Here is a 57,671-nt window from a genome sequence, read left to right as displayed (position 1 = left end):
GCGAGCTTGTTCTAAACATCTTGTGCCTTTGCCATTCCTAGATAACCCCACAAACACTGTGCCATGACTTCACAAACGACCATTCCAGCAACCAGTGGAGCATTCACCGGCGGCATCCAAATGCCGAAGACGGTGAAAGTCCAGGCCCTCAATCATTTTTTTGGCGAGGGCGAACTCCGCAAACAGGCTCTCTACGAAAACAACTTGGAAGTGCGCCGTGGTGAGATCGTGATCATGACCGGGCCATCCGGATCGGGCAAAACAACACTCCTCACGCTCATTGGCACCCTGCGCACCGTCCAGGAGGGAAGTCTCAAAGTTCTTGGAAATGAACTGTGCGGTGCTGACCGAGACCTAATTGTGCGTATTCGCAAAGAAATGGGCTTCATCTTTCAAGCCCATAACCTGTTTGAATCTCTCACTGCCTACCAGAACGTCAACATGGCTGCTGAGTTGGTTGGACTCGACCCCATGATCGCAGAAGGACGAATCAATTCGCTGCTTACACGTCTCGGATTGGGCCATCGTATCCACTATAAACCCAAGAGTCTCTCTGGCGGGCAGAAGCAGCGTGTGGCCATCGCCCGCGGATTGGTCCACAAGCCCAAGCTGATCCTGGCCGATGAGCCCACAGCAGCACTCGACGAGAAGTCGGGGCGCGAAGTGGTTACCCTATTCCAGGAGCTGGCTCGCGACGAAGGTTGCACAATTATTATGGTGACCCACGACAACCGCATCCTGGACGTTGCCGATCGTATCGTGAACATGGTGGATGGAAAAATCAAGTCCGACGTGGCGGTTCAAGAAACATCAGTAATCTGCGAATTCCTCAAAGAGTTCCCATTGTTTGCGGACTTGACACCCAATACGTTGGCCGAGGTGGCCGATCAAATGATGGTCCATGAGGCTCAGTCTGGCGAAGCGATCATCCGCCAGGGAGATGCTGGAGACCTGTTCTATCTAATCCGCACAGGCAGCGTCGATGTCTTGATCAATGATGGCACCGGGGATCAGAAGGTGGCCGAATTGAACCAAGGGCAGTACTTTGGCGAGGCCGCACTCATTACCGACGAACCACGAAATGCCACCATCGTCGCCCGGGAGCCGAGCGTCTTTTATGCGCTCGGCAAAGACGAATTCCGCGCGGTGCTTGAAACCAGCGCCACCTTCGAGGAAGAACTGCGGCAAGCCCTCTTCCGCCGGCAATAAACGATCGATTACCGCACCTATTCGGCGGGGAGCAATATTTTCGCACAGGAAGTCGCAGAGCCAACAGAGGAGTATGGATACTGCCGCGAATTTAAGAAGAGGAGCGAAAATATTCACTAGCATCCGAATATCTAGTTCAATCTCTGTTAACTCCGTTTCCACCACTTAAATTGCTTGGTTGCGACCTGCCGTTGCGGGCGTGTATACTTTTTTTCTGTAGTAGGATAGCCCTTCATGTCTTGCTAGCAAATCAACTCCCTTGCGATTGAGGTAGAATCTATCATGAATGTCAAAGATGCTCTTTGTGCCACACTCGATACCAGTTCCATGGTTCTCTCAAAGTATCTGGAAGATCTGAGCGATGCAGACCTAATGAAACGACCGGGTGAAGGCTGCAACCATGTCGCCTGGCAATTGGGGCATCTGATTAACTCGGAAAAGCAATTGCTTGAGTCTCTTTCTCCCGGTTCGTCCGTCGAATTGCCTTCTGGTTTTGCGGAAAAGCATAGCAAAGAGACCGTTGCCGACGACAATCCTGCCAACTTTTGCACGAAGCAGGAGTACTTGGATCTCTTCGACAAAGTTCACGAAGCGACGAAAGCAGCCATCGCCAACGTTTCCGAAGAGGATCTCGACAAGCCCGCGCCTGAACACTTTCGATCGATGTTCCCCAGCGCTGGTCACGTCTACGTTCTGATCGCTACGCATAGTATGATGCACGCCGGACAGCTTGTGCCCTTACGCCGGGCACTGGGGAAGCCGGTGGTGATTTGAATGCAACATGGTCAGGTTGGCTGCTATTCGTGGTTTGCGAGTAATTATTGTGAAATTGGTGGCTATCGCTTTCAAGGAACTACTTGAAATTAAATATGAGTCGCCCCAGCGTTCGACTTCTTACGCGATCGCTTAGCACGAATCGTCCTCTGACCAACATTGAACCATCGATTGGTCCGCTGCATTTGAACCGGTGCGATCCTGGCAGTGAAGTGTGGAACAAACACTTCTCATACCAAGGAGCAATCGCAATTGGGCTCACGAGCGTTGGCCGTACAACGACTTAATTTCTTGCGATGAACGGTAACGATCTAGTTGATTTGAGAATCCATGCTTCTGTTTAGCGAGTCAGGATCCACTCTGCCCCTTCCAGCCTGCCGCTTCCTCTCCATCGAGCCGCAACGTCAGGCATTTCGCACTTCCACCTGCCTTCACAAATTCACTCAGCGGTGTCTCAATGGGATCATAGCCGAAAGATCGCAGCAGAGCGTGCAGCTTGGGGCATCCCGAGTTGGTGACCACGGTCTTTCCCACCACCACCGCGTTGCACGCAAAGCTTCGCGCTTCGCTTTCTTCAACGGCATGTAATTTGGGTATCGACTTGGCCAATACCCGCTGGCCATAGTCGTCGAAGGCGGCGGGAAAATAGATTGCCTCTTCTGGAGAAAGAGGGCAAAAGCAGGTATCGAGGTGGTAGTAGTAAGCATCGACCAATTCCAAGGGGAGCACTCGCACCCCAAGCATTTCGCCGATTTGCTGATGGCCGCTCGCGTCGCTGCGCTGGCGGTAGCCGGCATAGAGGGTGTCACCGCAGAAGAGAGCATCGCCGGCCCCCTCGAACGAGAAATCTTCCGGCGACTCGTCGACTTGCCAGCCGTGCTCTTCGAGCCAGCTTCGGAAGTGAGGTTCTTCCCCTTGTCGTTGCTCATGCTTAAACCGTGCCAACACTGCCCGCTGACCGAAGACTATCGCCGCGTTGGCGGTGAATACCAGATCAGGGAGTCCCGCGACTGGTGATACCTCAGAAACTTGAGCACCCGTGTCAAGAAGTATCTGTCGTAGTGATTCCCATTGAACGCAAGCCAACTTGTGATTCGACTGCCGCGCTGTACTCATCCAGGGATTGATTTCGTATTCGATACCATAGTGCACTGGTGGGCACATTAGAATGTGGGGAAGAGTTGGCATTATGCGTTAAACCGCAAGCGGCTGCTAATGTGTAGTCTGTTCAAGTCGTTTGACTTCTTCCACGAGTGCTCGCAGGAAGGGTTCGACGTCAGTTACCAGCCCAACGGTCTGAAAGCTACCACGGTCGTTGAGCTTAATAACGGTCGATGGGTTGATATCAACGCAAACAACTTTCACGCTCGCAGGCAGGAGGTTGCCTACAGCGATCGAGTGCAACGTCGTGGCGATCATCAGGCAAAAAGTCACGTCGCGAATGCTTGCCCGCATGCGGCGCTGGTTTTCTATAGCGTCGGTAATCACGTCGGGCAGAGGACCGTCATCTCGGATGCTCCCAGAGAGGATGAAATCAACATCGTGCTTGACGCATTCGTACATGATGCCCGACTGAATCACGCCCTGCTCGACGGCGGCGGGAATGGAACCCACTCGGCGAATTCGGTTGATTGCCCGCAGGTGGTGTTCATGCCCCGCGTCGGCGAGACTACTCTCGTTTAGATTGACCCCCAGGCTTGTTCCAAACAAGGATTGCTCGATGTCGTGAGTAGCCAAGGCATTTCCGGCGAACAGCTTGTGAATGTAGCCGCCTCGGATAAGGTCGCAGATCAAATTTCCGCTTCCCGTGTGGACAATAGCCGGCCCCCCAACTAGCAGAGACTTGCCCTTCCCCTGACGGTTCTCAAACAGCAGTTGAGCGATCTGCCGAATGACGACTCCCTTGGGCTTCTCGGTTGAGACGGCACTGTTCATGAAGGCGAAAGCATGATCTTGATGTGCACGCTCAAGTGGAAAGACTCGAACTCCCGCGTGGCCAACCACGATCGGCATTCCTACCTCCACGTCGGACATGGCAATACACCGCGCCGCAGAAGTTTTCGGATCGACGGTGATCCCGCAATCCATCTCTTGATCAGCCACACTAAACCATTTCCCCTCAAGCCGAATCTCTGATTGCTGATTAGTCGTGCTATAAAACCCTTCGGGAAATGCTCCAGCGATGTCGGCTTCGACTACGCGGCAATCGCTCCCTGCCGTGGGAACTGCCCCGTGATCGGCAATCTGGGCTAGAATCTCTTGCAGTTGATCCTCGGTTTCGGCTCGCACCTCGACTAAGGCAAAACTTGGATCAGTCCGGCCCTGGCCGATGTTAATATTCTTGATGAGGAACGAGCCGCCACCCGTAGTTATGCAATCGAGTACTTTGGGCAATATGAGGCTGTCGATGATATGGCCGCGGACCTCAACGTCTTCGACGGGGCCACGCTCGGCGGAATCGGCAATACTTAAGCGGTCTTCCATGTAGTTAGTGATCGATTGAAAGATACTGATGGCCAACAACCATGAATTCAAGTCTATCTCTCCCTCGACTCAAGGGGGAGACCATTCCGAAGTGCCCTAGGCTTCTAGCCTACGTTTATCGAAATTATCGGCTGCGAAGACCACTCGCGCACAAGTGCATCTTTGCGCCCTCACAATTACACCGTATATTGCATTTCCGCAGAGAATCGCTCACGGCACAGAGTTGCCCGGATATTGCGATCTCAACAAAACACAATTTGCGACAGTAAAAAATGAGCGAAGAAAACAAAGAAAAATCTACTTGGGACGAATTAGTTGGTGAACTTGGTGTGAACGTCACCGACGATGCCCTAGAACGGCGACAGCCAGCACCTAAGGAACTTCCGACGCGCCGTCGTGAGAAGGGTGACAAAGTGGAAGAATCTCAGGCAAACCCTAGTGACTGGGAAAGCCTGGCTTCATCCTTGGGGATCGAAGTACCACCTTTGGCCGAGCAGCCTCCGGTCGAGAAACCGGTTGCCCCCCCAAAAGTTGCCCCCCCAAAACCTGACACTAGCCGAAGCGAGAAAACTGCCTCCCCTGAACCAAGAGCGGAGAGCAAGCGAAGCGTCAAAGAATCCACGGTTGAGATCGAAGCGGAATCTGAACGCGTCGACTCGAGTGAGTTCGTGGAACAAACCGACGAAGAGGAAGGTGACAAAAGCGAACTGCCGCGGATTTCTGGAGAAGCCGCCCGTAGTGCCTTCGACGCATTGTTCGCCGCCGATGCTGCCTCGTGGGGAAGTGCCTTTGTGTCTCCACGCACCAACGTAGAATCCTCCTTCCTGTTCACCGAAGGGGAAGAAGCCGTATTTACGGAAGACATTCCCGACGGTGCCGTCGAAGAAGGAGATGAAGAAGAGGAGCCCAAGCGAGGCCGTCGCCGTCGCCGACGTGGTGGAAGAGGGCGCGGCCGCAGCGGCGCGAAAGCCGCTGATGAAGGCGAGAGCGACGAAACAAAAGAAAGTGAAAACCTAGACGAATCTATCGGCGAGGAAAGTACGGATCCTGAATCAGAAGAAGCTCCTGAAAAACGTCGGCGACGACGACGTTCCAGAGGCCGCTCCCGAAAGAAAGATGATCAAGATTTATCCTCGGAAGAGGAAGATTCTCAGATCAAGAAACATGTGGCATCGCATGTCAGCGATGATGATGAGGAAGATGACGACGAAGACGACGAAGTGTCGTATGACGACGACGAAAACTCCTCTGCTCGTGGAGGTCGCTCGAGTCATCGCAATCTGCCCACCTGGGACGAGGCGATTGGCGGCATCGTGGACTCGAATCTTGCCCAGCGCAGCAAGTCTCCGGCCAATTCGGGTTCCAGCTCCTCGCGGGGCCGTTCTCGGGGTGGACGTCGTCATAAGAAATCTTGAGCGAGGAATGATTTTCGTCCAACAAGGAGTTAAACCATGAATACCGGTTGCGTCTCTGGCATTGTGGTTGATATTCCGGGCCGTGGGACATTTCCTGCCGATGTCAAGTATTCCGATGGGCGGATCACTTCGATCGAGCCTATCGATCAGAGCCCCAAGTCTTTTTTGTTGCCCGGCTTCATAGATGCTCATGTGCATGTCGAAAGCTCGATGCTCGTCCCAAGTGAATTTGCCAGAGCTGCCGTGGTGCATGGGACAGTGGCAACGGTAAGCGATCCGCACGAGATCGGTAATGTTTTGGGAGTGGCGGGTGTCGAGTACATGCTGGAAAATGCCGCGAGTTCGCCATTCAAGTTTTACTTTGGCGCTCCCTCCTGTGTCCCAGCCACCACGTTTGAAACTGCCGGCGCCACGATCTCCGTGGCCGAGGTCGAGAAGTTGCTCGCCGATCCGCGAATCGTTTATTTGAGCGAGATGATGAATTTCCCCGGTGTACTCCATGGAGATCTGGAGTGTTTGGCAAAAATCGCTGCGGCCCATGCAGTTGGAAAACCAGTGGATGGCCATGCACCAGGACTACGTGGAGAAGATGCCGCTCGGTATATTGCCGCAGGGATCACCACTGATCACGAATGTTTTACCAAGGAAGAAGCCCTTGATAAACTCGCTGCTGGATGCAAGATCTCGATCCGTGAAGGTTCAGCGGCCCGCAACTTTGCTGCACTCTATTCGCTTCTCGGCGAGTTCCCGCAGCAGACGATGCTCTGTAGCGATGACAAACACCCCGATGAACTGGAGCAGGGGCACATCAACCTACTCGTGCGACGGGCCGTCGAGCACGGCATCAACGTCTTTGATGCTCTGCAGGCCGCGTGCCTCAATCCGATCGATCATTACCAGCTCGACGTCGGCCAGCTAAAGGTGGGTGATCCAGCAGATTTCATCGAGGTCGATTCGCTGAGTAAATTTAATGTGCTAAGAACCTGGATCGATGGCAAGCTAGTCGCAGAAAACGGCGTGACATCCATTCCGCGTGTCGAACCCACGGTGGTAAATCAATTTGTCGCCACTACCGTTGAGCCATCCGCAATGGCTGTGTCGCCTGACGGTGAAAGCTTGAAGGTCATCGAGGCTCTTGATGGGCAGTTAATTACCAACTGCGTCCAACATCCTCCCAAGGTGGAAAACAGACAGGTGGTATGCGACACCGAGCGAGATGTCCTCAAGCTGGTTGTCGTGAATCGATATCAGGCGGCCGCACCTGCAATTGCCTTCATCAGCAATTTCGGCCTCAAGAGAGGAGCCATGGCGTCGAGCGTGGCCCATGATTCGCACAATGTTATCGCCGTCGGCACCAATGACGACGACTTGGCCGCTGCGATCAATGCTGTCATGGAAGCGGGAGGGGGGTTGTCGGCAGTTTGCGACACTGAGAACCAGCACTTGGTGCTGCCACTCCCTGTGGCCGGATTGATGGCGACAGGGACTTGCACAGAAGTTGCCGCTGCCTACCAGAAACTCGATCAGGCAGTAAAATCCTGGGGCTCGCCATTGCGTGCACCCTATATGACGCTTTCATTCATGGCCTTATTAGTGATCCCGTCGTTGAAACTTAGCGACTTGGGTCTCTTCGACGGAAGCCGATTCGAATTTACAACACTTTTGAGCTAAAGCATGGACCCATTTCTTCAAGCTGCGATCGATGAAGCAAGAGCAGGACTGGCCGAAGGAGGAATTCCTATCGGCTCGGTGCTGGTTCTCGATGGCAAAATCGTTGGTCGCGGCCACAACCGTCGCGTGCAAAAGGGTAGTGCCATCCTGCACGCTGAAATGGATTGCCTGGAAAATGCGGGGCGATTAACGGCTCGTGACTACCGCCAAACCACACTCTATTCCACGCTGTCCCCTTGCGACATGTGCAGCGGCACTACCCTGCTCTATGGCATTCCTAGAATCGTGATCGGCGAAAACCGCACATTTCAGGGACCGGAGGAGTACGTTCGCTCGCGTGGTGTGGAATTAACCATCATCGAAGACCCAGAGTGTGTAGAATTGATGAAACAGTTCATCACCGCCCATCCAGAACTCTGGAACGAAGATATCGGAGAGTAGTTGGTGGATGATGGTTAGTGGCTGGGAATATTTGCCTCGTTAATCACTCGCAATCAATAACTTACCGATTTCAGGATAGGCCGGCTTGTTACTATCCACCAACCACTCGCCACCTACCACTTCCTCTCATGTTTTTCTCGAATCGCATCTCTTTGAAGGCCCTCTCCCAATTTTGCCATCGCCTGGCGACTGCGACCAACGCAGGAATTCAAGATCGCAAAATCTGGACCGATGAGGCAGGGCGTGGCTCCGCCTCTCAACGTCAAAATGCCGCGACTGTTCGCGATGAGTTGGCAATGGGAAATTCGATCACTGAAGCGTTGCAGAGCACCGGCGGGTATTATCCACCTTTGTTTCGCAAGATGATCGAAGTGGGGGAGGTCAGCGGACGACTCGGCGAGATTTACAAACGCCTTGGTCGTCACTACGATCGTGTCCTTTCTGCCCGTCGCGATTTTTGGCAGCGACTCATTTGGCCTTTGTTCCAGTTGGGTATCGCCCTGTTAGTGATTGGCCTGTTGATCTGGATCATGGGAATGATTCCAGGAGATCCCACCTCGCCAGGGTCTCACATCGATATCCTCGGTTTGGGGCTCATCGGCACCTCGGGTTTGATGAAATACTTAAGCATCCTGCTTTTCATTGCAGTGCTCATATTACTGGTAGTCAAATCCATCCTCAACGGGGCACTTTGGGCTCGCAAGCTACAGCGACTCACCTTGCAAATCCCTGTGCTAGGAGATGCCCTTAAGACACTCGCCCTGGCTAAGTTCACCTGGGCCTTGCAGTTGGTGCTGGATACCCCCATGGACCTCCGCAAGGCACTGCCGCTGGCACTCCATTCGACGGGTAGCGAACACTACTCAGAGCACAGCCAGGAGATCGTTCAGCGAATAGAGCAGGGACAAAGCATCACTCAATCCCTGGCTTCCACAGGTATCTTTCCCAGTGATCTGCTCGACAACATCGCCGTCGGAGAAGAAAGTGGCCGGCTGGTTGAAACTATGGAACGGCAGGCAATCGAATACGAGGAACGTGCTGGATCGGCAATCGCGATCCTGGCTCAATTCGCAGGCTACGCTATCTGGGCACTAGTAGCCGTGTTCATCATCGTGATGATCTTCCGGATATTCTCATTCTACGTGAATACGATCAACAGTTTGACGTGATATCACGGACGAGTTACCTTTCCTCAACAAACCGCACAGCATACACCGGTGGCAAGTGTGTTGACACAGCCTGCCACGACTCGCCACTATCCTCTGACACCCAGAAGTTGCCCGTCGTGCTGCCCATCGCGAGCAGATTTCCTGTGCTGTCGACATCAAGTGCATGCCGCAGCACAATGTCGTAGGCATCTTCACTAGGCAGCCCTGCGCTGATCTGCCGAAACGTCTTCCCGCCATCGGTGGTTTTGGTCACAATAAACTTCGCATCTTTCGGCACTCGCATTTCGTCCTTCACTCCAGGCACAAACCAGGCCGTGCCCGGGTCGTGGGGATGAACGGCGACGGTAAAGCCGAACACTGCCGGTTCGACATTCGTGATTTCTTCCCAGTTCCGGCTGCCGTCGGTCGAATGGAAAATGCCGTTGTGGTGCTGGATCCACATGAAATTGAAATAGGAGGGACACGCTACCATGCGGTGGGGGTCCTGCATGTTCGGATTGTAAGCCTGATCGGGAGGCATGTATTCAGCACGGAGTCCATTGCTGCAACATTCCCATTTGGCTCCTCCATCGCGAGTCCGCCACACGCCCCCGCAAGATATGGCTACAAGTACATGCTGCGGATCATTGGGATCGACCTCGACGGAATGAATTCCCGGATCGTCTTTGCCCCCGCCAAACCAAGACATGCGCTCCTCGCGATTCCACAGTCCTTCAACCAACCGCCAACTTTCGCCAGCGTCGTCGCTACGAAAGAGTCCTCCGGGAATCGTGCCGCACCACAACGTGCCATCACCTGTGTTCGCTGGTTCCAACGCCCAAATTTCCGACAGTGCCGCAGGTTTCATTTTCGGCGTCTCGGCTTCACTTGCCATCCGCTCAGGCATCGTCGCACCGTCGGGAAATGTCGGCACGGCAACCTCGGTCCAACTGGCGCCACGGTCGCAGCTGCGGTGCAGATGGGCACCAAAATGTCCAAGATTCAGCGCTGCATACCAACTCCCGTCGCGCGGGTCGGCCAGCGACATCGACAGCGGCGAACCCAAAAACGCCACATCGGCGATTTCCCAGCGCCTTACTGGAGAACGTTTCAATGTAAAGAGACCCTTACGAGTAGAGACGTGTATCGTGTCAGCCATAAACTTTGATCCACTTAATTACTGCTTGTACCAGATACAATTTAGCATTTCTTCCTTCACCCTCCGGAAAGCGCCTGCATCACATACACTTCGGAAGTATCTGTCAGGCTATCAGACAAATTCACGCGATCGTCGATGATCTTCCCATCGATGAAGACCATAATATGCCGACGCAGGCGTCCATGTTCGTCCATCACATAACTTCGCAGTTGCTCTTTCCCATCTAAGGCAGAATTTAAGGCTGCCCCGACAGTTGTCGCCGCGACTTCGACGGGCGCGCTGTTGACGAACGACTGTAAGTGACTGGTAAAATGGACTGTAGCCATGGTGTGTAGATTATTGTCCGACTTGATGCAGTTGAAAAGAATCCTCCGTCCAAAAATCTGCAATTAGCCTAATATGACCAGCGACAATTCCACACCCGGATTAATTGCTCGAATGGTCCGTGTTTTGCTATCACGGCAGGCAGTGAGGATTTACTGGATCGTAAATGTTGCCCTGCTGCTCGGGCTGATAGTTTGGATTTGCCGTGACGGAAAATTCTCGCAAGCCGCTCGGCTGACTGCTCAATTAACTCCCTGGAATGAGTCGAATCTGCAATATGGTGCTCTCCCTTCCCATTTAGCCACGCGTGTGCAAATCTTGCATGCGATGATCACAGTCGGTTTGGTAACTGCTGCGGGCATAATGCTCTCCCTTTTTTGGGGGGCAAGTCCCAACCGAAGTATCCGCTCGTGGCTCGCCTTAATGTTTGCGCTGGCAGCTTGGTTGACACTCTACACCTCGTGGTCTGATTTCGCCTGGCGCGCGCAAGCCTGGAGAATGCAGACGAGTCTCCCTGCTATGGAAAAGCTTGCAACAACGCTCCTGGAAAATTGGCCCAGCCAAGATGGGCAGCTACCAGAGATCGGTCCCTTCAATGCCTACCCGATCGGCAAGCCACGTACTCTCATGTTGCTCACCAAACCTAAGCCCTCCGGGACTAGTGTTCAGATTTCAACCATCGAACGCGGAGAAGGGGACGACCTCTTTTTTCAGTTGACGGATAATGACGAGGGAGCCACCCTGGCCAGATTTCCACAGGGGAGTGAGCCGCAGGCTTTTTTCAGCGGCTTGGAGGGGGAGTACCAACCTGTTCGACACCGGGCACTCGGCCAGAATTGGTTCTTGGTTCAATATATTTATGTGCCGATTCTCGATAGCACGGAACCAAGGCATACTTTTTGAGCTAAAACCAACTACACTTCCTAACGAAGCATTCGAATATGCTCAGCCAGCGCGCTCTGCGGCACGATGAGTCGTCGCCCAATTCGCGTGCTGAGCGGTTCGGTAGGATTGCCATCGGCTAGATCATGTAGATAGTCGGTGAGCACCATGGACCGCTCATCCGATTCTAAGAGATAGTGAACCCACGCCCACGACTCCGCGTAGTCTTGCTGGGTCATGTCCGCAGCAGAGTTGAGTGCTTCCAGACGCGTTAATTCTGGCTGCCAGTTATTCTCATTCGCTTGAGCCGCCAGCAGTTGAGCGTGGGCTGTATTGAAACCCTGGCGACCGGCGCCGACTTCAAAGTATTCCGCTAACCCTTCATCGAGCCACAACGGCAGATTCGGCACGGCAGCATGCAGGTAGCCGTGTGATACTTCATGCCGCAAATCTTCAGCCACATGATCGCCCCAATAGGCATAGACGGAGAGCTGTGAGTCCGTGCCGACAAAGATTGCCCGTCGCGACGCCATTTCGGGGAATCGTAGGTTCATGAAGGCGGTGTAAGCATCTTCATCAGCGTAGAGATAGACATGGATCGGCGTTTCCGTCGGGGCGAGTCCCAACTTGGAATTGATAAGCATGCGTTGGTCAGCCAACTCGCCTAGCAATCGTTGATTCCGAGAAATCTGTGCATCGCTATGAATTACCAACTGATTGCGAACTATTTCATGAGGAAATGGTTCCCAATGCTGATTGGGTCGCACGAGCATGCAACCGGCCAACGTGATACTCGCTGAGAAAAGCACCAGAAATATCGACGACTGTCGCATAAACGAACTCGCCAAGGCGAGCATCCGATTGGAGGTAGAGATGCCATTATTGGCGGCATCCCAGGGGGGGGCGGATTGTAGCGGCTAGCTAGCAATCCTCGAAGGCCAATACTCTCGAAAGAAACCGCCAGAAGAGGTTCATTTAAAGGAAAAAGATCGGATTATCGGTGCGATCTCTCTGATCTGCCCTCCCTCACGGATCAAGGCCATCTTAGATCAAACGCGTGACTTACTCTGGTTTAGAGACTTTGCCACTTGAGTCCGCCAGGTCATCAAAAAAGTTGCTGTTTGAGCACCGGGGAAGGTGGCATATCTTGGCAGAACCATTCCGAGTAGCGCGTGTGACTAGAATTGATTTTTCCATGAAGCTGTGGCCGAGGCAACTATTGTTTTTCTCCAATTGCAGGCTGGTGCTGCTGGCGTTGGTGGCACTTGTCTGGATAGATGCGTGCTTTCTGACCCGATCTGGGTATGGGCAACTTCCCGGTCCGACTTCGATTTTAGAAACAAAGGGTGACCCCCAAGAAAAGTCTGCTCGGCCAGTAGCAGAATGGATCGAAGGAGTAAAGCAGCGTCTGGTCGAAGCAGAGTCCTTGGTAACCAAAGCCCAGGTAGCCGATCAGGAGCCCTCCGCTGCGATCGTGCAACAGGTCGATCTCTTGGATAGGCTTGAGCTTACCCTCGGTCAGGTTGCGTCCTCGGAAGCAGAAGTTGATGTTGCTGAAGCGAAACGGGACGAAGCACAAACCAACTTGGAGGGTTTCTTGCTACAGGGGTTGCCCGATTCCGAGGCATCTTCATTTCTTCTCCTGGACGCAACACGCGACCAACTCGATGAAGCCAAGGGGCGGCTCAAGCGCCTTAAGGTTCGTGAAAAGGGGGCCCTTCAGGAACTAGAGAACGCCCGCAAAGAGTCTAAGGAATTAGAAAGTGCGCGTCGAATCGCCAAGGAGACCTTGGACGAAAGCAATGGCGATGTACGGCGAATTCCTCTCAATCAAAAATATGTCGTCGCAGCGCTGGCCGCAGAAGTCGCGGAAGCGACAGTTCGACGTCGCGAAGCAGAGTTGCTGACGGCTCGCCTGGCTCGAGAGTCGCAAGAATTGATTCTCAAAGAACTGGAAGAGAAGACCCAGGTTCTCGCTGACAATGCTAAATTCGATCAGGTTGAGCTGAACAAGCAACTCCAAAAGCTAGACGAGCAAGCAAATGAGTTGAAAAACACGCTTTCTACCGCGAAAAGAAGCGATACTCGTCGCAAGTATTTGGAAGAGCAATGGATGCGCACGCAGCGGCAGCTCGATGCCTCTACAGGCGACAAAGCAACGTTGCAGGAGGAATTGCTCGCCTATCAGTTGGGGCGTAGCGATCTGGATGAGCGCGAAGAGGAATTAAAGATCGCTCTGAAAAGAATCGAAGATTCTCAACAGGTCTGGAAACGTCGACAGCAATTATTCTTGAAACAACCAGAAAAAGATACCCTCTCTGACTGGAAGGAAGAAAACGAGCGGGCCCTATCTCAGTTGGCAGGCGAGCAGCGTTCTGCTAACGGGAAGTTGGAGGACCTGCGTAATCAACACGCCGCGATAAAGAAGAAACTCAGCTCGGCTGAAGAAGGATCCCCCCTTCCCAACTGGTACGCTCAGCAATTGACCGCCTTGGAGGGCTTGATCCAGTCGCAGGAAGACAATTTGCGCAGCATCGAGGCTGCCTTGCACTTGCAGTCTAAACTGGCTCGCCAAATGACTACCGACTCCCTCACGGCAACAGCCAGAGAAAGAATCCATGAATTCTGGGACAAACTCGAGGCTCTGTGGAACACCGAGCTGGGTTCCTTTGAACAGCCGGTAACCATCCAGAAAGTAGTCAAAGCGCTGCTGCTTTTTTTTGTGGGTTTTTTGATTGCCCGAGTCATCAGTCGTTGGTTGGGCAAGTATCTGTTAGGCAGAATGGACATCGACGCCAGCGGTGCTGCGACGGTCCAAAGCTTATCGTTTTACTTGCTGATCGTGCTGTTTTCGCTGTTGGCTCTCAACGTAGTCAGGGTCCCCTTAACGGCTTTTACGGTTTTGGGTGGTGCCGTCGCATTGGGAATCGGCTTTGGTAGCCAGAACATTATCAACAATTTTATCAGCGGTTTGATTCTCCATGCTGAGCGTCCCGTGAAGATTGGCGACCTGATTCAAATTGGCGATCTCTATGGCAATGTCGAACACATTGGTGCCCGCAGCACACGGATCCGGACGGGTGACAATCTGGAAATCATCGTGCCTAACAGCACGTTCTTGCAGGACAATGTGATAAATTTTACCTTGTCGAGTGACAAGATGCGGACCTTTGTGGCTGTAGGAGTTGCCTATGGGTCTCCTGTGATTGCCGTTGCCCAGCTGTTGCGACGAGCGGTCGTCGAAACGGGTCGGGCTTCGAAAGAGCCGCCTCCAATCGTGCTGTTTAAGAATTTCGGAGACAACGCATTGGAGTTTGAAGTCCACTTCTGGATCCGCATGAGAACAATGATGGATCGCCGACAGATCGAAAGTGCGGTCCGCTATCAGATTACGCAACTCTTTGCCGAGGAAGGGATCACTGTGGCGTTTCCTCAAAGAGATGTCCATCTCAATACGACTTCTCCCTTGGTGGTCCAGATGGCAGACAATGTTCAGGCTTGATCTGAGAGCCAGGAAGCTCCGTAAACACTTAGATTCTTTAGATTCAATTCAGGATGAATTATGACACATCATTCACATAATGGCGGCACAAGCATGTTCACCAAGGGCTATCGGCGGAAGTCGAAACCGGCGGCTCGACCAGGTGCAATACACATCCCCGCGGGAGCTATAAAACCCACCATTCGCATGACTTGTTATGGTCCTGCGGAGCTCGAAGATAAACAGAACTGCACCTTCGAGGATGTTCAGAAGATGCGGGGAAAGCATCCTGTTCAATGGGTAGATATCGTCGGCATGGGAGACGAAACACTCTTCGAGCAAATTGGCAAACTTTTCGGTATCCACAGATTGGCCTTGGAGGATGTGGTCAATATTCCGCAAAGGGCTAAAGTCGAAAACTTCAAGGATCATCTGTTTCTAGTTTGCCAGTTCCCTCGTCATGGTAAGAAGCATACTTTCGAACAAGCCAGCTTCTTTGTGGGAAAAGACTTTGTTATCAGTTGGCGCGAGCATCCGAGCGATTGTTTTGATACGATTCGCGATCGACTTCAATTCACCGGTCGTGCTTTGCGTGACATGGGGACTGATTATCTCATGTACGCGTTGCTCGATGCGTTGATTGATAGCTACTTCCCTTCGCTAGAAAGAATTGGCGATCAGATCGACCGAATTGACGTCGAATTGGAAGGGGGGCCGTCGCGTCCCTTAATAATTCGTTTGCATGGTCTGAGGCATGATTTGCGCCTCTTACGACGAATTGTCTGGCCCCTGCGTGACGCTGTCGATTCCCTGACAAACCGCCATGAATGGCTCATCACTCCAGAAACAAGTATCTATCTGCGGGATTGCCACGATCATGTCGTCAGGATCATCGATTCATTGGAAAGTTACCGCGAAGCATGTTCCGACCTACGCGACTTCTACTCCACGGAGGTTGGCAACCGGATGAATGAAGTGATGAAGGTGCTGACCATCATTTCGACGATTTTTATCCCCCTAAGTTTCATGGTAGGATTGTACGGCATGAATTTCGACCCTGATGTCTCCTCCTGGAACATGCCCGAACTAAAGTGGCGATACGGTTACCCTGCGGTGCTGCTGTTGATGAGTGGTGTGACAATCGGCCAACTCCTATTTTTCCGTAGAAAAGGCTGGCTGAGTTCATTCACGACAGTTAACAACAAGTCTCATGCTAATGGCGAAATCCCTTAGTGGGCAGAAGTTTTGTTCGACAAGCATCGCCTAATCCAGGATGACCCGCATTGGCACACAGTTGTAGAATATCGACCAAACTTCAGATTCCAGTTGGCCCAACTTCGACCGTCAAAGATACCTGGTGGGTCGTTGATCAGGCATGACGCAAGTTCCTCGTCGGATAAGTATTTACGGACTATCGCCATATCTTTAGGCGTGCTGTAGGTCATGGCATAGGCAACAAAGCTGAATGGATCCGCTATCGCTTGCTAAAGTTCCTCGAACTAGATTTCCCGCCTACGAACTGCCGCGATCTCAGGCGTGAGTGGCATCGGATTCATCTTAGAAAACGCTTTCTACTTTGATAATTAGATCTGCATTAAACTCTAAGATAATGACCTGACTATGGTCGACGGGACTAATCTAATATGCCACAATGACCGCGCTTTATGTATTGCAACGCCCATGAAAACTCTCATAAAGAACGCCCAAGTTGTCTTGCCGACAGGAATTGAGTCTGTTTCAGTTCTTGTCGATAACAGCCGTATTGCCAGCGTGGATGCGGCGGCACACATTCGCGTCGATGAGGTGGTCGATGCCGCCGGGCTGCATCTGATTCCTGGTGTGATCGATGACCAGGTTCATTTTCGCGAGCCTGGGTTGACCCACAAGGAGGACCTGGGCACCGCCTCAAAAGCCTGCGCCAAAGGAGGGATCACAACTTTTCTGGAGATGCCCAATACGACCCCTACCACTACCACAAGGGAGCGGCTCGCCGAAAAGCGTGCGCTAGCAGCGGAAAAATCCCTCGTCAATTATGGGTTCTATATCGGAGCAACGCCTGAGAATATCGAAGAACTCTCTCTTGCCACGGACACGCCTGGTATCAAGATTTTCATCGGTTCAAGCACCGGGGACCTGCTCGTTGATTCGCAAGAGGCCTTGGAACGCATCTTTGCCGAAACAGCGTTGCCCATTACCGCGCATTGTGAAGACGAGTCCACGGTTCAGGCCAATAAGGCAAAGTTCGCTGGGACTAGTGACGTGGCCGATCACTCCCGAATTCGAAATGTTTCTGCCGCTGTGACCGCTACGCGTCGTGCGCTCGACTTGGCACATCGACATCATCACCGGTTTCATGTGCTGCATGTCTCAACGGGTGCTGAGATTGAGCTATTGAGGGATCATGGAGGTCTCATCACGGCCGAAGCTTGTCCTCATCATTTATTTCTAAACACGGAAGATTACCCGCGGCTGGGAACCTTGTTGCAGGCGAACCCTTCAGTCAAATCTGCAGAGGACAATGCACAAATTTGGCAGGGGCTAATAAGTGGTGCGATCCAAGTGGTTGCCACGGACCATGCGCCTCACACCCTCGAAGAAAAACATCAACCTTATCCCCTCTCACCCTCAGGAATGCCTTGCGTAGAGAATAGCCTGGCGCTTCTCCTCAATCAGGTCCACCTAGATAATTGCTCTCTCGAACAAGTGGTACACTGGATGTGCGACGCGCCGGCACGAGTTTGGGACATTGTTGGCAAAGGCCGTATTGCCGAGGGCTACGACGCTGATCTCGTACTGGTTGATCTTTCGCTTCGTCACCAAATCCGCAATGAAGAGCAAATCACCAAGTGTGGTTGGAGTGCCTGGCATGGAGAAACGTTAACAGGATGGCCCGTAAGAACGTGGGTTATGGGAAGAGAGGTCTATCGAGCAGGTACTTTCAATCCCGCTATTCGCGGATTCGCTGCCCAATTCGACCACGCGCGAGGCGGTTATTGGGCTACCGAGTGTTGACCGACATATATCTCTGGCTCGGCAAGAAATTGGTCCATCGTTATCTGCGAAGTAAAGCGATATCTGAGCCCTTGAAACAGTGTTTCAAAGTCGGGTAGACCCGGTTCTTCTCGCTGTTCTTCTAGGAGAGTTACGATGCAATTTCCGGAAAGAGCTATGTCGGCGTTTTCGTAGAGATCTGGATTGTCTTTGAAGGTCTGCTTTTCCACTGCATCAGCAAATAAGAACAATCTGTCTCCGGCAATGAGAGGATGATAAGCACTTCCGGGAACTCGTACTGCTTGGTCAGCGAATGAGACTATGCTGTCGCCTCCTAGTACTGGGAGATACTCCACTGGATTGTCTCGAAATTGAGTAAGTTCTTCGGGGCCAGCCATGTGATAGATTTTTCCGTCAAAAGTGGCTTCATATCTCGATTTCCCGCGAACCCAGACGCCTTGTTTGCGGATGGAGACTGGGCAGTAGCCCGAGACGGCCGCTCGAACATAGGTGTCTTCTTCTGAATCCAACGAATTGTTTGAAGTCGACGTATCCTTCGGATTCGCTTCAATGCGAGAGTAGTCACTTACACTTTTCGGATTCTTATCAAGACCATGACTTAGACCTGCACCTTCGCTTGAACCCACTCGCACTTCTAAGTCTCGGTGCGTTGCCTCGGTCGAATCCACATAGCGTTGAAGGTTGGAAGCAAAAATCTTGCGATGCAGTGCCGAGGCAAAAAAGTAGCGAAGGCCATCAAGAGTCAAGACCGTTTCAGGCAGGCCAGGAACAAGCTTCTGCTCGTCGACCTTGCTAACCACGCAGTGACCCTGATCGACCAGATCGGCATTCAAAAATCGATCTGGCTGAGCCTGGAATTTCGCAAGCTCGGACGCACTGCAAAAGAAATAGATTCGATCTCGGTAAGTCAATCCATATTGCAGGCTCCCCGAGATTCTCTTGCCGCTCTCTACAAATGTGACGATCGAATCTCCATCCAGCACGGGAAAATAATGTTCAGGATCAGCGGCAAAAATGTCACGTTCGCGCATCCCAGCAAAAAGATATATCTTGTCATTGATGATAATCTGTATGTTCGGATTCCCTTGAATCCATTTGCGTTGGTCACGCAAACTTACCAGACAAAAACCATCCGCAACCACAATGGTCGGAGAATTTTTCGGATTCTTTGGTCGAAATGCTTCTCCCCCAGAAATGCTGCTCACACGAGCCACCTCGGATCTGACAGCATCCCTCGTGACGTTAGTCGGCGATTGTTGCTGGACTGGAGGACGGGAAGAGGTCTGTGAGAATCCCAGAGTCGACAAATTGAGCAATACTCCCGCGGTGAAGCAGAAGTGGATCGCGATTCGGTCTTTCAAAGAGAGTAATTGCACAGGATTCTCGTCTCTTCAATGAAACTCAGGCTGTAGCCATATCTAACGATAGGGATTGTAGTAAGGGTAGCCCCGAACGGCGACGCCGATCTTCTGATGTACGAGCCTGCAAAATTGTCGCATCGCGAAACGGGCAGTTTGGCTATGAGACCTGCGGTAGCTGAAAAAAAAAGCTATCATAGCCCCATGAAAGGTCCGCACGAACGACGACTCGCACTGGTTACTGGCGGCGCCAGCGGGCTAGGCAGGGAGTTTTGCCAGCACTTGGCTGCTCAGGGCTGGCATGTCGTCGTGGCAGACATCGACCTCGCGGGTGCGCAGGAGACACATTCGGCGATTGAAAGTACCGGGGGTAGCTGTCAGGTCGAGCAGCTTGATGTTTGCGATCTCGCAGCCTGGAGCATACTGCTTGAGAAGCTGCGTGCTGACTGGGCCCGGTTGGACTTACTCATTAACAACGCCGGAATCTGTGCAGCGGGGAAGATTGGGGATTCTTCCCTCTCTGATTTTCGACGTGTCTGCGAGGTAAACCTGTTCGGCGTGATCAATGGCTGCCATACGATGGTTCCCTGGATGCGTGAGACCGCGCCTGGTGGCGCGATTGTAAATATCGCCTCGGTTGCCTCCCTGCTAAGCGCTCCAGCTATGGCGGCTTATAGCACAGCGAAGGCAGGAGTTGTCTCTTACTCGGAGACACTGCTCAACGAACTCCACGAGCCGGGTATTGGTGTCACGGTCGCGCTACCCGGCTTCTTTCAATCGCAACTACTCGAACGCGGAAAATTTACCGACGATTTATTTCGAAGAATCGCACAGAAATACACGAACTTGTCCACCACGACATCTTCTAAAATAGCACAAGAAACTCTCAGAGCTGTAGAGAAAGGAACCTTCTTCGTGCCCTTGGGTTGGCGAGTTCGCATGATCTGGCGAGTGAAGCGACTAGCACCCAAATTATTTCAGCGTATGGTCGTATGGAAGTGTGCCCGCGATTCGTTGACTTATGCCGAGACCCAGCCTGACCTACACCTTGGACCGGACGCCCCGGAGGCAGGTGTGCCTCCGACTAGAGGATGATGACCCATTTCGATATAAGAGTTACCCTTACATGCTCCATCTTAAAGCTCCCACCGACGCCAGTTGGCTTGCCCAAGTTGATTCCAACCTTGAAGAAGTGCTCATTGACCACGCCCATTGCGAGAAGAAGGCTGCGGGGACGGCATTGAATCTCATCTTCCACTATGTGGAGGACCGCGAGCTTTGCCAGGAGATGACTGAGATCGTCAACGAGGAACTCGAACATTTCCACATGGTATTGGACCTACTTGAGCGTCGCGGCATACGCTTCCGCCGACTCAAGCCGAGCCAGTATGGCAGTCGATTACATGCGCACGTTCGCAAAAGCGAGCCGGAACGGGCCGTCGATCGCCTGCTGGTTGCCGGGTTGATTGAGGCTCGCAGTTGTGAACGATTCCAAGCTCTCGCGGAACATGTGGCGGACCGTGAGTTGGCGAACTTTTATCGTAGCCTGTTTGAAAGCGAAGCCCGCCACCACGCGACTTACACCCGGCTAGCGAAACATTTTGCCCCTGAAGTTGTCGTCGAGGCACGATTGGCGGAACTCTATGAAGCCGAGGCGGCCATCATGTCCGAACGTGAACCGCTCCCCCGGATGCACAGTTAGTTCTTGTCGTGGGGGAAGCCATCTTGGCTGTCATGGCACCCTAGAAGTCGTGCCATGCCCCCCTAGTCGTTGCGGCGAATTCTCCGCTACAATGGCCGGTTTCTTGCTAACAACTTAATCTGAACTATCAGCGGTGCATTCGATGAAAATAGCGATTATTGGTGGAGATGGAACGGGTCCAGAAGTTGCCGCCGAAGGCGTCAAAGTACTCAAGTCCGTAGCGAAGATCGAGGGCTTTGCCGATCAATTGGAGTTGACCGAACTCGATTGGGGTGGAGACCGGTATCTGAAGACGGGTGAGGCCCTTCCGGCGGATGGGCTCGATCAACTTCGCAAGTTCGACGGAATTCTGCTTGGTGCCGTAGGACATCCGGATGTTGCCCCGGGAATCCTCGAACGCAAGCTCCTCTTAGACGTTCGATTCGGACTCGATCAGTACATTAACCTGCGTCCCGTAAAATTGTTCCCCGGCGTAGAGACACCGCTCAAGGATAAGGGACCGGACGACATTGATTTCGTCGTTGTGCGCGAGAATACCGAAGACCTCTACTGTGGTGCCGGTGGCTTTATGCATAAGGGGACACCCAACGAGGTCGCCACCCAAACTGCCATCTACACCCGCAAGGGTTGTGAACGCTGCATTCGTTATGCTTTTGAGTACACCCAGAAGCGAGACAACCCCAAGGGCAAGAAGCTCACTCTCGTTGCCAAGACCAACGTCTTGACCACAGGCCACGACCTATGGTGGCGGACCTTTAACGAAGTCGCTTCTGACTACCCAGATGTTGAAATCGATTACAACCACGTCGATGCCTGCTGCATGTGGATCGTCAAAAACCCAGAGTTCTACGATGTGATAGTGACCACCAACATGTTTGGTGACATCATCACGGACCTGAGCGGTATCATACAGGGAGGCATGGGTGTTGCCGCAGGTGGTAATATCAATCCTGAGCCTGGTGGAGTGAGCATGTTCGAGCCAATGGGCGGCAGTGCTCCAAAATACACCGGTACGGGAAAGATCAACCCGATTGCCACCATAAACGCGGTAAGCATGCTGCTCGACCAACTGGGGCAGGCTCAAGCCGCCGAGCGAGTGATGAGCGCGCTGATGCACGTTACCGGCACAAAGATGAAAAGCCAATCAGCCGGAAAAATGGGCTACAGTACTAGCGAGGTTGGCGACTTAGTGCTTGATGCATTGGCCTAAGTGAGCAACTCTCGCCGACGAACTTCCACAGCGAGTTATGCCCCCACGGTCTGTAACCAGGTATGGGCCATCAGTGCTGCACCAAAGTTAGTTGGGTGAACACCATCTGCTGCCCAGTATTCCGGTGGAGCATAATCAATCGCACGATCAAACATCGCTTGAAAGGCCACGAAACGGGCTCCCGCGGAATCAGAAACCCGTTTGGCAGCAGAGCGGTACTCGTCAAACTCAGGGAACCATGAGTCGTTTACTTTGCCAACCTTGAGGACGAACGGTTCGCACACTATCAATTTGACGTCGGGAAGCGCTGCCTTTGTCCGAGCAATTAAAGCGTCGAGGTCGGTTTCGTAAACTTCCACCGTGCCGTCGTAGTCCCCATTGAGCTTGTGCCAGATGTCGTTCACACCAATAAGGATGCTCAACAGGTTGGGCTTCAAGTCGAGGCAATCTATCTGCCAGCGCTCGGCAAGCTGATAAACCTTGTTTCCACTGATGCCTCGATTGAAGCAGCGCAAGCTCCCTTCTGGGCGGCTCACTAACATCTCCGAGGCAGCCATCCAGGCATATCCATTTCCAAATGCAGACTGCTGGTTCACTTTGTCATTCTGCTCCTTATTGCGACCAGCATCGGTAATTGAGTCCCCCTGGAAGAGAATCGTATCTCCAGACTCAACCAGCGACGTTTCTGGCGATTTTTCGGAGGCAAAAGTTGTTGCGGATAAGGTCGCCCAACTGGCGGCCGTGAGTCCTGCTGTGGAAATCAGGAAATCGCGTCGGTTGTCTTGATTCATAGCTAACTTTAACACCCATCGACAAGAAGTAACCAGTAGAAAATGACTCGCTGCTAGTTTATGCGAAATAGGAAAAAAGCCAATGGCCAAACAATCAGAAGCAATACCGACCCGACGATGAATCTTGGAACGGAAATCGTCTTATCCAGCCGCATCAGGAGAAGCGTCATAAAAACGCTCAACAGGAGACAGTGATAAGCATACCCTCCGATGGCCGACCATTGTGGATTCCAAACAACATCTATTGCTCCGGAAAGTTCTGTGAATGGACTGCCACGCAGTAGTTCGAAATAGGCCACCACGAAGAACGCCAATCCCATCGCGGCTTCGACAATCGCATAGCGGGGAGATATCGCTGCCCCGCAATCGCGGCACTTCCCGCGGAGCCACAGCCAGCCGAGAACCGGGACATTGTCCCTAGCGCGAATTGGATGATTACACTTGGGGCAGTGAGACGGTTTCCAGATGACGGACATCCCTCTGGGCAGGCGATACGCCACCACGTTCAGAAAGCTGCCGATACATGCCCCGATAAATCCAAGCCACAGGGCCGTAATAAAATCGATCAGGAATTCGGAATTCACACTAGGGTTCGCCTTGAGGTGGTAAATTCAGTAAGCTGATTCAACTCTAATCGTTTCCGCAGGTACAAAGGAACCGCAAAATAGCTCCCCAGATATACTGCCTGGGAGCTTGGTTCCACGGTTGAGGTAACGCAACTGCCGTTGGTGTCGTCTCCCCTAGTTAGGTAAGATAGAGTTTGTCTTACCTTCTGCCCACCTCAGCGAAGTCCATGTCCAGCACGGCACCCCCAAGTGAATCAGAGCCAGACGAGGGTATTGGCAGTCGGAGCCTGTTGTCGGCAAGCTTTGTCGGCCTGCTGGTTACCCAATTCCTGGGTGCCGCCAACGACAACATCCTCCGCTGGCTGGTCATTGGCATTGGCAAGCAGTATGTCAAACCGGAAAGCGTTTCCTGGATTCTAGCTGCTGGAAGTGCCGCCTTCGTGCTTCCGTACGTGCTACTGGCAGCTCCCTCTGGGTACCTAGCTGACCGATTTAGCAAACAAAAAGTGATCGTGATTTGCAAAATGGCAGAAGTCGCGATCATGATCGCGGCTGTGCTGGCGATCCATTTGGGGAGCGTCCCTCTCATGATGCTTGTCGTTGCCGCAATGGGCACTCAAAGCGCCCTCTTTGGGCCATCAAAACTCGGCAGTATCCCCGAGATACTGCATGAATCAAAAATATCTTCGGCGAATGGCGTACTCGAATTAACTACCGTAATTGCCGTAACCGTAGGCATGGTGGCAGGCAACTGGCTTACCAGTGCTACCGGAGTGCGTGGGTTAGAACGACTCTGGCTCTCTGCTGCGGTGATGGTTGGCTTTGCCGTGGCAGGTTTGGCAGCGAGCCTGCTCATTCACAAATTGCCCATTGCCAACGGGCGAAGAAGGTTTCCATGGGATGCCGCCCGGCAGACCTGGCGAGATGTGTCCACACTCGCTGCAGACCCTGCCATGTTCCGAGTTGCGCTGGGAATCATGTTCTTCTGGTCACTGGCAATGATGGCCCAATTGAATATCGACCAATTCGCCTTTCAAGGAGGGGCAACCAAACAAACTCAAGTGGCCATGCTGCTGGTACCTTTGATCGTTGGGGTGGGACTAGGTAGCGTGCTGGCAGGTGTGTGGTCGGCGGGCAGAGTCGAATTGGGTATTCTCCCGTTAGGAGCTGGTGGTTTGGCCTTCAGTGCGGTGATGTTGTTCACGGTGGAAGGGGAACTCTATGACCCCAGTAAACAATGGACGATCAGCTATATCGGTGCCGCGTTCTGGCTGTTTATGCTCGGCACCTTCTCAGGGCTGTTCAACGTCCCTCTGGCAGCCTACATGCAGCGCTATAGTGAGACTAAGAACCGCGGATCGATCCTGGCGGCCTGCAACTTTCTCACCTTTAGCGGCATGTTAATTACCTCGGGTCTATACTGGCTGGCCGGAAGCCCTTTTCTGCAATTGAGCGCTCGCGATGTGTTCTTATTGTGCGGTATAGTGACTCTCCCTGTGATGATCTACATCGTTGCAATCATCCCACAGGCGTCTATTCGCTTCCTGGCGTGGTTGATCACGCATACTTTTTACAAAATTCGGGTCCATCAAAGAGAGAACCTGCCAGAGACGGGGGGAGCCCTCCTGGTACCTAATCATGTTTCCTGGATCGATGGCTTGCTCTTGGTGGCAGTTTCACCGCGACCGATCCGACTCATCATCACCGGTGACCTCCTCACGACATGGTGGGCTAAAGGACTAGCCAGAATCATGGGGGCCATCCCCATATTTCGGCTTACCCCCAAGGCCACTCGCTCGGCGATGGAGACCGCCCGGGAAGCTCTTAACAATGGTGAATTGGTCTGCATATTTCCTGAAGGCGGAATTAGTCGCTCCGGGCAGTTACAGTCTTTCAGCCGGGGTACGCTCGAGCTACTGCGGGGAACCTCTGCCAAGGTCATTCCCGTCTATCTCGATGAGTTGTGGGGGAGTATCTTTACCTTTCACGGGAGCCGGTTTACCCGGAAATCGACCGGAGCTTTTTTTCGCCCGGTGTCGATTTGGTTTGGCGAACATGTTGAAAATGTCAATAACATTCATCAGTTGCGGCAGGCGGTCCAGGATTTGGGCGCCGACGCTGTCTCTGGACGAAAGGAACGCATGATGGTGTTGCCGCGCTTGATGCTTCGCAAGTGTCGCAAAAGTTTGTTTCGTTTCAAGATTGCAGATTCCAGCGGCGTGGAAGCCACAGGAGGCTCACTATTGATGCGGACCCTCATTTTGCGGCGTCTCTTATTGCGCGAAGTGATCGAGTCCGATGAAAAATATGTCGGCATACTCTTACCTCCATCGGTCGGAGCAGTCATCACCAATGCGGCAGTCACCCTGGCGGGACGAGTTTCAGCCAACCTGAATTACACCGTCACCAATGACGTACTCAATGCCTGTATCCGTAAGGCGGGAATTCGTCACGTCCTCACGAGCAAGAAGGTGATGGATAAACTTGATCTCAAGCTCGACGCCAAGATTGTGCTGCTTGAAGATTTCAAGCCAAAGGTCAAACTCACTGACAAACTCGCGGGGATTGCACAAGCCTATGTGACCCCGCTGCCCGTCTTGGAACGCATCCTCGGCGTGCATCATATGACGAGCGACGACGAATTGACCGTGATCTTTACCTCGGGATCCACCGGCGAACCCAAGGGAGTTGTACTCACCAATCACAACGTCGGTTCCAATGTCGAAGCCATTGACCAGGTGATCCACCTGCGGAGTGACGATACGCTACTCGGCATCTTGCCATTTTTCCATTCGTTCGGATTCATGGTCACATTGTGGACCGTGCTGGGACTCGACGTCCGCTGCGTGTACCATTTCACACCACTCGACGCCAAGCAGGTCGGTAAATTGTGCGGCAAATGGGGAGTGACCGTGTTGCTTTCAACCCCCACATTCTTGCGATCCTATCTCCGCCGCTGCGAGCCGGAAGATTTTGCCAAGCTCGAAATCGTGGTGGCCGGTGCCGAAAAATTGCCCACATCACTTTGCGAAGATTTTGAAACCAAATTTGGAGTGCGACCCGTGGAAGGCTACGGCGCGACCGAACTTTCGCCTCTGGTCTCGGTCAATGTCCCTCCCAAGCGATCTCAGAGCCGCGAAGTCGACTGTCGAGAAGGGACCGTCGGTCGACCTATTCCCGGTGTCACCGCCAAGATCGTCGATCCTGACACAGGCGATCCTCTCGGTCCTGAAACCCCCGGCATGCTGTTGGTGAAGGGTCCCAACGTGATGAAGGGCTACCTGGAAGACCACGAGAAAACTGCAGAAGTACTCCGCGATGGCTGGTACGTAACCGGTGACATCGCCATCATCGACAAGCAGGGATTCATCCAAATCACCGGTCGACTGAGCCGCTTCTCCAAAATCGGCGGCGAAATGGTTCCCCACATCAACATCGAAGAAGCCATCCAGGGCTTCGTGCAGACCGAAGAAGACGAAGTCGTAAGAGCGGTCGTCACCGCCGTCCCCGATGAGAAAAAGGGAGAACGCCTCATCGTGGTCCATACGAAGCTGGACCACACCCCTCAACAAATCTGCGATCACTTGGCGAAACTGGGCTTACCAAATCTCTGGCTCCCCGGCCAAGACTGCTTTCTGGAAGTCGAGCAAATCCCCGTCCTCGGCACCGGCAAGCTCGATCTCAAGGCACTAAGTGAACTGGCGAAAAAGCATTTTGGCAAGTGACGAAAAACCCTCGTTCGTCCGCAACGCAAAAACTCTTCGTTAGCCGCGACGCGCCAGGCGAGTCTTGCTCGCCAGAGCGGAGCGTGGCGGAAGCAAACGGGCGGGAGTAGTCATACCACCATTAGGACAGTCCAGCTCCCCACAATCTTCTGGGAAGCAGCAATTCCATGTCACATGAGCAAGCGGAGTTAACTGAGGAAGAATTGGTTGAACAGCGCCACTTTGAGATCGCGTAAGCACAGTTTACCGAGTTGGAGATGAGCAGATTCATCCGAAAGCTTGGAGATAGACGTTGGCCACGTCTGGCGCTTCATCGATCAACTCAGCGGGCAACAGAGGTGTTTTGCTCTTCACGATCGGACACGCGCACTCGTGACTCCGATTCACTGTGCTTTCCGGTCTGATACGCGATCTGTACCAATTGCTTTTGGCGCTCGGGTGTGATTCGCGGCAGATTGAGGGCGAGGCGCTCGATCCGCTCGGGTTGGGCTTCCGAGGCCTGAGAAAAGCCGCTGAGAAAAGTCATTGTGTCGGCAAAGTTGCGGTCGGCGGTTCTCCCTACCAAGGGTTGGATCGCTTTGGCAAGAATCTCGAGACTCGTCCGATCGATACGTAGAAAAGTATCCATCTGGGCTGCCACGTAAGTCCGGCCGTTTGATTCCACCATCGAACCGCTTTTCAAAAGCAGGACGGATTGCGCATGAACAGGGCGCGAGAAAGGTTTCCCTTCATAGGCCCCTTCGCCAAACATTACGAAACGATTTTGGGCGTTTTTCTCGCAGGTCTGCTCGACGATGACCAGCTTGCCAGTGGTACCCACTCCATCTGCGAGACGAAAACTATTCCCGTCAATGCGTTCGAGACTCACTCGCGTGATGCCCAATTGCTTCCAGATTTCGACAAGTGCGTCCGGATTCTGGGCCATATAGGTAAACATTTCGGGATCACAATCCACGATCTGCGTGGGCAGACGGCGGTAGATCGTGCAGTCGTCGATCACATGACGCATGGGCTCACGGAATTGTTTGTCGATCTTGGCGAATGGGATTGCATTGATTGCAGTCTCTCGAGCCTCGGCTGAAGTGCTGGCTTCGTGGGCTTCGCTGGCTCCGTTGACTCGCTCAGAGAGCGCAGTATCCAGGCATGCGAATAATAGAAATACCAAGGAAAAGCATCGAACCCGTTGCCAGAACAGATTCCAACCCATTTCGAGCGCAGAAGCGCTCGTTTTGCGCAGACAGCGAACCATTCAACCCCCCCCTTAACATTCCGCAGGTTATGAGAAGACCTGCGGTTCGTAGGGATTATTCGGCTAGATAACCTCTCCCTCGTCAGCATTTCTGGAATTGCCTGTTAGAGTGCTAGCGACAAGTCGGTGGGCTGGTCTTGTCGCTAGAGGTGTGATTCAGGACAATTCTGCCCCTAATTCAATACCTCGATTGCTATCTCAACCCATGCAAACTCCTCAGCTGATCAAGCGACTTGTCTTGCTCGCCACACTAGCGGTCTGTTTGATGACCGTCGTGCGAGCAGCTTGGCCTTCATTCAGTGCATGGCAGCAAAGTAGGCTTGCCCATCGACTGGTCGCCGACATGGAGCAAGCTAAAGACCCCAACAGCAGGATTCTGTTGAGGCAAGTGGCGACTTTGGGGGATGCGGCGATCGCTGCATTGGTAGAAGCCGCGGCGTCGAATCGGGCCGACGTTTCACTTCAGGCCCGCCAAATTATCGAAGAAAAACTAGGGACGTGGATAGCGACGTCTCAGGTCGATCCGGACTTTGATTTGGGCCAGCCATCATGCCTGTTGGCGAGAGCACTCGCAGAACACATTTCAGATTTCGGCTCGCTCGGACAGCAATGGTCGAGCAAGTTGACTCTGGAATTGGTCGCACTGGCAGATAGGTTGCCTGCCGAGGCAGCTGCAAGAATATTGGCAGATTGTAGCAAGATTCTCGAACAAGTCCCGCCGGTCGGCCCACTCATGAGAACGGTAGATTCTGTCAGTAGTTCCGGATCAGCACCTGCACCGGCGATTTCAATGGGCAGGCAACCTGACCTCTCCGTTCTGAATATTCCCAGTGAACGTGTGATTTCGTCCAAACCGCTCCCAATTGCTTTACCGCTTGCAGAAAGCAGCGAAAATACACCGGAAATAATTGAGTCCGCCGAAGAAAACCTACGACCTCTTCCGTCCGCGTGGGCGACCAATCAGCCTCTGACTTCTTCTCCAACGATCCCAGCGCCGAATGCTTCCACACTCAAGGCCGTCCAGGAATTTGGCGACGAACCGACTCAGGATAAAGCAGTAACTTCGCCTGGGGCGATAGTCGAACTACCCACTCCAGATGAGATGGAGTCTCTCGTCGCAGAATTGAGCAAAGAGACTACACGAGCACTGGCAAAAGAGTTGATCTCGGCAGATTTTTACACCGCCGGCGCGATTCGCCTGGTTCTGCGAGAACGTGGCATTTCCGACGAAGAACGATCACTCATCGATCGTCTACTTTCGAGCGAGGTATCCGATCGGCTTCGCCTGGTGCGTGACTTAGAAGTGCTGCCGGCACGACCCGCCCGGCAGTGGCTGCGAGAATTGCTACATGACGAGAATGCCGAAGTTCGCTTACAGGCACTCACGGCACTGGCTACGTCCAAAGATCCAGAACTCGTGGACTTTGCACGTGATATGGCCGTACGCGATCGAGATGCCCGAGTGTCAGAACTCGCAGCGCGAATCATGCGCGAAGCACGGTGATATCCGTGGGGTAGCCATCTTGGCTGCCTTCTTTAGGAGAACGCAGGCTAGAATCCTACACGCCAAGAAGTACAGGCTGAAAGCCTGAACCACTACCTCCGGATTCGATCTTCAATCAAAGTTACTCGCCCTGCGGTGACATGTGCCTTGCGGTATTCAGGCATGAATCCGCGCGAGCCGTTCACACCAATTCGCATTCCTACGTAAGGCTGCAAGTTCAAATCAGGAGTCGGCGTTACAAATGAGATCACCGCCCCCTTGTCATCGACCAGCGCATAACGAGGAGACTCCTGTGTTGTAGAAGTCACCGGCTTCAAGCGACCCACAGCATCGTAACGCGGTTCGTCGGCGCTCGGCTTTCTATTTTCAAAGGGATCGTCGGATTTTAGATCGAGATCAGCTAATTGCCGCACTCGCGACGTCTGGCCAGTAAACTCACCCTTCTCAGGATCAGGTCCGGAGTTGACGGCCATGGTCGGTTCAGTGGGAAGACCCTCTTGTACGCGTTTGAATCGTGCGATTCGGTCCAGCAGGTCGCGCAGGTGTTCGCGTTCTGAAACCGAGTCACTCTTGTCCAATAGTGCGTTTGCTTCGGACTCGAGTTGATCAAACTGCCATTCTTCCTTCGGTCGAATTACTGCTTGAGAAAGCCGTAATTGCAATTCCTCCACGCGATCAGTCGCGGGGCCCAGGACTGAGGGTGAATTGCCAAAGCGAATCCTGGGCGCCGTACTTACCCGAGTTGCCGCCAGGGATGCCCCCTGTTCGGCCGCCCCAACTTGAGCAAGCGAAGGGGGGACTAAACCGGGCGATTGCGAAACTTGCTTAGCGGAGGGAGATCCAGCCACAAGCTCTACACTGTCTGCTGCACCTCCGGTGGACGCTGCCATGATGCCATTCGGAATTGGCAAGGGAGTTGAGGGCAAGGCAGCCGCACCTGGATATGCCGGTTGGACAGGAACCGTATTCTGTACCAAGTGGGCAAAGCCTCGTTCAGAACTGTTACCGCCCGAAGCATGGCCTACCGTAGGGGATTGCCGCATCCACCCGGAGGCATGTTGTACCGGGCCAGAATTTTCCAGCGGTGGCGTTCGTGATAGGCTACTGGCCGCGATCCAGCGGAATTCACCAGCCGGCGGCGCAATTCGAATCCACCGTGGATCATCATTCGCGGCGGAAGGAAGCAACTGCAGTTGCTCGCCTCGGTGCAAGAGCACTTGCACAGCACTTCGCGCCGGTGAGACGCTGCTCCCGACACGGGCGATGGCGCTTTCTACGGCGATCTCGGCCGTATTGTTATCAAGTCGATGAATCTCATGCGCTGCGATCCAACAAAAACTCCCTTCGGGCGGGCGCACGGCGCACCACCCCTCACTATCGTGTCGATAGACCTCGACGGCATGCCCCTGAGGCAATTGCAGCGTAGGGTAGTATTCCTGCCCTGGACCACCACGAGCAAATGTTTGCGGCACGCTGATGTAGGCAACGTAGGGGAAGGTCACTTCGCATTGCGCAGAACTTGACAATGCCAGCGCAATTGCCAAGCAAGAAATGCAGCGAGTTAGAGCCGCCGGAATGTAGTTAACAATTGATGAAAGGTGCAACCGAGCCATAAGCGTGCCCTCGTCTATGCGAGTATCGGTCGACACCCGCGCGATAGGGGAAAAGGAGTGAGATTCGCCGTGGCTTATAGGTAATTTGCGCTCGTCGCTCAAGGCCTGCACAAGCAGAGGTTCTGCTAGCAGCACCGCTTGAGCCCTGCTAGGATAAACCAGTGTGAGAGTACTGTCTTCACTTAGATTTTGGCATTGAGAACACTGTTGGCCGACTCTCCTAGTCGGGAATTTCCGACTCGGAGAGTCTGTCGATATTGGGGCGATTGATGAAAATAGAGAAACTAGGGCCCTATCGGATTGAACGACAGATTGGCAAAGGGGGAATGGGTGCTGTCTACGAGGCAACTTACGCAGGACCCGGCCAGGCTGCTGGCACTCGCGTAGCCGTCAAAGCACTGAGCCCCCAATTGGCCATGGCCGAGGGTTTCCGCGAAAGGTTTGAGGCGGAGATCGACTCTCTTAAGAAGCTCAAACACGAAGGGATCGTGCGGCTCTACGGCTACGGTGAAGAAGAAGGAATGCTCTTCTACTCCATGGAACTTGTCGAAGGGACAAGCCTCGAAGAGGAGATTAACTCCGGCCGGCGTTTCAATTGGCAGGAAACCCTGTCCATCGGCACGCAGATTTGCCGAGCGCTCAAGCATGCCCATGACCATGGGGTTGTGCATCGCGACATCAAGCCGGCGAATCTCTTGCTGACAAAAGAAGGCCACATCAAGATTGCCGACTTCGGTATCGCTCGTCTTTTCGGTGGAACGCAACTCACGACCGCGGGGGGAGTCCTCGGCACGGCTGACTACATGTCGCCTGAGCAAGCGGACGGTCGGCCGGTTACCGAGAAGTGCGACCAATACAGTTTGGGTGGAGTCCTATTTGCCCTGCTGGCAGGACGGCCTCCGTTTCGAGCCAAGACGATGCCCGAGATGTTACAGATGCAGCGCTTCGCTGAGCCAGAACCCGTGCAGCGCTATGCCCCTGACACACCCGATCAACTTAGCCGGCTGATTCAACAGCTTTTGTCGAAGGAACCTGAAGAACGATTTCCCAATGTGCTGGTATTAGGCAGGCACATGGAGGCCATGCAGAAGGCCTTGTCTCGTCCTCCCCAATCAGAAACGAAGCTTGCAGAACTATCAGAGTCTGATAATTCAGAACTTGACCCGCCAACCAGGCAGCCGAATTCCACTTCAGCGATCTCGACCGATGCAACCAGTGATGTTGCGCGACCCGAGTATCTTGATATGGATGGGATAGATTTAAGCAATTCTGGTGACCTCTTCGAAGCCCCCACGATTGCCCAGCCAGAACCAATTACCCCCGATGCTCCTGCTGTAAAGTCGGACCCCGCCCCGGTTGATCCAGTAGTTCCGGCGCGGCCAACTCAGACACGATTCACTACGCTCGACGATGAAATCCGCCAGCGCCAACACCTGGAAGAGGACGATAGCCACCTCTCGCTCGTGGCTCGCTGGGCAGCCTTGATTCTTCTGCTGGGCACCATCGTCTGGTTAGGCTGGAGCTTGACTCGTCCCCCGACGGCTGATGACTTGTTCGACACAATTACAGCCACCATCGACCGAGAAGGGGATAATGACCTGCGTTCTATTTCGTTTGAGCTAGCTGAGTTCGTTGATCGGTTTCCAGACGATCCACGTGCTGCCGAAGTCGCCGGGCATCTCGAGCAGTTGGAGTATCAGAAATTCGCTCGGCAGGCCCGCTCAAGAAACCGATTCAGCGGGGAAGACGAAATGGGCCCCATTGAGCAACTCTACTTACAGGCAATAGAAATCAGTGCAGAGAATCCCGCCCGTGGTGAGCAACTACTTGCCGATCTGATTGCGCTCTTCGATCCTACAGATGAGACTGCCGAGGGGGCCAACCCTTCGGCAAGTGAAGTCAGTTCTCTTTCTGAAGGCCATCGTCAGTGGCTGGTACTTGCACGTCAGGAACTGGTGAGGCTTCAAGAACTCAATCGAGAAATTGCCGAGAATCAACTCCCGGCGTTACAAGAGCAACTTCGTTTGGCAGCCACAATCGCCGCGCGCAGCCCAGCCCGCGCTGCTCGGATGTACCGGGCCTTTATAAACCTCTATGACAACGAACCCTGGGCAGCCGATTTGGTTGCCGAAGCAAATCAAGCACTCGCCGCACTATCTTCGAAAACCGACAACTAGCCACCAGCCATCATACTTCTACCAATAGCGATACCGATAACCGCCATTCCAGTAGGGGGTCATCACATGGTAAGAGCCGTAGTTGCCATAGAGATTCTGGTAGCTCCCAGGATACCACCCGCCGTAGTAAGAGTAACTCGGCACAGGGTACGCAACCGGTCGCCGGGCATAATAGTAGCCCTGCGCGCTCGCATCATTTGCTTCACCAAGCAACAACCCTCCCACTAACAACGCCGCGCCAAACAAACCTAAACTTTTCATCTTAATATCTCCTGTTTTTTGAATCCGCCCTCGATGGTTTCTGATTCAATATCAAATTATATGCAAATAGTGCGCCGTTTGGGAGAGTACGAGAATCCTTCCGGATTAATCGCGAAGTTGTGACTCTGCAGAAACCACACTGCTCATTTCGAGAACAAGTGTATTCGAAATGACTGCTCTCAGACCAGTGAAGAGGTTGAAGGTTCATGCAAGTCAGTCGTAACAAGATGGAGCGCAAAACTTAATCCGTTGAGATCCAAATTCATCGGTATTTGTTTTGCCGCTTGTTGGAATTGGGCAGCAATTTTGCACGAAGCATCGATTGCAAAGGACAAAATGTCTTGGCACAGCCCCAAGCATCGTTGCTGCTTGGTACCTGATTGCCGTGAGTGATGTTATAATCGCGACGATACCAGATTCCGTAACCCAAAGGATTATCAATGGCTCTCGCTGATTCACTAAGTAGACGCCCCCGCAGTCATGCTGCTTTTGAACGGGCCCAACAACTCATGCCCGGCGGGGTCAATAGCCCCGCGCGTGCCTTCGGTGCCGTCGGCGGAACGCCTATCTTTATCGAGCGGGCTGAAGGGGCCTACCTCTATGACATCGATGGCGATCGCTACGTCGATTACATCGGCTCCTGGGGGCCGATGATACTAGGGCATCGTCATCCGGCAGTCGTCGCCGCATTGGAAGCGGCACTGTCTAGGGGCACAAGTTACGGTGCCCCCACCGAGGCGGAGAGCGAATTGGCTGAGCGGATTATCGATGCGGTCGCCTCGATCGAAAAAGTGCGGCTAGTCAGTTCGGGGACCGAGGCCACGATGAGCGCAGTTCGCTTGGCACGCGGATTCACGGGCCGCGACGTGATCATCAAATTTGCCGGCAATTACCATGGGCACGTCGATAGCCTGTTGGTAGCGGCAGGAAGTTCCGCGGCAACGCTGGGGACTCCCAACTCGCCAGGTGTCACTGTAGGCACGACCAAGGACACGCTTGTGCTGGATTACAACGATGTGCAAAGCCTGGAGGATGCATTTGCCAGGCACGGAGACAAAATCGCCGGAGTCATTCTCGAGCCTGTAGTTGGCAACATGGGGGTGGTAGTTCCTAGCCAGGCGTTCGTATCTGCGCTCAATCGACTTACCAAGTCACATGGCGCTCTGCTAATTTGCGATGAGGTGATGACCGGGTTTCGCGTGGCATTTGGTGGTGCTCAGCAATTATTGGGGCTCGAGCCCGACATCACCACCTTGGGTAAAATCGTCGGCGGCGGCCTGCCGGTTGGCGCCTATGGCGGGCGGGCCGAAGTGATGAATCACATCCTCCCCGCGGGCAAGGTATTTCAAGCTGGCACCTTGAGTGGCAACCCGTTGGCCACTGCGGCCGGTAACGCAACTCTCAAGATTCTCAAGGAGCAGCCCCCCTACGACCGCTTGGAGCATCTCACTGCCCGATTGGAAGCAGGGTTGCACGCTGCTGCCGAGAAAGCCGGAATAATACACACTATCGCCCGCGTGGGAAGCATGGTGACCTTGTTCTTCAGCGGTGAGGGTATCACAAGTTGGCAGGCGGCAAGCCGTTGCAACACAGAGCAGTTCGCCCGATTCTTTTGGGGCATGATGAATCGCGGAGTCTACTTGCCATGCAGCCAGTACGAGGCCCTGTTCATCTCGGCAGCGCATACAGAAGACGACATCGACCGCACAATCGCCGCCTCAGAAGAAGTGATGCAGGAGATGTCAACCTAGCCCTTCCGCAACACGGCACTTTGCCGTAGTAGGTTATGCAACCTACTTCACGTTATTCTTGCGGGTAGCAACTTCCATCTGCGCGTAATGCGTCTTGTCGCCGCGGACGATGTAGAATTTCAATGCCCCCGCTTTTGAGAGGGATTCGGCATGGTCGACCAGGTATTGAATGTCGGACTGTGAAGCGGTAGTCCAGCGATGGAAGCGAACCAGGATGTCTCCTTCTTTGACTCCCTGCTGGGCAGCTGAACTCTCAGATCGGACCGATACGACTCGCATGCCTCCGTCGTAGGGGAGTTCCAACTCGCGGAGTGATCTGGCAGGTTCCTCTTGCAAGATTAATCCTAGGGTCTCCCAAGTGGCGGAGTCAAAGGAATCCATTTTTGCGGGGATCGTTGGGCGCGATGAAGTTCGACTTGCGATCGTAAGATCGAGCGTGATCTCTTGGTCATCGCGGCGTAACAAGACAGGAATCTGCTCGCCGGAGCGATGGCCCAACAAAGCCCGCTCGATGTCAAGCGGACGGCGAATCTGCACCGTGCCAATCCGTTCAACCAGATCACCGCGGGAGATTCCGCAGCTCTCAGCAGGGCTATTTCGGTCGACCCGGGCGACGGTCACATGGCCTTCGTTCTTGCTCATCGACAAGGTGGCCATCCCGTGCCAGTTGCTCTCCAGTTCCTCGATACTCATCATCTTGGTGGCAATTTCCAGGGCATTATCGACCGGAATCGCGAAACCGATACCTTGAGCACCTGCCCGTACGGCGACATTTAGCCCAATCATCTCGCCATCGATGTTCAATAGTGGTCCGCCGGAATTGCCCGGATTGATGCTGGCATCGGTCTGGATCAGATCGAGGTATTGTTGTGTCTCGTTGACCTGAACGTTGCGATGCAGGGCACTGACGATGCCGGTGGTGACCGTATTCTCGTAGCCAAAAGCATTTCCCACGGCGATCACGGTTTCGCCGGGCATCAGTCCTTGGGAGGTTCCGAGATTGATCACAGGCAAGTCGAACGATGGTTTGATACGGATGATTGCCAAGTCGGTCTGGGGATCACGCGCGACGGTCTTTGCAATAAAGGACTGTCCCGTAGAGAGCGTCACGTTGATCCGTCGCACTCCATCCACGACGTGGAAATTTGTAAGTATGAAACCGCGAGGATCGATCAACACACCTGTTCCCATGCCGTTGACTTGCTTGGAAACCTGTCTGGCGGAGTCGGTGGTCTCGACAACCGATTTCTGGCCTTGGATGTTTACTACCGCGGGGCTGGCTTCCAGCACCGCGCGAACGACGGGGGTCATCCGCGAGTTGGTGTCAGCCAAGATCGATTGAGCAAGAAATCCAACCAAGAACGCTGCTAGCAGGAGCAGGCGGAAGGAACAAGGCTTTACAGCGGCTTCGCCGGAGCGCGGGTCGTCCATGGAGTCTAAATCCAATTTGGTAGCTGGCGCGCCGAAGCGACCTGTGGTTGATTCACTCATGTTCTGCGGGGAACAGGAGTGGTTGCTAGAACCGTTGATCGGCGCGTCGTTAGGACTCGCTTAAACGTTGCGAATGACAAGCCTCACAGAATGCCTAGCTTCTCACTCACTGGAAAAGAGGCTCAAGAATGTGCTAATCACGACCGGTGATCGTTAATTGGCAAGGAGGGGCCCATCCGACTTCCACCTCACCACGCAAATCCTGGGGCGCATTGGGATTCACATTGGCATAGATCGGCGTGACGGGCACTGGGAGGAATTCCGGCGGCATTTCTGGCCGATATCGGACAGCAGGGGGCCCGATCGGGATACGCATTCGATGGCGAGCACAAGCAAGTCGACCGCGCACCGCCCCCAAGCACCCAGCGCAGTCATTGCAGGGACATTCATCCCCTGCATAGTAGCCCTCGGAGCAATCTCCGACACAATTTGCGTAGCCGCAGCCGGGATCAGTCACGTAGGCAGATTCATCACTTACACCGCACAGAGACACGCAGCCGCTAATTGTACCCAGCAGGAAAGCGAGCGCAATGAGCGCAACGGCGTTGAGAGAATTCTGGTTTTTCATAGGCCCACCCCAAAAAACCAAGACAAGGTAACAAGCAAGAGGTTAATGCTGCCAGCTACTAATACGGAAGTCGGCAACCCTCCAGTAGCGAAAATCGGCCACACTAAGCCGCTAACTTTTGCCTAATCGCCAAACTTGGTGGCGAGGCCCGTCGGCAACTGCCTCAAACTTGCGACCAGTCCATTCATATCCTGATCAATCCGTTTGGTCTTCTTTAGCAGAGTTGTCGAGAAACACTTTGGGAATCAACTGAATGAGCAGAAAAACTGCCAGCAATGCCAGCAGTCCGTGAGCCCAATACTCTGCAACCGGAATCCCCATCTCTCCGGCCAACCAACCAATGACCAGTAGCAGTGGCGGCAAGAGCAGGAGAACCCCGCAACCCAGGGCGGACATGGTCCCGCGGAAGGCAAGTTGCTCGCTGAGTTGCTGACGATGAACATCAATCATCCGTCCACGCCGCAAGCTGATCTCAATAGTGTCAGTAAGCTCCATCGCTCGTAGGGCAGCTGGCCAAGTTGTTTTGGGCTCAGAATGGTTGGAAATCGTCTCAACGAATTGCCTGAGGCATGCTTCTGCTTGTGAGGCCCTGGCTGAGCTCGATTCTGGAAGTTCAGTTCGCCATTTGCCACGTTCCCCTACAAGCGTTAAACAGGACTGGACTGTTTTTTCTACGGGACCGACCGCCCAATGGACCGGCACTTGGCACTTGCCCAGGAGTTGCACATTCAGACCAGCATAGGTGGCCGCCGCGTCGGGTGATCCGACTGCTCCCAAACGGTCGAGCGGTCCGGCTAACTGGTCCAGCACTTCGACATCACGAGCAAAATGCCAGAGTACGTTTTCTTGAGTTCGGCTCTTGATAGGCCTCTCCCAAAGAACCTGCTCTACTGGGCCAACGTCGGGATGTCCTTCCCGAATCCAACGGGACACTTCGACAAGCAATTCTGTCTGCATGGACAAAGGATTGAAATGATAGAGTGGAGTGTTGCTTTCCGTGCGGGCCATGTCGATTTCGTAGAAACTCAACACCGATTCGCATAGAGGAAACGTTGCCAGCACTGCCACACCATTCTTGACGAGCTGATTGACCTGCTCGGCTCGCAAGATGCCTGACGTTTCACCGCAACCTACGATCACAGCGTCACAAGCGTGTTGGTCGAGCAGCTCCTCCCAATTGTCTTCATGATCCTCAACGGGCCACCAATTTGGCAGATCCCCTAATTCCCCTGTCCCTAAATCGCCACCCCAAACAATGGTATGGCCGCTGTTGGCAGCCGCCTCGGCAAGTAGCAGACTTTCGCGGTCGGCACCTAGGAGTGCAAAATTCATGGGTCCAAGCCTTCGCCAACGATTTTCAATTAACCACCTTGCGAGCCAACATGCAAAACCTGCCGAAAATTGGCAACTAGTTTTTGCCCAAAGGATGTTACAATATTATCGTCAATACAGCGATTTGTCGAAGTGCCCTCTCTCACCATTGTCTCGCACCTCCATCTTGTTGAAAAAGAAAACTATGCTACTTAAGGTTACCATCCTTCGATTTTTGCTAGTTGCGGCCATGGTCGGATTTTTCCTGCCTTCGATCCTTGCCGAAACGACTTCTTCTCGGCGTCAAGAAGTCGCAGAGGCCGGCACCTCTCTAGATCCAGAATCTATATCTCGATGGATCGACCAACTCGATAGTGAACAGTTCGAGGAGCGAGAACGAGCCCAGTCAGAATTGACTGGAGTCGGTTTTCCGGCGCTGTCCGAGGTCGCTGGTGCAGCCCGCTCGGCATCATTGGAAACCTCCACTCGCGCAATCAATATTTTGTTGACCTGGTCCGAAAGAGAGGACCGTCAGCTGGCCGTCACGGCCCTGGAACAACTCGCTGCTATGAAGAATCGTCCCATAGAATCAGCCAGGGCGACTGAAGTACTGGCCGAAGTACGCGAACTGGCAGCCTTGGAAGAGATCGTTTCCCTGGGAGGAAGTTATCAGGTGAATTCCCAATTGAGTGGATTGATCAACCTCGTCCCTGCGGACCATTACCAGATCATCATCGGGTCGGAATGGCGAGGAGGAGTTGAATCACTGAAACTCTTGCAGGACATTCCTCATGCCTGGGCCATTAGTTTTTACTCATCTCCGCTTACAGACGAAGCCCTGGATTGCCTCCAAAACCTCCCTCAACTGATGCGTGTGGAACTGTACGGAACAAGTTTTTCCAAACCAGCAATCGAAGAGATACGCCAAAAACTTCCTAATATAAACGAGAAGAATTTTGACGTCCGTCAGAGCGCAGCCTTTCTGGGGATTCGAGGCAGCGAAGGTGAAACTGCTCATGTGGTTGATGTCGTGCCAGACAGCGCTGCCGCCAAGGCGGGCATTCATACGGGTGACATAATTTCTCACCTTGAGGGTAAGGAAGTTGCGGACTTCGCTGCCCTGACGAGCTTGATAGCCCAATATCAACCTGGCGAGACGGTTCAACTCACCATTGTTCGTCAGGGTGAAAATCAGGAGTTGCAAACTTTAGAATTGCCCGTCAAGCTCGCACAGTGGGGCCCCACGAGCCGAGCCGAATTGCCGGAACTTCGCAAGCTGAACCTCGAAAGACGATAAGATCTATCACCACGACCTTACATAAACAAGAATCCTTTGCGCAGAGACGCTGTGGCGCAATAAAACAGGGTCCCAATTGGAACCCTGTTTGAACTTTACTCGCTTGCCAATCGACTAGACTGCTAATGTTGCTTCGACATCGGCAAAGTGTCCGCTGGCCTGGAATTGCTGAGCCAGCAACTGGCGACCCTTTTCGGTCCACACACCGATGCTCCGCAGCGGGGCGTTGGACTGAGGGCAGAGAAAGGTGACTTGCTTAGGAGTGATCGACTGAATTTCGACGGCGTTCTCTTTGCGGGTAAACTGTACCGCAAAAGAGACGTGGCGATTATTCTCTTCGTCCTCCCAATTCGTTTCGATCGTATGCATTGCATCACTCCTAAACCAATGTTGAATCTGTGTTAGTTGGCCCCTACCTGTTCGTCGGGTAAGACCACGGCAAGCTACTGAGTATAATCGGTTTGTGGTTTCCTTGCAGCGCGAAAATTACGCGAATTTGACGATTTTTCGGGCAAACTGGTAAGGAGACTCTTCTCAGCTGACACAGATCGGGTTTCGTGCCTATGTGGAACTACTTCTGATCAACGAACATCCAACCGTTGTCGGCTACACCGAACAGCGGACGGAAGGGACTGTTAGCACCTTTGCGGGCCGAACAGCCAATGTGCCAAACCAGATTGATTCCAATATTCCAGGACTCCTGCATGACTTCTTCAGGGCTCCCCAGCTTATCGGGAATCAGGTAATTGAACCCGGATTGCACCGACCAGCGATCATTCAAAGGTGCATAGAAATCGGCACCCAGGATTCCTTCGCTGTCACCCGTGGCTCCTCCCCAGAACCGCGCCTGATAGCCATCACGGAGATTCCAGCGAAAGAACGCCGCGTACTGATCTACAGTCGACCAATTCACTCCGTCAGAGATGGCATCATTGGTAGAGCTGGCTCCCCAAAAGCCGATTTCTCGGCCACGAGGACTCTTTAGACTCACTTCGTAACGAATCTGGTTGAGGCTTATGTCCTCGTCTAGGTTGTCATTCATGTAATCATAGACCAACCCGAACTGTACACCGCTACAGACTCGTCGATACAACCCAGCAGTGATAAACTGCTGACCGCGATCGTCACCATTGTCTACAGTTCCGGAGAGTCGACTTTGAAATGCCTGGAAGCCTAACTGATAACTAAGTTGAGGAAATAAGCGACCAACTATCGGTGCACGACCGCTGATGTTTAGTCCCTCATGGAAACCAAAATTGGAATCGCTACGGGCTGTAGGGGGGGCACCAGCTACAAAGTCCCGCGGACCACGGAAACCTTGTACACCACCCCAGAAAGTGAAATCCTTGATACGCGGCAGGCAGACTTGAAAACACCAGAATTCGGGTCCTGGAATTCCAACGCAACTTCCACAGCTCGGTTCTGGGCAGCCACAGCCGGGATCGCATACGCCGCAGCCCGGATCACAAATACCACAGCCAGGGTCGCACATACAGGCGCCTTCCCCACAGGGACAGCCCCCTTGGCAGCTCTCACAGCCGTCCATCTGGTAGGGGACTTCCCAACCTTCGGAGGGCGAGCCAAAGTGAATTTCCTCACCTTCAATGGCTTCCTCGGGGATTGGCTGGATGGCTCGCTCGGGCTGCTGAACGGCAGCCGCGGCCTGAACGATCTTTCCTTTTGAGGCAGTTGGTTTCTTGATTGGGGACTTCTTGGCAACGCGTTTAGGCGCTGCTTGATACTTTGCTGGTGAAGGAACGGCAGTCTGCTCGGGAACCGAGCGCTGCTGGTTCACTTGCGAAGGCGCGCGAAACTTCTGTTGAGGTTCTGCGGCCTGATTAGCCTGCCGTGGCCGCTGAAATCGCAGGGCATTTTCCTGGGCAACGGCGTGTGCTGAGAGCACAAGCAAACTGCTGCAGAGGGCTGGGCAGAGAAATTTGATCAGGCTTGAACGGGAATTATTCATCGATCACCCTTCGGCAAGCTTCGCCCACTGTGTGACGACGCTTTTGCCATGGAGATCGACGCAACTGATGCGGTTTTCGACTGAGAAACGGATTGCACTTCAGTCTTGCCGGCACAGTTTGCGTCTCGGTAGCCCCCCCGAGAACAAAACGTGTACTGGGGTTATCGACACGTCTAAGCTTTCCCTTTCAGAAAAATCGTTGCTATCGTCAAAAATTTCCAAATAGTCGCGTTCTTGTGCTGGCATCCATGCCAGGACTGCTGAAATACAAATGCTTTTGGCCATCAAATGGCATTTATCGAATCGCTAATGTCCCATTTGTAGTGCGATTGCAAACTGTCTAACCACTATAAGTGGGGGTTCTTCTGCAAGGCTTTAGGCATGCACGAGGGAGAAAAATCCGCCTGGTAGAATCTACTGTAAAGTGTTTGATAGAAACGGTTTACGCGTTGAGCAGATTGCCGAGGATTGGTATGAATGGCGGGAGAAGGCGGCAAAGTCGATGTTGCCAGCAACAGTTTCGCAGTCGATACTGATAGTAGAGATGCTCACTTCAGCAGAGTCGATCTTGCTGCGGAGAGTGTTGGGAGGCGATAGCGAAATTCAAACATTCAGGAATTTATTTCGCCTTCGGAATTAGAGAAGTTTCTCACTGCTCTTTGCCAACCTTCATTTAGGTGTGCCCACTCGCTGGCGAGTTGAGGACCCCGCAAGGCCTCGTAATCTAGCTTGTCAGGTTCGCTTTCTTTGGCCCCACCCTTTAAGGTGCTTGGCCAACTCCCCATCGCACGCAGGTTAGCACGGATAGTGCTCCCCAGTAAGTCACAAGATGTGTAGTGCAGCGTGCGTTCCATGAGAGGCGGACAGAGCCGACCCGTGCAAACCTAAGTGTGTGCGCAAGGATAGCGCTGACAAGTTGAACGAAGTGTGTCCTGATTGTGTCCCGAAAGGGCGGAGACAATTGTCTCCGTAAGTAACCTTTTTATTCTCGTTTAATTCATCCCCCACCCCTCAGAGAGGAAACGCGAGACGATCCTGACAAACTGTAACGCATCAATCGTCCCGCCAAGGAGAACCACGATGGTCAGTGGAAGTGAAATCGTTTCGATTATTTCGCAGCGCCAAGATCGCGATCAGTTCCGCCGTAAGAATTGGGTCGGCACGTTCGAGGAGTATCTCGAAATTGTTCGAGATGATCCGAAGGTAACTCGGACCGCTTACCAGCGGATCTACGATATGATTCTTTCCTATGGCGTGGATGTTGTCTCCAAGGGGCGAGAAAAGGAGCATCAGTATCGCTTCTTCGACGACCCCCTCAATAACGGTCACGACGCTGTCTACGGACTGCGTGAACCTTTGCACAACCTGGTGAACGCCCTCAAGAGTGCGGCCTACGAATATGGCATCGAGAAACGAGTTCTATTGCTTCACGGGCCCGTAGGAAGCAGTAAGAGCACGATTGTCCGGTTGCTTAAGCAAGGGCTTCAGCGCTATTCGGAAACGGATGAGGGTGCCCTCTATACTCTCGGTTGGGTCGATGAGGAAGATCCCAACGAAGTTCACTGGTGCCCAATGAACGAGGAACCATTACATCTGATCCCGGACCGCTTCCGTGACGACGTCGCAGCGAGCCTCAATGCAGCAAATGATGAAGGAGGCTTCAAAGTCCGCATCCGCGGCGAGTTGGATCCTTTCTGCCGTTTCATGTATCAGCATCGATTGAAGAAATACGACGGCGATTGGACCCGCGTGGTACAAGACGTTCGCGTGAAGCGGGTGATCTTGAGCGAAAAGGACCGCGTGGGCATTGGCACCTTCCAGCCAAAAGACGAAAAGAACCAAGACGCCACTGAACTCACCGGCGACATCAACTATCGAAAAATCGCTGTCTATGGCAGTGATAGTGATCCGCGCGCGTTCAATTTCGATGGAGAGTTTAACGTTGCTAACCGGGGCATCGTTGAGTTTGTTGAAGTTCTCAAGCTGGACGTGGCGTTTCTCTACGACCTGCTAGGGGCGAGCCAGGAGCACCGCATCAAGCCCAAGAAATTTGCCCAGACAGATATCGACGAAGTGATTATTGGTCATACCAATGAGCCTGAGTATCGTCGGCTAAAAAATAATGAATTCATGGAGGCCTTGAGGGATCGAACGGTCAAGATCGACATTCCTTACGTCACCACGCTCGAGCACGAGAAGCAAATATACGAAAAGGATTACAACCAGAATACCGTGCAGGGCAAGCATATTGCTCCCCATACAATCGAGATGGCAGCTATGTGGGCCATCCTAACTCGCCTTGAAGAGCCCAAGCATGCCGGACTTTCTCGGCTCCAGAAATTGAAACTCTACAACGGCAAGACTTTACCTGGTTTCACTGAGGAAAACATTGCCGAGCTACGCGATCAGGCTCACAACGAGGGGCTAGTCGGAATCTCACCACGCTATGTGCAAGACAAGATTTCCAACGCCTTAGTGGCTCACCCGGATGCTAGTTCTATCAATCCGTTCATGGTGCTTAATGAATTGGAAAACGGCCTCAAGCACCACAGTCTGATCAATGACGAAGAACTCAAGCAGGAGTACCGCGACCTTCTGGGAGTCGTGAAGGAGGAGTACGAAAACATAGTCAAGCTGGAAGTTCAGCGGGCGATTGCCGCCGATGAGGACGCTCTCATGAGGCTTTGCGGCAACTACATCGACAACATCAAGGCCTACACCCAAAGGGAAAAGGTCAAGAATCCCTTTACGGGGCAGTACGAGGAACCTGACGAGCGGCTCATGCGATCAATCGAAGAGAAGATCGATATTCCCGACAGCCGCAAGGACGATTTCCGTCGCGAGATTATGAATTACATCGGTGCGTTGTCAATCGACGGCAAGAAGTTTGATTACAAGACGAACGAACGGCTCAACAAAGCCCTGGAGCTCAAACTGTTTGAAGATCAAAAAGACTCGATCAAGCTTACAAGCTTGGTTTCGAACGTGATCGACGCCGACACCCAAAAGAAGATCGACGTAGTGAAGGACCGGCTCATTCGCAATTACGGCTACGATGACGAGAGTGCAACCGATGTCTTGAACTATGTAGCAAGCATCTTCGCCCGCGGGGATACCAAAGAGAAGAGTTAAACATTCCTCGCCCGACAGCATCGAATACTAGATCGAGATACTTCATGGTAATGGACATCCAACGTGACCAACGTCGCTTCAAGCAGATCGTCCGTGGTCGCATTCGCCAGAACCTGAGAAAATACATAACACACGGCGAAATGATAGGCCGACGCGGTCGTGATGCCGTCAGCATCCCGGTCCCCCAACTCGATGTGCCTCATTTCAAGTACGGGAAGAACGGTTCTGGAGGAGTGGGGCAAGGCAAAGGGGAAGTCGGCGACCCGCTCAGTCAGCCCGGCGAAGGACCTGAGGGTGCCGGTGGTGCGGGTAGCGACCCCGGTTCTGGCCATTTGGTCGAAGTGGAGGTCTCGCTCAAGGAATTGGCCGAGATGCTTGGTGAGGAACTAGAACTACCCCGCATTCAGCCCAAAGGAACGGCCAATATCGAGAGCGAGAAGGCCAAGTATAACAGCATCCGCCAAACCGGCCCTGAGTCACTCAAGCATTTCAAGAAGACCTATCTGCGAGCCCTCAAGCGACAAATTACTACTGGAAACTACGTTCCGGACGATCCCTGTATTGTACCTGTGAAAGGAGACAAGCAATACAGATCCTGGAACGATGTGCCGCTGCCTGAAGTGAATGCAGTAGCAATCTACATGATGGACGTCTCGGGATCCATGACTGACGAGCAAAAACACATCGTTCGAAACGAGGCCTTCTGGATCGATACTTGGCTCACAAATCAATACCGTGGGATCGAGACTCGTTACATTATCCACGATGCCATTGCTAAAGAAGTTGACGAACACACTTTCTACCACACGCGGGAAAGCGGCGGCACGAGAATTAGCTCTGCGTACAAAGTGTGTGCTGATCTGATAGCGAGCACTTTTCCCAGCGAGGATTGGAATATCTATTGCTTCCAATTTTCGGACGGCGACAACTGGGGAGACGACAATCGAGTTGCATTTGAACTGCTCAACCAGAAACTGCTGCCGGTCGTGAACGCGTTTTGCTATGGGCAGGTTGAAAGCCCATATGGCAGCGGCGATTTCATTGACAGTTTGAGAAAAGAATTCAACAACCATGAATCGCTGATTCTTTCGGAGATTCCTGACAAGGACGCTATTTACAACTCCATCAAGACTTTCTTAGGCAAAGGCAAGTAGAGGTAAAACATGATCCGTACCAATGAAGCAATGTTGCAACGCTACCGAGTCAAAGTTGGCCACATTGAAGTGGTAGTCAGTGGCACCAACGATGCCGAGGCGATCGCCAATGCTCGCCTCCAATTGGCCAAGGACCTGCCAAGATTTTATGACTTGATCCATGCCTTGGAACCAACGCGGTTTGATGTTCATCGAGCGGCTTAAAATGTGATCTGAGGGGAATTTCCATGGCCATAGCCGAAACAAGCAACTTGACGCCTGAACTCACCGCGATTCAGACGGAGGTCGAAGGATATGCGCGTGGCTATGGGTTGGATTTTTATCCCACAATTTTCGAGTTGATCGATGCCGATCAGCTGAATGCGATTGCCGCTCGCGGAGGGTTCCCCACGCGGTATCCTCACTGGCGTTTTGGCATGGAATATGAGCAGCTTAGTAAGGGCTACAATTACGGCCTGCAAAAGATCTACGAGATGGTGATCAACAACAACCCCTGTTACGCCTATTTGATGCGTTGCAACGGGTTGATTGATCAAAAACTGGTTATGGCCCACGTTTACGGCCACTGTGATTTCTTCAAGAACAACCAGTGGTTTGCCCACACCAGCCGCAAAATGATGGACGAGATGGCCAACCATGGTAGCCGTATCCGCCGTTACATGGACGAATTTGGTGTAGAAAAGGTGGAAGATTTCGTTGACGCCTGTCTCAGTGTTGAAGACTTAATCGATATCCACTCCCCATTTATTCGCCGTCGAGAAGAGAAGAGCCGCTATGATTTCTCTGGCTTGGTGAAAGAGACGGATAAGAAATCGCCAGCCCGCTTCGAGTCCAAAGACTACATGGATCGATTTATCAATCCGCGAACCCTTAATTCGACCCTCGAAGATTCCGATGACGCAGAACCACCCATCACCAAGATACCTGAACGACCCGAACGCGACGTAATGCTTTTCATTTTGGAAAATGCCCCGCTCAATAGCTGGCAAGCGGATGTGCTCTCGATCATTCGCGACGAATCCTATTACTTCGCCCCGCAAGCCCAGACCAAGATCATGAACGAGGGCTGGGCAAGCTACTGGCATTCTACGATCATGATTCGCCAAGGCCTTACGGCTGCCGACGTTATCAACTATTGCGACCACCACAGCGGCACACTTGCCAGTTCCCCCACACAACTCAATCCCTACAAGGTTGGGATCGAACTATTTCGCAATATTGAAGATCGCTGGAACCGCGGAGCATTTGGCGCAGACTACGAGAACTGCGACGATCACGCCGCGCAGATGAACTGGAATACCGACGCTGGGCTGGGCCGAGAAAAAATATTTGAGGTCCGTCGCATCCACAACGATCTTACTTTTATCGATGAATTCCTAACGCTGGATTTCGTCCGTGAACATCGACTTTTCCGTTTTGGGTATAATGAACGTAGCGATGTGTACGAAATTGAAAGCCGAGAATTTCCCAAGGTGAAACAACAACTTCTCAACAGCCTGACCAACCGAGGCAGGCCAATGATCACAGTCGTAGATGGCAATTACCGCAATCGGGGAGAACTCTATCTTGAGCACCGGTTTTCGGGCGTGGAACTTCAGTTGGATTACGCCCGGGATACTTTGGAAAACTTACAGAGACTCTGGGGTAGGCCAGTCCACCTGGAAACTCGCTTGGAAAACGCCTCCGCAGTGCTGTCCTACGATGGCTCGGAACATGAATTTGAAGCGGGCGATCCGGTCGAACTTGCCGACGAAGTGGAGGAAGCATTTTGAAACTCCGCGATGATTTTGTCCAGGAACTGAAATCTCTCGTGGGCCAGACTAACCATCAGGTCTCCGTCAGTGACGGTCTGCGGACCATAAGATGTAAAGTGTTACAGTGCGATCCCCTTGGGGCGGCTATCTCGGACCTCGTCCTCGAAACGGGCGAGCTGGCGACAGCCGATATTGCTAAACTTGAAACTGCCAGCAAGTCACTCTGCGGGCGGGTCACGTACCTTCTCGAGCCTATTTCGCCAATCGAGATTGATTCAACGGGCTGCGTCGTTCAGATGCGGAGTAATCCACCCCACAAGGATGACAATGGTTTGAAGTATTATGAACTGACACTGCGGCAAGGGGGTAGCGTCTCGCTTACCCGCTACGAAAAGCAGCCTGCCAATTCCCGCCTTCCCGTCCCTGCTACTTTGACGCATGAAGTTCTATCTCGGCTGGTCGAGGATTTCAGCATTGCCGTCGATGAAGTGTTACCTAGCTAGCCATAGTACGGAGCCGAATTAGAATAGAAAATATGCCGATCTGCCAAAGCAAATTCATCGGTGATCTAAATTTGGCCCTGATGGAGGGAGCCAACATCTTAGAAAATCCCAGTTTGGTTGATTTGAAACTATTACTTGGGAATGCGTCTGACCGAACTGGTCTCTTTACTGACGCACATTCGTTCAATCAAGTCTTATTGTCACCCTTGGATTTTGCCAACGAACTCAATTCAGAGGTTCGAGGTGTGTATCTCGCTAAATGGAAAGACGCCCAACAGGCCCTCAAGGAAGATCATTAGCCATGTTTCTTTAACCCCTTACCACCCTGCTAGGAGATTTGTTACGATGCGGACCGACTTTGCTCACTTGCTCCACCTGTTTCGACTTCTAAGCCAAAATCATGAGCCGACCGCACGTAGCTTCCCCCCCTTCCGAGATTTCCCTTTCTCCGGCCGCCGGAGGATGGCATTGCAGCCATCTCTACTACTCGTGGAATCGGACCGCGCTCGCTCGGATGCAGCCAACGGAAATTTCCGCCGGAATCGACGCAGTGACTGCACTGCTGGATCCTGAGGAGACCGATGCACCTTTGCGAATGCAGACGTCCGTTGTGAGCGGCCACAAGGCAGACTTCGGTCTCATGTTGATGGATCCTGATCCGCTCAAGGTCGAGCGCGTCAATCAGCGACTGCTTGCTTCACCTCTAGGGCACGCCTTAGTTCCCGGTTATTCTTTCGTTTCGGCGACCGAGATCAGTGAGTATGTGCCGACAGTCGAGCAGTTTGGGGAACGCCTGATCGCCGAAGGCGAAACAGCCGATAGCCCCACATACTCGGCCAAGGTCAAGGGCTACGCCGATCGACTCGTCGGCATGAATCGCCAGAGGCTTACGCCCGACTTTCCTACTTGGCCGAACACTTGTTTCTACCCGATGAACAAAAAACGCAAGGTAGGCGAAAACTGGTTCATGCTTTCCAAGGATGAGCGCAATGCTCTGATGAGCGAACATGCTCGCAGCGGGATGGCCTTTGCCGGCAAGGTCAGTCAACTTATCACTGTCGCCTTGGGGTTTGACGATTGGGAGTGGGGGGTCACATTGTGGGCCGCCAATCCTGAATTTCTAAAAGAAATCGTCTATCGGATGCGTTTTGATGAAGCAAGCGCCCGCTATGCCGAGTTCGGGCCATTCCTCGTCAGCTACATCTGCACTCCCGCTGAAATGCTCAAGCATTGCCGAATCAGTGGCTGAGCAATTGCGGTTTGTGAACCCTTGCGGTTTAGGCATGGCCTGCGGTCTTTCATCAAAGCTGATTTTGCCTGTTTTCTGTCACTTCAACTGCGACTCTGCTTCTCAGTCGGTGCTAGCTTGATTAGAATGGAGTGGCACGCTGTTTCTTCAGCAGAATTGAGCGTGATTTGATGCAGGATGCCCCTAGTCTCTTGGAGTCCCCAAAATGCCTGGCACGACCGTGGAAAAGAAGAAAGACCGACTCGCATCCCCTTCCTCTATTTCCAACCAACTTGGTGGGGTGACCGTCATCAATCACCCCCTGATCCAGGTGCATTTGACGAAATTGCGAGATAAGACCACTCAGCCGTCTTTATTTCGTGCCTCGGTCAAGCGGTTGGCGACGCTGATGGTCTACGAAGCTACAAAAGATCTTAAGGTCTTAGATACGGTCGTCGAGACTCCTTTGACTGAAACCTCTGGAGTCGCGCTTTCGCAACGGGTCGGCCTTGTCCCCATCTTGCGAGCTGGGTTAGGAATGATCGATCCGGTTCTAGATCTCTTGCCGATGGCTGAGGTCTGGCACTTAGGACTCTATCGTGACGAAGAGACGGCCCAACCGATTCGCTACTACGACAAACTTCCTCCCCAAAATCCTGTTGATGTCGCCATTATTCTTGATCCCATGCTAGCCACGGGTGGTTCGGCGATGGCGGCTTTGATGACCCTTCGCGAATGGGGCGTGAAACAAGCTAAGGTCGTTTCACTTATTGCTTCACAAGAGGGAGTCGATGCCGTGGCGTCGCAATTCCCGGAAGCTCAGATTTATGTGGCTCAAGTTGATCCAACTCTCAACGATCGCAAGTTTATTGTACCTGGCTTGGGGGATGCTGGCGATCGTATCTTTAATACTGTGGATCATTCGTGAACTAATTGTTTTGATCTCGTATACCATTCCCCCCCTATCAATTCGAGCATAACACATGCACAACTATGTCAGCTTGCTGGGAATCGTGGTGATTATCGGCTTGGCGTGGTTGATGAGTTCTCACAAGAACCGTTTTCCTTGGCGCACCGTACTGGCGGGGCTCTGCCTGCAATTTGTGTTTGCAGTATTGATTCTCCGTACCAGCCAAGGGGAATGGGTGTTCGATAGGGTCGACGATGCTTTTGTGGGGCTACTGGGATGCGTCGATGCGGGCACAAGCTTCGTATTTGGAGAGGGATTTGCTGAGCACTTTTTTGCCTTTAAAGTACTGCCGACAATCATCTTTTTCTCTGCGTTCATGTCGATATTCTACTACTATGGCGTCATGCAAAAAGTAGTCGGGATGATGGCCATAGTAATGCAGAAGACTCTCGGTACTTCTGGCGCTGAAACCCTCTCTGCGGCTGCCAACGTATTCGTTGGACAAACCGAGGCTCCGCTAGTAATTCGACCATACATAAGCTCGATGACCATCTCGGAATTAAACGCCGTCATGGTTTGCGGGTTCGCTACGATGGCTGGTGGTGTACTAGGTGCACTTGCATCGATGGGTATCGATGCCGGTCACCTGCTGTCGGCATCCGTGATTTCGGCACCAGGCGCCTTAGTTCTCGCAAAAGTTATGCAACCCGAAGTGGATTCGCCAAAAACTTTGGGTAGCGTCAATATTGATATCGAAGACGAGAGTACCAACGTCTTGGAATCGGTAGCCGTAGGTACGGTAGGTGGTTTGCAACTGGCCCTCAATGTAGGAGCCATGTTGATCGTGTTTCTCGCGTTGATTGCCGTGTTAAATACTATTCTCGGTTGGGCAGGCGGTTTGTTCGGCTATGTCGGCGAAGATGGTAGTCCTATTTGGTCCCTAGAAGCAGGACTGAGCTATCTGTTTTATCCCCTCGCTTGGCTCATCGGAATCGACCCTGGAGATCGCGGCAGGGCTGCCGAATTGATGGGACTCAAAATGGCCACCAACGAATTCGTCGCTTACGGACGTTTGTCGGAATGGGGATTGCCCGATAGCCCAGTCCAAATTAGCGAGCGATCCCGAGCAATTCTCACTTATGCTCTCTGCGGTTTTGCAAACTTTAGCTCTATAGGCATCCAGCTAGGAGGGATCGGAGGCATTGCACCCGATCGCCGTTCAGACTTGGCTAGGCTCGGACTTCGTGCCATGCTAGGAGGCACCCTGGCCGGATTCATGACGGCTTGTATCGCAGGACAGTTGATTTGACTAGTTTGAAATAATTCGCAACGATTGGCGTATTTAGTGAAGCTGGTTTATTCCTCTAAATAATTCTGACATGTAATCACAAGGATTGGCGGCCATGAAAATTCTCTTTGACAAAGGAACCTTGCATCGCGGCGTCGCAGATATGGCCGCCGAAATCGAAAAGGTTTATCAAGGCCGACAACTCACGATTGTGGGTGTGCTTACTGGAAGCGTAGTCTTGCTGGCCGATTTGATCCGCCAGATTGAGCAGCCCATGCGTGTCGGCGTAATCCAGGCATCCAGCTATCGCGGGGCCACCACTGAAAGAGGTGACTTGATCATCAACTCCGAGTTGATGCTCGACATCACCGGCCGCGACGTTCTACTTGTGGACGATATTTTTGACACGGGCCATACCCTTGAAAACGTGGTCGAGAAATTGCACGAATTCGGACCCAAATCGGTCAAGTCTGCAGTGTTGCTACGGAAGAAGGGGCGGCAGGAAACCGACTACGAACCCGATTTCACCGCGTTCAACATCCCCGATGAGTTCGTCGTCGGCTATGGACTTGACTACGAAGATATGTACCGCAATCTGCCCTACCTTGCTGCCCTAGAACAGGAAGACCTCGACGATCACGATCAAATGAAACAAGAAACCCACGTGATCAAGACGTAAGGTTTAGAGAGCCAAGGGCTGGTTTTCAAATTTTGAGGTCAAACTGCGCGGGTAGTAATTTGTCAAGCGAAGTCTCAACGATTCGATCGGGCTTATCTGCATCGACCAAATACACTAGCATCGCTCCGCCAAATTCCGCCAAAAACTGCCGACAAGCACCGCATGGTGACGCTGCACCCGTAGTGGCGACGGCAACGGCCATTATTTTGCGATGCCCCGCTGCGACCGCCGCACCGGCTGCAATACGCTCGGCACAGATTGTGAGACCGTACGAGGCGTTTTCGACGTTAGTGCCTGTAAATATAGTTCCATCCTCAGTAATCACCGCCGCGCCCACCAGGAACTTGGAATAAGGGGCATAAGCGTTCTTCCTCGCGGAAATCGCGGCAGGAATGAGTTGCGGGGCTGCAGTAGACATCGAGATAGATTCCTTGGAAATCGGGCAGTTATGGTCACTCCAAGAATTGACTATACTAGAATTGGCCATTGAGGCAATTGTGACAGGGGATTAGCCGAACTCGGTGTGCTGCCACATCCAATACATATTACTTAGCCCCAAGATAATTGTGGCTATATCAAGAAGCAGCATTTTCTCATGTCCACCACCTGGCACCCACAGTTCTTATTCACAGTTTGTCAGACTGGGGCTGAAGCTGCGCTGAAGCACGAGATCGCCGCTCAAAAACTAGACCTTAGGCCATCGTATTCCCGCCCGGGCTTTGTGACATTCAAATTCGACCAACGATGCGAGAATCCACAGGGATTTCAACTCCGCAGTACTTTTGCGCGGACGTGGGGTTTTTCGCTAGGCAAGGTTTCTGGTGCTCAGGCAAGTGATCTTGCTTTCAAGAGTTGGCAATTGCCGGCGATGGTCGAGGCGCTCACCGCTATCAAGCCCAGCGACCTCCATGTCTGGGAGCGTGATCGAGTCATGCCAGGAGAAGAAGGATTTGAACCAGGGCCCACTGCTCTGGCGGCGGAAGTGGATGCCGCCTTGACTGCTTGTACTCCAGTAGAATCTTTGCGGTCCCACCATTTCGGCCAGCAGGGAGCCAGCCAGCCAAACACCTGGATTCTTGATGCCGTGGTTGTGGAGCCGTGTGAGTGGTGGCTCGGTTGTCATCTTGCCAGTCGCCGCACGGCATGTTGGATCGGTGGCGTTCCTCCAATCCAGCAACCCGAAGACGCCGTAAGCCGCGCTTACTTGAAAATGACCGAGGCACTTGAGTGGTCTGCGTTGCCTTTTGTCCGGGGGGATATTTGTGTGGAGTTGGGTTGTTCTCCCGGCGGAGCGGCGCAAGCACTGCTTGAAAAGGGATTGTTTGTGGTAGGAATCGATCCGGCCGAGGTGGATCCATTGGTTGCTGAGCATCCAAGTTTCTTGCATGTACGTCGACGAAGCCTGGACGTACCCAAGCGGGATTTTCAACGTGCCAAGTGGCTCACGGCAGATATGAACGTTGCTCCTGGATACACGCTTGAGGCCGTGGAAGATGTGGTATTGAACAAGACGCCGTCGATTCGCGGCCTAGTCCTCACTCTCAAGCTAGCAGACTGGTCGATGGCCTCACAAATTGGCGATCTAGTCAAACGAGTTCGAAGCTGGGGGTACCGCGACGTTAGAACTCGCCATTTGGCATTCAATCGCCAAGAATTCTGTTTAGTTGCTCTGAAAAGCCGGGCACAGCGCCGGATCAAACGAGGCACCTCCCAGCGTCGCATTCGGACGGACGCCCCCCACCAAGGCGTTCCCGGTAAGATGCACGTAGAAAAAAGTGAATAGCCGGTGTTGGCACATCTGGTAGCTTGCGGCCACTGCTATCGCAAGCAGCAGGGGAGAGTGGGTTGCCAGCGGAACTAACCGCCGTTGACTCCATTGGTTGAGAAAAGTACTAATTGGGCCGCGAAAACTCGTTCATTGGCTCCTCCGCGCCCCAGGCATACTCGTGCTTCGTCTTTTGCCGCAACTTCTGTTGTTCCTTACCGCCTGGTTATTAGGTACCAGTGGGGCATTCGCGCAGCGCGTTCAGTTCCCATCTCAAGTCCCTTCGTATGACGTCACTCCCCCGGGCTACACGCCACCGAGTTTGCCCCCCACAACCTCACCGTTAACATCCAGTTTCGATCCCTATGCCAACCCAAGCCTAGGTACTCCACCGCCGGATATTCCTTACACCGTTTCGCCGCAATTCGCCCAGCCGCAACAATTTGGCCAACCTCCCTTAGGTCAACCCATTGCGCCACAGCTAGCGCCACCGGTCACTCCCGTGGTGCCACAGCAAGGAGGCTCACTCTATCCCAATGGTTTGCCGAATCAGTGGAATTCGAATACCTACGCATACGGCAACTCCGATGGTACAGTAGCCCAATTACAACGCTTGATGCAGCAGATAAGCGCGGAGCAGACATATCTCTACACGGATGGAGGAGTCACTGGTTTTGGTATAGATCGCACAGAGCTCGCCGCAACTTTTGGCGTGCCGATTTTCTACAATCCCGAGACACCGCTTCTGGTCACCCCAGGCTTTGCCTTTAACTGGTGGTCTGGCCCCTCATTGGACGGATTTGATCTCCCGCCGCGCGTTTACGATGCATATATCGACGGAGCTTGGCATCCTCAGTTCAACCAATTCTTGTCAGCCGATTTGGGCTTACGCACTGGCGTTTGGACCGATTTCAATAATTGGAATGATGCTATTCGCATCATGGGGCGCGCATTGGGAGAGGTCGCTCTAACTCCTAAGCTCAGTATGTTGGGCGGAATTTGGTATCTGGATCGCAACGCGGTCAAGCTGTTGCCGGCGGGAGGAGTTCACTGGCGACCTAATGAGTTGTGGGATATGTATCTAGTATTTCCCAACCCGAAGATTCGCCGACGATCTATTACCGTTGGAACCAGTCAATGGTGGATCTATCTTGCAGGCGAATATGGTGGGGGTAGGTGGGCCGTCGAACGCATTGAGGGTGATGACACTGTCGACTACAACGATATCCGAGTGTTTACCGGAATCGAATGGGAGACCCAGACACAAATCCGTGGGCATATTGAAGTAGGCTTCGCGTTTGATCGCGAAATCGTTTATGGGCAAACTGCCACTCCGAACTTAGATCTAGACAATACCTTCATGTTTCGCGGTGGCTTCGACTTCTGAGTGATCGTATGGCGCTGCTCAACCAACGGTCCGCGACAATTCATTTAGTAATCTTGGCACATGCTCCGATTCTCTGCGTAGCAACTCTTGTGACTGCAGTTCAAGGCCAGACGCAACGTGCATGGGGAGGCACTCTGATTGCGGAACGCATTCCGCATCAGCCGGAACAGTTGCTCGACCACTGGGTCGACGACTCGACTCCTCTCGACTTGGAAACGATACTCCTGAAAGACGAGCAAGTGCGTCTAGCCGGGCTCGCTAGTGAGACAACAGCCATCGCATCCGATCTTGAAATGATCGATTCTGACGAAGCACAGCTCCCCCCAGGAACTCGTAACGGAGTATTCCAGAAACTCTTGTTCACCGGCACCTACCTGCCCCAGTTGGAAGCCGACAGTCTTGGCTGGGGAGATCTGGAAGCGGGAGTTGTCTTTGGTTTTCCTTTCTTGCGAAGAGATACTCCATTGCTCATCACTCCTCGATTTGGAGTTCACTATCTCGACGGAGCCGCCAATTTCGATCTCCCCGACACACTTTACGATGCATCCATTGAATTTCGCCACTTGCGCAAGTTCGGCGATGGCCCATGGGCGATGGATGCAGCCGTCACACTCGGGCACTACAGTGACTACGAAGACGACGATGCCGATGCCTTCCGCGTCACTGGAAGAGGGCTGGTCGTCTATGAATCGAGTCCCACTACCAAATGGCTGGCGGGGGTGGCATATCTAAACCGAGCTGGGGCCACGGTCCTGCCGATTGGTGGTGTTATCTACGAACCTACCCCCGATGTCTCCTATGAATTGATCTTCCCACGGCCACGCTTTTGGTGGTTACTGCCGGGGAGTAACCGGCAAATTGGAGACGAACGTTGGGTCTTCCTTGGCGGAGAATTCGGCGGCGGAGTCTGGTCCATCGAACGGCCTTCTACTCAGGAGCAGGACCTGCTCACGTACCTCGACTATCGTGTCTTGGTTGGCTACCAGCGCAATCTTCCTAGCGGGATAAGTTGCACATTCGAATTTGGCTATGTCTTCGGCAGACAGCTAGAATTTTCAGGCCCGTCTCCGGACGTCTCACTCGACGATACGATGTTTACGCGAGTGGGCTTGAAATTCTGAAGCCCCGTTAATCCCCAGTCTTTTGAAGCAATCATTTTTCAACTTGATTCGCGGCTTTGCGGTCCATTTGTGAGCATCATGACTGTGGGTAGTGGAGCTAGGTTGGGTAATTTTTCCAGTAGTCGCCCCAGCCGCCGGGTTGGCTGAGGTAAAGGGCGCGGAGGTGGCAGACGGCGTCAGAGCCGGCTTCGCTCCAGCGCATGCCGCTCC

At 53.0% G+C, this 57,671-nt stretch carries 49 protein-coding genes (1 of these 49 running past the window's edge); 32 read left to right on the top strand and 17 right to left on the bottom strand.

Annotated elements, in window-relative coordinates:
• The 3 genes from devC to Pla144_RS22325 all read left to right on the top strand — a co-directional run.
• Window positions 1-15, top strand: the 3' portion of a protein-coding gene (gene devC, locus Pla144_RS22335; protein WP_146452927.1) for an ABC transporter permease DevC. The gene continues 1,179 nt to the left of window position 1, outside the view; 15 of the gene's 1,194 nt are visible here — the last part of the coding sequence; its start codon lies off the left edge, out of view; the stop codon is at window positions 13-15.
• Window positions 16-63: 48 nt separating this feature from the next.
• Window positions 64-1,209 carry an ATP-binding cassette domain-containing protein gene (locus tag Pla144_RS22330; RefSeq protein ID WP_146452926.1) on the top strand — a complete coding sequence of 382 codons (1,146 nt, stop codon included), beginning with the start codon at window positions 64-66 and terminating at the stop codon, window positions 1,207-1,209.
• Between the two features lie 282 nt (window positions 1,210-1,491).
• Window positions 1,492-1,983, top strand: coding sequence for a DinB family protein (locus tag Pla144_RS22325; protein WP_146452925.1), 492 nt, complete (start codon window positions 1,492-1,494; stop codon window positions 1,981-1,983).
• 348 nt (window positions 1,984-2,331) lie between these two features.
• Here the strand turns inward: Pla144_RS22325 and Pla144_RS22320 are convergent, their stop codons facing one another.
• Window positions 2,332-3,171, bottom strand: a complete 840-nt coding sequence (locus Pla144_RS22320; protein WP_146452924.1) for a dimethylarginine dimethylaminohydrolase family protein — start codon at window positions 3,169-3,171, stop codon at window positions 2,332-2,334.
• Window positions 3,172-3,195: 24 nt separating this feature from the next.
• Window positions 3,196-4,518 carry an ornithine cyclodeaminase gene (locus Pla144_RS22315; protein ID WP_231936506.1) on the bottom strand — a complete coding sequence of 441 codons (1,323 nt, stop codon included), beginning with the start codon at window positions 4,516-4,518 and terminating at the stop codon, window positions 3,196-3,198.
• Window positions 4,519-4,739: 221 nt separating this feature from the next.
• Between Pla144_RS22315 and Pla144_RS22310 the strand changes: the two genes are divergently transcribed.
• The 4 genes from Pla144_RS22310 to Pla144_RS22295 all read left to right on the top strand — a co-directional run bounded on the left by Pla144_RS22310 (window position 4,740) and on the right by Pla144_RS22295 (window position 9,163).
• Window positions 4,740-5,882 (top strand): hypothetical protein, encoded by a 1,143-nt coding sequence (locus tag Pla144_RS22310; protein WP_146452923.1) that lies wholly within the window; start codon window positions 4,740-4,742, stop codon window positions 5,880-5,882.
• Between the two features lie 36 nt (window positions 5,883-5,918).
• The gene (gene ade, locus Pla144_RS22305; protein ID WP_146452922.1) at window positions 5,919-7,553 is read left to right on the top strand and encodes an adenine deaminase; all 1,635 of its coding nucleotides are present in this window, start codon (window positions 5,919-5,921) and stop codon (window positions 7,551-7,553) included.
• A gap of 3 nt (window positions 7,554-7,556) precedes the next feature.
• Entirely contained in the window at window positions 7,557-7,994 is a 438-nt protein-coding gene (locus Pla144_RS22300; RefSeq protein ID WP_146452921.1) for a nucleoside deaminase, read from the top strand.
• A gap of 128 nt (window positions 7,995-8,122) precedes the next feature.
• Window positions 8,123-9,163, top strand: coding sequence for a type II secretion system F family protein (locus Pla144_RS22295; protein ID WP_146452920.1), 1,041 nt, complete (start codon window positions 8,123-8,125; stop codon window positions 9,161-9,163).
• A 13-nt stretch (window positions 9,164-9,176) separates the two neighbouring features.
• Here the strand turns inward: Pla144_RS22295 and Pla144_RS22290 are convergent, their stop codons facing one another.
• The gene (locus tag Pla144_RS22290; RefSeq protein ID WP_146452919.1) at window positions 9,177-10,301 is read right to left on the bottom strand and encodes a WD40/YVTN/BNR-like repeat-containing protein; all 1,125 of its coding nucleotides are present in this window, start codon (window positions 10,299-10,301) and stop codon (window positions 9,177-9,179) included.
• A gap of 56 nt (window positions 10,302-10,357) precedes the next feature.
• A complete protein-coding gene (locus Pla144_RS22285) occupies window positions 10,358-10,627 on the bottom strand; it encodes a MoaD/ThiS family protein (RefSeq protein WP_146452918.1) in 270 nt (89 codons plus the stop codon).
• A gap of 73 nt (window positions 10,628-10,700) precedes the next feature.
• Between Pla144_RS22285 and Pla144_RS22280 the strand changes: the two genes are divergently transcribed.
• A complete protein-coding gene (locus tag Pla144_RS22280) occupies window positions 10,701-11,528 on the top strand; it encodes a hypothetical protein (protein ID WP_146452917.1) in 828 nt (275 codons plus the stop codon).
• 20 nt (window positions 11,529-11,548) lie between these two features.
• Here the strand turns inward: Pla144_RS22280 and Pla144_RS22275 are convergent, their stop codons facing one another.
• On the bottom strand, window positions 11,549-12,340 hold the full coding sequence (locus tag Pla144_RS22275; protein WP_197530941.1) for a DUF1570 domain-containing protein: 792 nt from the start codon (window positions 12,338-12,340) through the stop codon (window positions 11,549-11,551).
• A gap of 314 nt (window positions 12,341-12,654) precedes the next feature.
• Between Pla144_RS22275 and Pla144_RS22270 the strand changes: the two genes are divergently transcribed.
• The 3 genes from Pla144_RS22270 to Pla144_RS22260 all read left to right on the top strand — a co-directional run bounded on the left by Pla144_RS22270 (window position 12,655) and on the right by Pla144_RS22260 (window position 18,000).
• Complete coding sequence (locus Pla144_RS22270; RefSeq protein WP_146452915.1) at window positions 12,655-15,009, top strand: mechanosensitive ion channel domain-containing protein; 2,355 nt, start codon at window positions 12,655-12,657, stop codon at window positions 15,007-15,009.
• A gap of 60 nt (window positions 15,010-15,069) precedes the next feature.
• Window positions 15,070-16,221: a magnesium/cobalt transporter CorA gene (gene corA / locus Pla144_RS22265; protein WP_146452914.1), complete on the top strand. Its 1,152-nt coding sequence runs from the start codon at window positions 15,070-15,072 to the stop codon at window positions 16,219-16,221.
• 447 nt (window positions 16,222-16,668) lie between these two features.
• Complete coding sequence (locus Pla144_RS22260) at window positions 16,669-18,000, top strand: dihydroorotase (RefSeq protein ID WP_146452913.1); 1,332 nt, start codon at window positions 16,669-16,671, stop codon at window positions 17,998-18,000.
• Here Pla144_RS22260 and Pla144_RS22255 read toward each other — a convergent pair.
• Window positions 17,979-19,205 carry a hypothetical protein gene (locus Pla144_RS22255; protein ID WP_146452912.1) on the bottom strand — a complete coding sequence of 409 codons (1,227 nt, stop codon included), beginning with the start codon at window positions 19,203-19,205 and terminating at the stop codon, window positions 17,979-17,981. The two genes, Pla144_RS22260 and Pla144_RS22255, sit on opposite strands and share 22 nt — an antisense overlap.
• 315 nt (window positions 19,206-19,520) lie before the next feature.
• Here Pla144_RS22255 and Pla144_RS22250 point away from each other — a divergent pair, with 315 nt between their 5' ends.
• The 3 genes from Pla144_RS22250 to Pla144_RS22240 all read left to right on the top strand — a co-directional run bounded on the left by Pla144_RS22250 (window position 19,521) and on the right by Pla144_RS22240 (window position 22,270).
• Window positions 19,521-20,453 carry an SDR family NAD(P)-dependent oxidoreductase gene (locus tag Pla144_RS22250; RefSeq protein ID WP_197530939.1) on the top strand — a complete coding sequence of 311 codons (933 nt, stop codon included), beginning with the start codon at window positions 19,521-19,523 and terminating at the stop codon, window positions 20,451-20,453.
• Between the two features lie 31 nt (window positions 20,454-20,484).
• Window positions 20,485-21,060, top strand: a complete 576-nt coding sequence (gene miaE, locus Pla144_RS22245) for a tRNA-(ms[2]io[6]A)-hydroxylase (protein WP_146452910.1) — start codon at window positions 20,485-20,487, stop codon at window positions 21,058-21,060.
• Between the two features lie 142 nt (window positions 21,061-21,202).
• Window positions 21,203-22,270, top strand: coding sequence for a 3-isopropylmalate dehydrogenase (locus Pla144_RS22240; protein ID WP_146452909.1), 1,068 nt, complete (start codon window positions 21,203-21,205; stop codon window positions 22,268-22,270).
• A 35-nt stretch (window positions 22,271-22,305) separates the two neighbouring features.
• On the opposite strand, the gene Pla144_RS22235 is transcribed toward Pla144_RS22240, so the two are convergent.
• Together Pla144_RS22235 and Pla144_RS25345 are read right to left on the bottom strand one after the other, a co-directional pair.
• On the bottom strand, window positions 22,306-23,061 hold the full coding sequence (locus Pla144_RS22235; protein ID WP_146452908.1) for an SGNH/GDSL hydrolase family protein: 756 nt from the start codon (window positions 23,059-23,061) through the stop codon (window positions 22,306-22,308).
• Between the two features lie 53 nt (window positions 23,062-23,114).
• Window positions 23,115-23,645, bottom strand: coding sequence for an A24 family peptidase (locus tag Pla144_RS25345; protein WP_261342338.1), 531 nt, complete (start codon window positions 23,643-23,645; stop codon window positions 23,115-23,117).
• 209 nt (window positions 23,646-23,854) lie between these two features.
• On the opposite strand from Pla144_RS25345, the gene Pla144_RS22225 reads away from it, so the two are divergent.
• Window positions 23,855-27,352, top strand: a complete 3,498-nt coding sequence (locus Pla144_RS22225) for an acyl-[ACP]--phospholipid O-acyltransferase (protein ID WP_146452907.1) — start codon at window positions 23,855-23,857, stop codon at window positions 27,350-27,352.
• 322 nt (window positions 27,353-27,674) lie between these two features.
• Here Pla144_RS22225 and Pla144_RS22220 read toward each other — a convergent pair whose 3' ends face one another.
• Window positions 27,675-28,601: a hypothetical protein gene (locus Pla144_RS22220; protein ID WP_146452906.1), complete on the bottom strand. Its 927-nt coding sequence runs from the start codon at window positions 28,599-28,601 to the stop codon at window positions 27,675-27,677.
• 205 nt (window positions 28,602-28,806) lie between these two features.
• On the opposite strand from Pla144_RS22220, the gene Pla144_RS22215 reads away from it, so the two are divergent.
• Window positions 28,807-30,105 (top strand): HEAT repeat domain-containing protein, encoded by a 1,299-nt coding sequence (locus Pla144_RS22215; RefSeq protein WP_146452905.1) that lies wholly within the window; start codon window positions 28,807-28,809, stop codon window positions 30,103-30,105.
• Between the two features lie 92 nt (window positions 30,106-30,197).
• On the opposite strand, the gene Pla144_RS22210 is transcribed toward Pla144_RS22215, so the two are convergent.
• The gene (locus Pla144_RS22210; RefSeq protein ID WP_146452904.1) at window positions 30,198-31,718 is read right to left on the bottom strand and encodes an SH3 domain-containing protein; all 1,521 of its coding nucleotides are present in this window, start codon (window positions 31,716-31,718) and stop codon (window positions 30,198-30,200) included.
• Between the two features lie 269 nt (window positions 31,719-31,987).
• On the opposite strand from Pla144_RS22210, the gene Pla144_RS22205 reads away from it, so the two are divergent.
• Window positions 31,988-33,895, top strand: a complete 1,908-nt coding sequence (locus Pla144_RS22205) for a serine/threonine protein kinase (RefSeq protein WP_146452903.1) — start codon at window positions 31,988-31,990, stop codon at window positions 33,893-33,895.
• Window positions 33,896-33,913: 18 nt separating this feature from the next.
• Here Pla144_RS22205 and Pla144_RS22200 read toward each other — a convergent pair whose 3' ends face one another.
• Complete coding sequence (locus tag Pla144_RS22200; RefSeq protein WP_146452902.1) at window positions 33,914-34,156, bottom strand: hypothetical protein; 243 nt, start codon at window positions 34,154-34,156, stop codon at window positions 33,914-33,916.
• Between the two features lie 440 nt (window positions 34,157-34,596).
• Between Pla144_RS22200 and hemL the strand changes: the two genes are divergently transcribed.
• Window positions 34,597-35,907, top strand: a complete 1,311-nt coding sequence (gene hemL, locus Pla144_RS22195; RefSeq protein ID WP_146452901.1) for a glutamate-1-semialdehyde 2,1-aminomutase — start codon at window positions 34,597-34,599, stop codon at window positions 35,905-35,907.
• A gap of 42 nt (window positions 35,908-35,949) precedes the next feature.
• Here the strand turns inward: hemL and Pla144_RS22190 are convergent, their stop codons facing one another.
• The 3 genes from Pla144_RS22190 to Pla144_RS22180 all read right to left on the bottom strand — a co-directional run bounded on the left by Pla144_RS22190 (window position 35,950) and on the right by Pla144_RS22180 (window position 39,298).
• Window positions 35,950-37,338: a trypsin-like peptidase domain-containing protein gene (locus tag Pla144_RS22190; protein ID WP_197530938.1), complete on the bottom strand. Its 1,389-nt coding sequence runs from the start codon at window positions 37,336-37,338 to the stop codon at window positions 35,950-35,952.
• 193 nt (window positions 37,339-37,531) lie between these two features.
• Entirely contained in the window at window positions 37,532-37,966 is a 435-nt protein-coding gene (locus tag Pla144_RS22185; protein WP_146452899.1) for a hypothetical protein, read from the bottom strand.
• 195 nt (window positions 37,967-38,161) lie between these two features.
• Window positions 38,162-39,298 (bottom strand): hypothetical protein, encoded by a 1,137-nt coding sequence (locus Pla144_RS22180; protein WP_146452898.1) that lies wholly within the window; start codon window positions 39,296-39,298, stop codon window positions 38,162-38,164.
• A 184-nt stretch (window positions 39,299-39,482) separates the two neighbouring features.
• Here Pla144_RS22180 and Pla144_RS22175 point away from each other — a divergent pair, with 184 nt between their 5' ends.
• Entirely contained in the window at window positions 39,483-40,574 is a 1,092-nt protein-coding gene (locus Pla144_RS22175) for a PDZ domain-containing protein (protein WP_197530937.1), read from the top strand.
• 114 nt (window positions 40,575-40,688) lie between these two features.
• On the opposite strand, the gene Pla144_RS22170 is transcribed toward Pla144_RS22175, so the two are convergent.
• Entirely contained in the window at window positions 40,689-40,943 is a 255-nt protein-coding gene (locus Pla144_RS22170; RefSeq protein ID WP_146452896.1) for a hypothetical protein, read from the bottom strand.
• Between the two features lie 202 nt (window positions 40,944-41,145).
• Window positions 41,146-42,540, bottom strand: coding sequence for a DUF6666 family protein (locus Pla144_RS22165; protein WP_146452895.1), 1,395 nt, complete (start codon window positions 42,538-42,540; stop codon window positions 41,146-41,148).
• Between the two features lie 1,080 nt (window positions 42,541-43,620).
• Between Pla144_RS22165 and Pla144_RS22160 the strand changes: the two genes are divergently transcribed.
• From Pla144_RS22160 to hpt, 10 genes are all read left to right on the top strand, one after another.
• Window positions 43,621-45,672: a PrkA family serine protein kinase gene (locus Pla144_RS22160; protein WP_146452894.1), complete on the top strand. Its 2,052-nt coding sequence runs from the start codon at window positions 43,621-43,623 to the stop codon at window positions 45,670-45,672.
• Between the two features lie 44 nt (window positions 45,673-45,716).
• Window positions 45,717-46,826, top strand: a complete 1,110-nt coding sequence (locus Pla144_RS22155) for a DUF444 family protein (protein WP_146452893.1) — start codon at window positions 45,717-45,719, stop codon at window positions 46,824-46,826.
• Window positions 46,827-46,835: 9 nt separating this feature from the next.
• Window positions 46,836-47,030, top strand: coding sequence for a hypothetical protein (locus Pla144_RS22150; RefSeq protein ID WP_146452892.1), 195 nt, complete (start codon window positions 46,836-46,838; stop codon window positions 47,028-47,030).
• 23 nt (window positions 47,031-47,053) lie between these two features.
• Window positions 47,054-48,598: a SpoVR family protein gene (locus tag Pla144_RS22145; RefSeq protein ID WP_146452891.1), complete on the top strand. Its 1,545-nt coding sequence runs from the start codon at window positions 47,054-47,056 to the stop codon at window positions 48,596-48,598.
• The gene (locus tag Pla144_RS22140; RefSeq protein ID WP_146452890.1) at window positions 48,595-49,083 is read left to right on the top strand and encodes a hypothetical protein; all 489 of its coding nucleotides are present in this window, start codon (window positions 48,595-48,597) and stop codon (window positions 49,081-49,083) included. Before Pla144_RS22145 ends, Pla144_RS22140 begins: the two co-directional genes overlap by 4 nt.
• A 32-nt stretch (window positions 49,084-49,115) precedes the next feature.
• Window positions 49,116-49,382, top strand: a complete 267-nt coding sequence (locus Pla144_RS22135; RefSeq protein ID WP_146452889.1) for a hypothetical protein — start codon at window positions 49,116-49,118, stop codon at window positions 49,380-49,382.
• Between the two features lie 101 nt (window positions 49,383-49,483).
• On the top strand, window positions 49,484-50,332 hold the full coding sequence (gene hemQ / locus Pla144_RS22130) for a hydrogen peroxide-dependent heme synthase (protein WP_146452888.1): 849 nt from the start codon (window positions 49,484-49,486) through the stop codon (window positions 50,330-50,332).
• Window positions 50,333-50,537: 205 nt separating this feature from the next.
• Window positions 50,538-51,239 carry a uracil phosphoribosyltransferase gene (gene upp, locus Pla144_RS22125; protein WP_146452887.1) on the top strand — a complete coding sequence of 234 codons (702 nt, stop codon included), beginning with the start codon at window positions 50,538-50,540 and terminating at the stop codon, window positions 51,237-51,239.
• Window positions 51,240-51,294: 55 nt separating this feature from the next.
• Complete coding sequence (locus Pla144_RS22120) at window positions 51,295-52,530, top strand: NupC/NupG family nucleoside CNT transporter (protein WP_146452886.1); 1,236 nt, start codon at window positions 51,295-51,297, stop codon at window positions 52,528-52,530.
• Between the two features lie 94 nt (window positions 52,531-52,624).
• The gene (gene hpt / locus Pla144_RS22115; RefSeq protein ID WP_146452885.1) at window positions 52,625-53,188 is read left to right on the top strand and encodes a hypoxanthine phosphoribosyltransferase; all 564 of its coding nucleotides are present in this window, start codon (window positions 52,625-52,627) and stop codon (window positions 53,186-53,188) included.
• Between the two features lie 25 nt (window positions 53,189-53,213).
• Here hpt and cdd read toward each other — a convergent pair whose 3' ends face one another.
• Window positions 53,214-53,675, bottom strand: a complete 462-nt coding sequence (cdd, locus tag Pla144_RS22110) for a cytidine deaminase (protein ID WP_197530936.1) — start codon at window positions 53,673-53,675, stop codon at window positions 53,214-53,216.
• A 108-nt stretch (window positions 53,676-53,783) separates the two neighbouring features.
• Here cdd and Pla144_RS22105 point away from each other — a divergent pair, with 108 nt between their 5' ends.
• From Pla144_RS22105 to Pla144_RS22095, 3 genes are all read left to right on the top strand, one after another.
• On the top strand, window positions 53,784-54,971 hold the full coding sequence (locus tag Pla144_RS22105) for an SAM-dependent methyltransferase (RefSeq protein WP_146452883.1): 1,188 nt from the start codon (window positions 53,784-53,786) through the stop codon (window positions 54,969-54,971).
• Between the two features lie 163 nt (window positions 54,972-55,134).
• Window positions 55,135-56,340: a hypothetical protein gene (locus tag Pla144_RS22100; RefSeq protein ID WP_146452882.1), complete on the top strand. Its 1,206-nt coding sequence runs from the start codon at window positions 55,135-55,137 to the stop codon at window positions 56,338-56,340.
• An 8-nt stretch (window positions 56,341-56,348) separates the two neighbouring features.
• Window positions 56,349-57,461 (top strand): DUF6268 family outer membrane beta-barrel protein, encoded by a 1,113-nt coding sequence (locus Pla144_RS22095; RefSeq protein WP_197530935.1) that lies wholly within the window; start codon window positions 56,349-56,351, stop codon window positions 57,459-57,461.
• Window positions 57,462-57,671: the final 210 nt, after the last annotated feature.

The organism is Bythopirellula polymerisocia, from assembly GCF_007860015.1.
GTDB classification, from domain to species: Bacteria; Planctomycetota; Planctomycetia; order Pirellulales; family Lacipirellulaceae; genus Bythopirellula; species Bythopirellula polymerisocia.
The sequence above is the reverse complement of the archived record's forward strand: the minus strand, read 5'-3'. Positions and strand labels throughout refer to the sequence as shown.

Bases quoted from the DNA above. Each gene is read 5' to 3' on its own strand.
- Pla144_RS22330 (WP_146452926.1), top strand. From the start codon at position 64: ATGACTTCACAAACGACCATTCCAGCAACCAGTGGAGCATTCACCGGC.
- Pla144_RS22325 (WP_146452925.1), top strand. From the start codon at position 1,492: ATGAATGTCAAAGATGCTCTTTGTGCCACACTCGATACCAGTTCCATG.
- Pla144_RS22320 (WP_146452924.1), bottom strand. From the start codon at position 3,171: ATGCCAACTCTTCCCCACATTCTAATGTGCCCACCAGTGCACTATGGT.
- Pla144_RS22310 (WP_146452923.1), top strand. From the start codon at position 4,740: ATGAGCGAAGAAAACAAAGAAAAATCTACTTGGGACGAATTAGTTGGT.
- ade (WP_146452922.1), top strand. From the start codon at position 5,919: ATGAATACCGGTTGCGTCTCTGGCATTGTGGTTGATATTCCGGGCCGT.
- Pla144_RS22300 (WP_146452921.1), top strand. From the start codon at position 7,557: ATGGACCCATTTCTTCAAGCTGCGATCGATGAAGCAAGAGCAGGACTG.
- Pla144_RS22295 (WP_146452920.1), top strand. From the start codon at position 8,123: ATGTTTTTCTCGAATCGCATCTCTTTGAAGGCCCTCTCCCAATTTTGC.
- Pla144_RS22290 (WP_146452919.1), bottom strand. From the start codon at position 10,301: ATGGCTGACACGATACACGTCTCTACTCGTAAGGGTCTCTTTACATTG.
- Pla144_RS22285 (WP_146452918.1), bottom strand. From the start codon at position 10,627: ATGGCTACAGTCCATTTTACCAGTCACTTACAGTCGTTCGTCAACAGC.
- Pla144_RS22280 (WP_146452917.1), top strand. From the start codon at position 10,701: ATGACCAGCGACAATTCCACACCCGGATTAATTGCTCGAATGGTCCGT.
- Pla144_RS22275 (WP_197530941.1), bottom strand. From the start codon at position 12,340: ATGCGACAGTCGTCGATATTTCTGGTGCTTTTCTCAGCGAGTATCACG.
- corA (WP_146452914.1), top strand. From the start codon at position 15,070: ATGACACATCATTCACATAATGGCGGCACAAGCATGTTCACCAAGGGC.
- Pla144_RS22260 (WP_146452913.1), top strand. From the start codon at position 16,669: ATGAAAACTCTCATAAAGAACGCCCAAGTTGTCTTGCCGACAGGAATT.
- Pla144_RS22250 (WP_197530939.1), top strand. From the start codon at position 19,521: ATGAGACCTGCGGTAGCTGAAAAAAAAAGCTATCATAGCCCCATGAAA.
- miaE (WP_146452910.1), top strand. From the start codon at position 20,485: ATGCTCCATCTTAAAGCTCCCACCGACGCCAGTTGGCTTGCCCAAGTT.
- Pla144_RS22240 (WP_146452909.1), top strand. From the start codon at position 21,203: ATGAAAATAGCGATTATTGGTGGAGATGGAACGGGTCCAGAAGTTGCC.
- Pla144_RS22235 (WP_146452908.1), bottom strand. From the start codon at position 23,061: ATGAATCAAGACAACCGACGCGATTTCCTGATTTCCACAGCAGGACTC.
- Pla144_RS22225 (WP_146452907.1), top strand. From the start codon at position 23,855: ATGTCCAGCACGGCACCCCCAAGTGAATCAGAGCCAGACGAGGGTATT.
- Pla144_RS22220 (WP_146452906.1), bottom strand. From the start codon at position 28,601: ATGGTTCGCTGTCTGCGCAAAACGAGCGCTTCTGCGCTCGAAATGGGT.
- Pla144_RS22215 (WP_146452905.1), top strand. From the start codon at position 28,807: ATGCAAACTCCTCAGCTGATCAAGCGACTTGTCTTGCTCGCCACACTA.
- Pla144_RS22210 (WP_146452904.1), bottom strand. From the start codon at position 31,718: ATGGCTCGGTTGCACCTTTCATCAATTGTTAACTACATTCCGGCGGCT.
- Pla144_RS22205 (WP_146452903.1), top strand. From the start codon at position 31,988: ATGAAAATAGAGAAACTAGGGCCCTATCGGATTGAACGACAGATTGGC.
- Pla144_RS22200 (WP_146452902.1), bottom strand. From the start codon at position 34,156: ATGAAAAGTTTAGGTTTGTTTGGCGCGGCGTTGTTAGTGGGAGGGTTG.
- hemL (WP_146452901.1), top strand. From the start codon at position 34,597: ATGGCTCTCGCTGATTCACTAAGTAGACGCCCCCGCAGTCATGCTGCT.
- Pla144_RS22190 (WP_197530938.1), bottom strand. From the start codon at position 37,338: ATGGACGACCCGCGCTCCGGCGAAGCCGCTGTAAAGCCTTGTTCCTTC.
- Pla144_RS22185 (WP_146452899.1), bottom strand. From the start codon at position 37,966: ATGAAAAACCAGAATTCTCTCAACGCCGTTGCGCTCATTGCGCTCGCT.
- Pla144_RS22180 (WP_146452898.1), bottom strand. From the start codon at position 39,298: ATGAATTTTGCACTCCTAGGTGCCGACCGCGAAAGTCTGCTACTTGCC.
- Pla144_RS22175 (WP_197530937.1), top strand. From the start codon at position 39,483: ATGCTACTTAAGGTTACCATCCTTCGATTTTTGCTAGTTGCGGCCATG.
- Pla144_RS22170 (WP_146452896.1), bottom strand. From the start codon at position 40,943: ATGCATACGATCGAAACGAATTGGGAGGACGAAGAGAATAATCGCCAC.
- Pla144_RS22165 (WP_146452895.1), bottom strand. From the start codon at position 42,540: ATGAATAATTCCCGTTCAAGCCTGATCAAATTTCTCTGCCCAGCCCTC.
- Pla144_RS22160 (WP_146452894.1), top strand. From the start codon at position 43,621: ATGGTCAGTGGAAGTGAAATCGTTTCGATTATTTCGCAGCGCCAAGAT.
- Pla144_RS22155 (WP_146452893.1), top strand. From the start codon at position 45,717: ATGGTAATGGACATCCAACGTGACCAACGTCGCTTCAAGCAGATCGTC.
- Pla144_RS22150 (WP_146452892.1), top strand. From the start codon at position 46,836: ATGATCCGTACCAATGAAGCAATGTTGCAACGCTACCGAGTCAAAGTT.
- Pla144_RS22145 (WP_146452891.1), top strand. From the start codon at position 47,054: ATGGCCATAGCCGAAACAAGCAACTTGACGCCTGAACTCACCGCGATT.
- Pla144_RS22135 (WP_146452889.1), top strand. From the start codon at position 49,116: ATGCCGATCTGCCAAAGCAAATTCATCGGTGATCTAAATTTGGCCCTG.
- hemQ (WP_146452888.1), top strand. From the start codon at position 49,484: ATGAGCCGACCGCACGTAGCTTCCCCCCCTTCCGAGATTTCCCTTTCT.
- upp (WP_146452887.1), top strand. From the start codon at position 50,538: ATGCCTGGCACGACCGTGGAAAAGAAGAAAGACCGACTCGCATCCCCT.
- Pla144_RS22120 (WP_146452886.1), top strand. From the start codon at position 51,295: ATGCACAACTATGTCAGCTTGCTGGGAATCGTGGTGATTATCGGCTTG.
- hpt (WP_146452885.1), top strand. From the start codon at position 52,625: ATGAAAATTCTCTTTGACAAAGGAACCTTGCATCGCGGCGTCGCAGAT.
- cdd (WP_197530936.1), bottom strand. From the start codon at position 53,675: ATGGCCAATTCTAGTATAGTCAATTCTTGGAGTGACCATAACTGCCCG.
- Pla144_RS22105 (WP_146452883.1), top strand. From the start codon at position 53,784: ATGTCCACCACCTGGCACCCACAGTTCTTATTCACAGTTTGTCAGACT.
- Pla144_RS22095 (WP_197530935.1), top strand. From the start codon at position 56,349: ATGGCGCTGCTCAACCAACGGTCCGCGACAATTCATTTAGTAATCTTG.